This window comes from candidate division KSB1 bacterium, assembly GCA_016214895.1.
Lineage (GTDB): Bacteria > Electryoneota > RPQS01 > RPQS01 > RPQS01 > JACRMR01.
In genome coordinates this window covers 57388-115058 of sequence record JACRMR010000013.1, presented here as the reverse complement: position 1 = coordinate 115058, position 57671 = coordinate 57388, and the positions used below count along the sequence as shown (strand labels likewise).

The 57671-nt window shown below is 59.9% G+C and carries 47 protein-coding genes and 1 tRNA gene (2 of these 48 only partly in view); 26 read left to right on the top strand and 22 right to left on the bottom strand.

The window, feature by feature from the left end:
• The 9 genes from HZB60_09015 to HZB60_08975 all read right to left on the bottom strand — a co-directional run.
• A protein-coding gene (locus tag HZB60_09015) for a bifunctional DNA primase/polymerase (protein MBI5059900.1) crosses the window boundary here: on the bottom strand, positions 1 to 73 show its beginning. It extends 2168 nt beyond the left edge of the window; only the first 73 of its 2241 coding nucleotides appear in the window; it begins with the start codon at positions 71 to 73; its stop codon lies off the left edge, out of view.
• Between the two features lie 225 nt (positions 74 to 298).
• On the bottom strand, positions 299 to 2026 hold the full coding sequence (locus HZB60_09010) for a hypothetical protein (protein MBI5059899.1): 1728 nt from the start codon (positions 2024 to 2026) through the stop codon (positions 299 to 301).
• Between the two features lie 155 nt (positions 2027 to 2181).
• A tRNA-Gly gene (locus HZB60_09005) sits at positions 2182 to 2253 on the bottom strand.
• A 45-nt stretch (positions 2254 to 2298) separates the two neighbouring features.
• A complete protein-coding gene (locus HZB60_09000; protein ID MBI5059898.1) occupies positions 2299 to 4164 on the bottom strand; it encodes a S9 family peptidase in 1866 nt (621 codons plus the stop codon).
• Positions 4145 to 4780: a dephospho-CoA kinase gene (locus HZB60_08995; GenBank protein ID MBI5059897.1), complete on the bottom strand. Its 636-nt coding sequence runs from the start codon at positions 4778 to 4780 to the stop codon at positions 4145 to 4147. The genes HZB60_09000 and HZB60_08995 overlap by 20 nt, the downstream gene beginning before the upstream one ends.
• A complete protein-coding gene (locus HZB60_08990; GenBank protein MBI5059896.1) occupies positions 4780 to 9042 on the bottom strand; it encodes a S8 family serine peptidase in 4263 nt (1420 codons plus the stop codon). The genes HZB60_08995 and HZB60_08990 overlap by 1 nt, the downstream gene beginning before the upstream one ends.
• A gap of 22 nt (positions 9043 to 9064) precedes the next feature.
• Entirely contained in the window at positions 9065 to 9733 is a 669-nt protein-coding gene (locus tag HZB60_08985; GenBank protein MBI5059895.1) for a ComF family protein, read from the bottom strand.
• Positions 9730 to 12156 carry an endopeptidase La gene (gene lon, locus HZB60_08980; protein MBI5059894.1) on the bottom strand — a complete coding sequence of 809 codons (2427 nt, stop codon included), beginning with the start codon at positions 12154 to 12156 and terminating at the stop codon, positions 9730 to 9732. Before lon ends, HZB60_08985 begins: the two co-directional genes overlap by 4 nt.
• The gene (locus HZB60_08975; GenBank protein ID MBI5059893.1) at positions 12153 to 12608 is read right to left on the bottom strand and encodes an Hsp20/alpha crystallin family protein; all 456 of its coding nucleotides are present in this window, start codon (positions 12606 to 12608) and stop codon (positions 12153 to 12155) included. The genes lon and HZB60_08975 overlap by 4 nt, the downstream gene beginning before the upstream one ends.
• 271 nt (positions 12609 to 12879) lie before the next feature.
• Here HZB60_08975 and HZB60_08970 point away from each other — a divergent pair, with 271 nt between their 5' ends.
• From HZB60_08970 to HZB60_08945, 6 genes are all read left to right on the top strand, one after another.
• On the top strand, positions 12880 to 15753 hold the full coding sequence (locus tag HZB60_08970) for a hypothetical protein (GenBank protein MBI5059892.1): 2874 nt from the start codon (positions 12880 to 12882) through the stop codon (positions 15751 to 15753).
• Positions 15754 to 15838: 85 nt separating this feature from the next.
• Complete coding sequence (gene tatA / locus HZB60_08965) at positions 15839 to 15997, top strand: twin-arginine translocase TatA/TatE family subunit (GenBank protein MBI5059891.1); 159 nt, start codon at positions 15839 to 15841, stop codon at positions 15995 to 15997.
• Between the two features lie 108 nt (positions 15998 to 16105).
• Positions 16106 to 16672, top strand: a complete 567-nt coding sequence (locus HZB60_08960) for a response regulator (protein ID MBI5059890.1) — start codon at positions 16106 to 16108, stop codon at positions 16670 to 16672.
• A gap of 187 nt (positions 16673 to 16859) precedes the next feature.
• Positions 16860 to 19958: a PD40 domain-containing protein gene (locus tag HZB60_08955; GenBank protein ID MBI5059889.1), complete on the top strand. Its 3099-nt coding sequence runs from the start codon at positions 16860 to 16862 to the stop codon at positions 19956 to 19958.
• Positions 19959 to 20066: 108 nt separating this feature from the next.
• Positions 20067 to 20762: an ABC transporter permease gene (locus HZB60_08950; GenBank protein ID MBI5059888.1), complete on the top strand. Its 696-nt coding sequence runs from the start codon at positions 20067 to 20069 to the stop codon at positions 20760 to 20762.
• Positions 20762 to 21517, top strand: coding sequence for an ABC transporter ATP-binding protein (locus HZB60_08945; protein ID MBI5059887.1), 756 nt, complete (start codon positions 20762 to 20764; stop codon positions 21515 to 21517). The genes HZB60_08950 and HZB60_08945 overlap by 1 nt, the downstream gene beginning before the upstream one ends.
• An 82-nt stretch (positions 21518 to 21599) precedes the next feature.
• Here HZB60_08945 and HZB60_08940 read toward each other — a convergent pair whose 3' ends face one another.
• From HZB60_08940 to HZB60_08930, 3 genes are read right to left on the bottom strand one after another with little or no spacing between them, the layout of a single operon-like run.
• Positions 21600 to 22550, bottom strand: a complete 951-nt coding sequence (locus HZB60_08940; protein MBI5059886.1) for a hypothetical protein — start codon at positions 22548 to 22550, stop codon at positions 21600 to 21602.
• The gene (locus HZB60_08935) at positions 22543 to 23778 is read right to left on the bottom strand and encodes an ABC transporter permease (GenBank protein MBI5059885.1); all 1236 of its coding nucleotides are present in this window, start codon (positions 23776 to 23778) and stop codon (positions 22543 to 22545) included. Before HZB60_08935 ends, HZB60_08940 begins: the two co-directional genes overlap by 8 nt.
• Positions 23778 to 24923 (bottom strand): efflux RND transporter periplasmic adaptor subunit, encoded by a 1146-nt coding sequence (locus HZB60_08930; protein ID MBI5059884.1) that lies wholly within the window; start codon positions 24921 to 24923, stop codon positions 23778 to 23780. The genes HZB60_08935 and HZB60_08930 overlap by 1 nt, the downstream gene beginning before the upstream one ends.
• 491 nt (positions 24924 to 25414) lie before the next feature.
• Here HZB60_08930 and HZB60_08925 point away from each other — a divergent pair, with 491 nt between their 5' ends.
• Positions 25415 to 25843 (top strand): hypothetical protein, encoded by a 429-nt coding sequence (locus HZB60_08925; protein MBI5059883.1) that lies wholly within the window; start codon positions 25415 to 25417, stop codon positions 25841 to 25843.
• 37 nt (positions 25844 to 25880) lie between these two features.
• Here HZB60_08925 and HZB60_08920 read toward each other — a convergent pair whose 3' ends face one another.
• Positions 25881 to 26030 (bottom strand): hypothetical protein, encoded by a 150-nt coding sequence (locus tag HZB60_08920; GenBank protein MBI5059882.1) that lies wholly within the window; start codon positions 26028 to 26030, stop codon positions 25881 to 25883.
• 267 nt (positions 26031 to 26297) lie between these two features.
• Between HZB60_08920 and rsmH the strand changes: the two genes are divergently transcribed.
• The 15 genes from rsmH to HZB60_08845 all read left to right on the top strand — a co-directional run bounded on the left by rsmH (position 26298) and on the right by HZB60_08845 (position 44041).
• Positions 26298 to 27221: a 16S rRNA (cytosine(1402)-N(4))-methyltransferase RsmH gene (gene rsmH, locus HZB60_08915; protein ID MBI5059881.1), complete on the top strand. Its 924-nt coding sequence runs from the start codon at positions 26298 to 26300 to the stop codon at positions 27219 to 27221.
• A gap of 6 nt (positions 27222 to 27227) precedes the next feature.
• Positions 27228 to 27620, top strand: coding sequence for a hypothetical protein (locus tag HZB60_08910; GenBank protein ID MBI5059880.1), 393 nt, complete (start codon positions 27228 to 27230; stop codon positions 27618 to 27620).
• A complete protein-coding gene (locus tag HZB60_08905) occupies positions 27613 to 29625 on the top strand; it encodes a serine hydrolase (protein MBI5059879.1) in 2013 nt (670 codons plus the stop codon). Before HZB60_08910 ends, HZB60_08905 begins: the two co-directional genes overlap by 8 nt.
• Before the next feature lie 18 nt (positions 29626 to 29643).
• Positions 29644 to 31098: a UDP-N-acetylmuramoyl-L-alanyl-D-glutamate--2,6-diaminopimelate ligase gene (locus HZB60_08900; GenBank protein MBI5059878.1), complete on the top strand. Its 1455-nt coding sequence runs from the start codon at positions 29644 to 29646 to the stop codon at positions 31096 to 31098.
• Positions 31095 to 32471: a UDP-N-acetylmuramoyl-tripeptide--D-alanyl-D-alanine ligase gene (gene murF / locus HZB60_08895; protein MBI5059877.1), complete on the top strand. Its 1377-nt coding sequence runs from the start codon at positions 31095 to 31097 to the stop codon at positions 32469 to 32471. The genes HZB60_08900 and murF overlap by 4 nt, the downstream gene beginning before the upstream one ends.
• Complete coding sequence (locus HZB60_08890) at positions 32471 to 33589, top strand: phospho-N-acetylmuramoyl-pentapeptide-transferase (protein ID MBI5059876.1); 1119 nt, start codon at positions 32471 to 32473, stop codon at positions 33587 to 33589. Before murF ends, HZB60_08890 begins: the two co-directional genes overlap by 1 nt.
• 1 nt (position 33590) lies before the next feature.
• Complete coding sequence (gene murD / locus HZB60_08885; GenBank protein MBI5059875.1) at positions 33591 to 34934, top strand: UDP-N-acetylmuramoyl-L-alanine--D-glutamate ligase; 1344 nt, start codon at positions 33591 to 33593, stop codon at positions 34932 to 34934.
• On the top strand, positions 34931 to 36091 hold the full coding sequence (locus tag HZB60_08880) for a cell division protein FtsW (GenBank protein MBI5059874.1): 1161 nt from the start codon (positions 34931 to 34933) through the stop codon (positions 36089 to 36091). The genes murD and HZB60_08880 overlap by 4 nt, the downstream gene beginning before the upstream one ends.
• Positions 36088 to 37221, top strand: a complete 1134-nt coding sequence (gene murG, locus HZB60_08875; protein MBI5059873.1) for an undecaprenyldiphospho-muramoylpentapeptide beta-N-acetylglucosaminyltransferase — start codon at positions 36088 to 36090, stop codon at positions 37219 to 37221. The genes HZB60_08880 and murG overlap by 4 nt, the downstream gene beginning before the upstream one ends.
• The gene (locus HZB60_08870; GenBank protein MBI5059872.1) at positions 37218 to 38600 is read left to right on the top strand and encodes a UDP-N-acetylmuramate--L-alanine ligase; all 1383 of its coding nucleotides are present in this window, start codon (positions 37218 to 37220) and stop codon (positions 38598 to 38600) included. Before murG ends, HZB60_08870 begins: the two co-directional genes overlap by 4 nt.
• Positions 38597 to 39526 carry a UDP-N-acetylmuramate dehydrogenase gene (gene murB / locus HZB60_08865; GenBank protein ID MBI5059871.1) on the top strand — a complete coding sequence of 310 codons (930 nt, stop codon included), beginning with the start codon at positions 38597 to 38599 and terminating at the stop codon, positions 39524 to 39526. Before HZB60_08870 ends, murB begins: the two co-directional genes overlap by 4 nt.
• A gap of 52 nt (positions 39527 to 39578) precedes the next feature.
• Positions 39579 to 40322 carry an FtsQ-type POTRA domain-containing protein gene (locus HZB60_08860; protein MBI5059870.1) on the top strand — a complete coding sequence of 248 codons (744 nt, stop codon included), beginning with the start codon at positions 39579 to 39581 and terminating at the stop codon, positions 40320 to 40322.
• Positions 40319 to 41578 carry a cell division protein FtsA gene (gene ftsA, locus HZB60_08855; protein ID MBI5059869.1) on the top strand — a complete coding sequence of 420 codons (1260 nt, stop codon included), beginning with the start codon at positions 40319 to 40321 and terminating at the stop codon, positions 41576 to 41578. Before HZB60_08860 ends, ftsA begins: the two co-directional genes overlap by 4 nt.
• A gap of 30 nt (positions 41579 to 41608) precedes the next feature.
• Positions 41609 to 42838, top strand: coding sequence for a cell division protein FtsZ (ftsZ, locus tag HZB60_08850; protein ID MBI5059868.1), 1230 nt, complete (start codon positions 41609 to 41611; stop codon positions 42836 to 42838).
• Between the two features lie 153 nt (positions 42839 to 42991).
• Entirely contained in the window at positions 42992 to 44041 is a 1050-nt protein-coding gene (locus HZB60_08845; protein ID MBI5059867.1) for a M42 family metallopeptidase, read from the top strand.
• 78 nt (positions 44042 to 44119) lie between these two features.
• Here HZB60_08845 and HZB60_08840 read toward each other — a convergent pair whose 3' ends face one another.
• The 9 genes from HZB60_08840 to HZB60_08800 all read right to left on the bottom strand — a co-directional run bounded on the left by HZB60_08840 (position 44120) and on the right by HZB60_08800 (position 52830).
• Positions 44120 to 45118, bottom strand: a complete 999-nt coding sequence (locus tag HZB60_08840; protein MBI5059866.1) for a hypothetical protein — start codon at positions 45116 to 45118, stop codon at positions 44120 to 44122.
• A gap of 100 nt (positions 45119 to 45218) precedes the next feature.
• Positions 45219 to 46538, bottom strand: coding sequence for a dihydroorotase (locus HZB60_08835; protein MBI5059865.1), 1320 nt, complete (start codon positions 46536 to 46538; stop codon positions 45219 to 45221).
• Entirely contained in the window at positions 46535 to 47476 is a 942-nt protein-coding gene (locus HZB60_08830) for an aspartate carbamoyltransferase catalytic subunit (GenBank protein ID MBI5059864.1), read from the bottom strand. The genes HZB60_08835 and HZB60_08830 overlap by 4 nt, the downstream gene beginning before the upstream one ends.
• Positions 47473 to 48024, bottom strand: coding sequence for a bifunctional pyr operon transcriptional regulator/uracil phosphoribosyltransferase PyrR (gene pyrR, locus HZB60_08825; GenBank protein MBI5059863.1), 552 nt, complete (start codon positions 48022 to 48024; stop codon positions 47473 to 47475). The genes HZB60_08830 and pyrR overlap by 4 nt, the downstream gene beginning before the upstream one ends.
• 168 nt (positions 48025 to 48192) lie before the next feature.
• Positions 48193 to 48492: a metal-sulfur cluster assembly factor gene (locus tag HZB60_08820; GenBank protein MBI5059862.1), complete on the bottom strand. Its 300-nt coding sequence runs from the start codon at positions 48490 to 48492 to the stop codon at positions 48193 to 48195.
• 5 nt (positions 48493 to 48497) lie between these two features.
• Complete coding sequence (locus tag HZB60_08815; GenBank protein ID MBI5059861.1) at positions 48498 to 49592, bottom strand: Mrp/NBP35 family ATP-binding protein; 1095 nt, start codon at positions 49590 to 49592, stop codon at positions 48498 to 48500.
• A gap of 75 nt (positions 49593 to 49667) precedes the next feature.
• Positions 49668 to 50144, bottom strand: coding sequence for a 23S rRNA (pseudouridine(1915)-N(3))-methyltransferase RlmH (locus tag HZB60_08810; GenBank protein MBI5059860.1), 477 nt, complete (start codon positions 50142 to 50144; stop codon positions 49668 to 49670).
• Positions 50141 to 50902 carry a glycosyltransferase gene (locus HZB60_08805; GenBank protein MBI5059859.1) on the bottom strand — a complete coding sequence of 254 codons (762 nt, stop codon included), beginning with the start codon at positions 50900 to 50902 and terminating at the stop codon, positions 50141 to 50143. The genes HZB60_08810 and HZB60_08805 overlap by 4 nt, the downstream gene beginning before the upstream one ends.
• The gene (locus HZB60_08800) at positions 50899 to 52830 is read right to left on the bottom strand and encodes a T9SS type A sorting domain-containing protein (protein MBI5059858.1); all 1932 of its coding nucleotides are present in this window, start codon (positions 52828 to 52830) and stop codon (positions 50899 to 50901) included. Before HZB60_08800 ends, HZB60_08805 begins: the two co-directional genes overlap by 4 nt.
• Positions 52831 to 53004: 174 nt before the next feature.
• On the opposite strand from HZB60_08800, the gene HZB60_08795 reads away from it, so the two are divergent.
• The 4 genes in view from HZB60_08795 to metG are tightly spaced (at most 3 nt apart) and all read left to right on the top strand, a layout consistent with a single transcriptional unit that may run on beyond the window.
• Positions 53005 to 54243 (top strand): peptidoglycan DD-metalloendopeptidase family protein, encoded by a 1239-nt coding sequence (locus HZB60_08795; GenBank protein MBI5059857.1) that lies wholly within the window; start codon positions 53005 to 53007, stop codon positions 54241 to 54243.
• Positions 54225 to 55457: a hypothetical protein gene (locus HZB60_08790; protein MBI5059856.1), complete on the top strand. Its 1233-nt coding sequence runs from the start codon at positions 54225 to 54227 to the stop codon at positions 55455 to 55457. The genes HZB60_08795 and HZB60_08790 overlap by 19 nt, the downstream gene beginning before the upstream one ends.
• Positions 55454 to 56629 (top strand): stage 0 sporulation protein, encoded by a 1176-nt coding sequence (locus HZB60_08785; protein ID MBI5059855.1) that lies wholly within the window; start codon positions 55454 to 55456, stop codon positions 56627 to 56629. The genes HZB60_08790 and HZB60_08785 overlap by 4 nt, the downstream gene beginning before the upstream one ends.
• A gap of 3 nt (positions 56630 to 56632) precedes the next feature.
• A protein-coding gene (metG, locus tag HZB60_08780; protein ID MBI5059854.1) for a methionine--tRNA ligase crosses the window boundary here: on the top strand, positions 56633 to 57671 show its 5' portion. The gene runs 884 nt beyond the window's last position; 1039 of the gene's 1923 nt are visible here — the first part of the coding sequence; it begins with the start codon at positions 56633 to 56635; its stop codon lies off the right edge, out of view.

The window sequence follows — 57671 nt, the reverse complement described above, 5'->3', positions numbered from 1 at the left end:
TGCCTTTCAAGGGCGTCGGCTTGAAACCGAGCGCGCGGTAGCCAGCAACAAATTCTAAGACCCCACGAGGCATTGTAGACTCCTTTCCCAACTGACTGCGGCCCGCTACCAAATTAGACAAAACGAGAAGCCCCGAGCGAGACCTGCGCGTCTTCTCGGGGCTTTCTCATCGCACCCCTAAGGGTGAGAATTCAAGGGGGACTTACGCAGGTCTCGGCAGGGAATCTACCGAAAGTGAAGCGCAGAGTCTACCCAAAAATGTGGAGTCCAAGTGGAGTTTTGGTGGAGTCCTTTTCTGCTATGATGCTAAACGGTAATAACCACTCATGCCGTGAGCACGTCCACCCTGAATGATGGAGCTGAACGCTTTGCATCCCTTGAAGAGGTCAGCAACCTTGTAGCCTTTGAGCATTTTCTTCAATCTAATTGGAGAAGTTTCAGTTTGAAGCACATTGTACGAGCACTTGAGGATCGCATCAGCTGTCACCCAGGGGTTGCCTGGGTTGTCGCGCAATCGCTCAAACAGGAGTTTTATGGCTGGGCGCCGCAGTTCCGAGAATCTGAAGATGACCGATTTCTTGCGTCTCTTCTTTCTAAAGACATCACCAGAGTGCCAAATTAGGCTTGAGAAGTCGCTTGCGGGGTCAAGACCCGGCACACCGCGGACCGTCGAAGTGTCAGCGCTCTCTTGAGCGCGGAGGGCATCCGCTTTCACCTGAAACTGAGAACCCCAAATGCTGGTTAAGTCCGGCAGCACTCCTCGCCGAGCACTTCTCTTTGTCGCATCCAATTTACACGCAACAGCAACCCGCTGCATTTCGCCTGCCGCCACCATTCCGAAATATGTTCGGTGCAACAAGTTCGATTCGCGATTCGGGGCGACAGACACAAGATCCCCCAGTGCTTGTCTGACAGTATCATGCCAGCGAATCTTGATCTCCACTACGCAGTGGGATATTAGTTCGAGTATTCCATCAATTCCTCCTGACTGTTCAATAGGAATACCGAGAAAGACGCCGTCGCGTTCGAACCAGAATTGACTGTTGTTCCAGAGATCTTTCTGGATCTCAGAAAGAAACGCTGCGGTGTCGACGCCGACACCATTGGACAAAATCCGACTGCAATTTGTCCATGCCTCGTTTGCGTTCATGCTGCCAAGAGAGTCCGACAAGCAATCGAGAATTTCGACAATCAGATCGAGTAGAAGTGGGCGCAATGCTCGGACTCGCTCTTCGTCGCGGTGCGACAATCCAGGAGCACATGCCGCAGCCGAATATGCCTCACTAAAGAACGGCAAGTTGCCTGCGAAGTCAAGCCTTGAGAATTCGATCGCGTCAGGATTGAGTTCCCATCTTAGTTCTTCTGAATCCGGTATTTCAGCCAACGCACGCCGGGTCGATTCTGCCCCCATGCTGAAGTGCCTGATCAGTTCTGGGCTACACTTCCGCTTGGGATGAACGGGAGTAATCCCCGCCCACGAGTAGGAGTACTTAGTTCCCCCACAATCACTCGGATTAAACACAACTCTTGCCGGAAGTTTGCATGGATACAAGCAGCCAAGCAGATGATCAAGCCATGGACAACGACCGAATGATTGCAACGGCAGCCCCGTTTCCACAACGTGCTGTCTATTTGACTCAAGATGAGGAACGAAATCATCTATCGCCGCTCTTAGCTCGTCGAGACTTAGGAGAGGAATTGCTGGATTGGCGAGGACTCGGACGATCCCGTCACGCTCGGCAATGCGTTTGACACCTTGCTCTTCAAATAGAGTAATCGCTACCTCTGGCTTGAGGTACGATAGTGCTTCCGAGAAGGACGGCCAAAAGTAGACCCCGCCCAGATCCTCCATTATTGTGTCGCGCAGTATGGTGAACACGCGGTCATGACGAATTCCGTAGTCTGTGGCGATCACACCGGCTTTGGCTTCCAGAAAGTCGCGATTCCGAGCTATGAGCTTTCCTCGTGGATCTTCCTGTCCCGATTCCTCAATGCCGTCTGGACTATTGTCGCCTCGATGTTCCATTAGAGTTGCCTTTCGCACGTTCGTTCCCACCATCCACTAACCATGCCTCTCCACTTTCTACCGTAGAAAGAAATAGACAATTTGAGCTCTAAATACTGAACTTACAAAACCACTCAAAAACAAAAACAGCCACGCAAGTGACTGTTTTCATTAGGAGCGGATGACGGGACTCGAACCCGCAACCTCCAGCTTGGGAAGCTGACACTCTACCATTGAGTTACATCCGCAGCATAGGACCGCAATATAGTTGCATCTCGCGGAAAAATCAAGGGCTACTTTTTGGCCACGTGCTTGTCCAGAAAGTCGGCAACCTGCGTGTAGGCGGTGACCTTGTTTTTCAGCTTGGCGAGACCGTGCCCCTCGTCATCGAATTGGAGGAACTCGACGACTCCGTTCCGAGCGCGGATCGCCGTGGCCATCTGCGTGGCCTCTCCCACCGGGACTCGCGGATCGTTGGCGCCGTGAATCAGGAACAGCGGGGCCTTGATCTGGTCCACATGATTGACCGGTGAAATGGAGGCGAGAAATTCGCGGTCGGCAGCCAGCGAACCGTATTCGACCTCGCGCAAGGCGCGACGGTAGGCCGCCGTGTTTTCCAGAAAGGTCACGAAGTTCGCGATGCCCACAACGCAGACGCCGGCCGCCCAGCGGTCGGGATAAGTCGTCAGCTGTGAGAGCGTCGCGAAGCCGCCGTAACTTCCACCCATCACGACCAACCGTGTGGAGTCGATGCCGGGTTGGGCGGCGAGCCAGCGCGCGGCATACTCGACGTCGTGCATGGAGTCCATGCGTTTCCTGCCATTGTCCAATAATGCGTACTCCTTGCCGAAGCCCGTGGAGCCGCGGATATTGGGTTCGAGTATGGCATAGCCGCGGCTGAGAAAATACTGATGCAAGCCATTGAGGGCCGGTCGGGCTTGACCCTCCGGCCCGCCGTGCACGACAACGATTGCGGGCGTCTGCTTAGCGTCCAGCAGCGGCCTGTAGTAGAGGGCAGGAATATGGCGGCCGTCGAAGGTAGAATACTCGATCAAGTCCGGCTCGCGGAACTCGAGCGGCGGGATGCCGCCGGTGGCACCCATCGTGCATTGCGCCATGCGATCATTACGGCAGTCCCAGACCCAGATGTCCGTGGGCTTCGACGGAGTGCCGTGAGTGATTGCGAGTTTAGCCGCGTCGGGTGAGAACTGCAGTGAGCGGATCACACCTTGCGGCAGCCGGTAGGCGTCAACGACGGCATCGCTGTACAAGTTCCGGCCCTGAAACGCCGAGTAGCCGCGGTCATTGAAGGTCCAGACCAGCCACGAGCCGTCGGGAGCGAGTGCCAGCAGGTCGATATCTGCTTCAGGCGTCTCGACCCAGCGGAAGTTCGCACTGTCCGTCGGCCAAAAGGCGACGCCGCGAAACGGCCGGTCTTTGTCGCAGATGAAGTAGAAGCCCTTACCCTCCGGATCCCAGACCGGATCGGTGTAAACGACGTCGCCGTCGTGCGGGGTGATCAGCTTCGTGCGATTGATGCTGCCGTCGTAGAGGTAGAGCGATTGGTTGCTGTTGGAATAGGTCTTCTCAATGAGCAGTTTGACATTATCCTGAGAATAGTTGACCGGATGATGATCGCCTTCGCCCTGGACGAGAAGCAGTGCGCTTTGCTCCGCAATTCCATACTCATAGACGTCGAAATCGCGTTTGTTGCGCTGGTTACTGGAGTAGGCAAATCGTGAGCCGTCCATCGCCCAGACTCCGAAGCGATAGACTGCCGTGGAGTCTGACGAAACTCGTTTCCAGAGACCGCCGTCGGGACTGCCGAAATAGAGCTGGGTTCGCTCGTTTCCCCCCACCGCGGCGGCGATGACGATCAAGTTCGGGTCGAGCGGCGACCACCACGCTCCGGACACTCCGTTGGTATCAAAGGTGACTTGGTGCTGGTATCCGTCGGGGATCGCCATCCGCCACATCTGCGGCACACCGGAGATGTTTGTGCGATACAGGATTTCGCTGCACAACGGGTTGAACGTCGGATTCGCGGCGTTCTGGATGTCGAGATACTGCGCGAGCGAATAGCCGGTGGCGGACGCGGCCAGATTCAGCAGCAGCAGGGCAAAGCACAGCAGTGGGAGCTTACGAACGCGGATGATCATGCTTGGACTCTGGTTTCCTCATCAATTCCGTTTGAATGGTTGTGGACCACAGACTGGCCACACGTGACACCAACAGTTCGCGCGTGCCGTCATTGTGAATCAGGACCTGAGATCGCCTGGCCTTTTGCCGTGGATCGAGCTGCGCAGTCATCCGGCTGGCGACCTCATCGGCGGTGAGGCGGCCACCCGACCGCATGCGCTCGGCGACGCAGTCGGGCGGCGCACTCACAGAAACGAGTAGATCGAATTCGTCTTCGACTCCCCACTCATAGATCAGAGCCGCGTCGAATACAATCACGTCAGCGGGGCATTCGCGCACCCGTTGGTTCCAGAGCTCGAGGATGGGGTCGCGGGTAATCTCGGTGAGCCAGCGAGCATCGGCGAGATCGGCAAACACACGTTGACCGAGCTCGCGACGCCGAAGCCGGCCGGAGTCGTCGAACACGGCCGGACCGAAGCGGAGCCGGATGTGGTCCAGGATGGCGGGGGAACTCTCGACAGCGATCCGGCCGAGTTCATCACCGGAGACAACTTCCGCGCCGTGCTCGGCGAGCAGCTGGGCAACGGTGGTTTTTCCGGCTCCGATGCCACCGGTGAGTCCGACAGTCAGCGGCATTATCTGAGCACGGCCAGTTTGCCATGCGTCTTTTCGCCGCCGGATTCGACCGTAAAGATGTACACACCGCCGGCGACCCGCTCGTGATCGTCGTTCGTCAGATCCCAGCTGGCTCCGCCGAGCGGGCTGTGGTGTTTGATTTCCCGCACGAGCACACCGCGCAGATCGAAAATCCGGATGTGCGCTTCAGCAGGCAGTCCGGCGAACATGATCACGTCAACGCCGCCGGGACCGCGTCCGGCATAGGGATTGGGATAGGCGAAAACTTCGTCCAGTGAGGTCGCGGCGGTGCCGATTACCAGATCCGCGCGTCCCGCGGTGGTGTCCATGGCGATTCCCGATTCAGACCGGAGGTTGCGGAGTTGAATTCGGGCGGTACGGCCCAGCGCTCCAACGGGCGCGGCGGGATCGAGGTGCAGGCGGACGAGGCTGCGATCGGTCTCAGTCGCTTCCACGGACTGGACAGCGAACGGCGAAACGACATGATAGTTCGCGAGGTCGAGGACCGATGCATCCATTGGCAGCGAAAATCCAACTTCGACGATCGTTCCGATCGGGCCGTCCACGAGTCGATGCGAGGACAAGTGCGGCGCGCTATCGGCGCCACGGGCGACGTGAACGAACACGGTGGATTCCGACTCCGGAAGCTCGGAGTTCTGAACGTCCCGCAGTCCGTTCATGGTGATCGTGTGCCAACCGACGGCCAAGGTGTCGGCGAACGAGAGCACCAGTCTGCGGCCGCCTTCACCCGACGAGATGACGGAAGGGAAATCGGTGCTGTCGAGGCGGTACGCCCACTGTCGCAGGGCGGATTCACCCATCGGCTCGCTGAAGTTAATGGTGACGAAATGCGGTTCCGTGAACTGCGCCGTGTCGTCGCATGCCGGTGCCCGATTCGCGGCGGCGGTGACATAATTGGAAAACACGGATTCGCGAATCGGCAGGGCATCGTCGATCGCGGTGACGGCATAAGTGAACGGCACATTTTCCGGCTGATCCGTCAGCACCGATGCCACGTCAGGTGTCACGGTGATCAAGTCGAAATCCGGGACCGTGGCCGCGCGATAGACACGGTAGCTGTCCGCTCCGGCAACCGCATTCCAGGAGAGAAACAGGTCGTGAGGTCCGGCAGGTTCGACGACCAATCCGGCGGGTGCGAGTGGACGATCATTGCCGCCACCGGGCGACTCGGCCCGCAGGATATGACTGCCGTCGCTGAAGTAGAATTCACGAACTCCGTTCAGATTCCAGTCCGCGACGAGCGCGGTGTTGGATTCGCCCGGGAAGTAGTACCACAGCGGGATGTAATGCGACGTGGCCTCATCGAAGCCCACAATGTACAGATCCGGGTAGAGACTGAGCAGGATCTCGTCGCGGCCATCGGCATTGACGTCGGCCGCCGTGACTGACGAAGGGTGAGTAGAGACATCTTCATTGCCGAGCACGAAGAAGGAATCGGCTAGGACGAACGTATTGTCGCCCGTAACGTTGAAGATGAAGAACTCCCAGTGGCGTGCGCGACGTTGACTCTCGGTGCCGCCACTGCTATTGGATCGACAGCCCGCCACAAGTTGCAGTTGGCCGGTTCCCCGGAAATCCCCCGCGGCGAACCACGCGGTGGCATCGTTCAAGGGGAGCCGGGTGGTCCAGCGCTGCGTGTAGTGGTCGCCGTCAAGTTCGCAGAATATCAGATCACCGTCGTAGTCAGCGTAGAGCACATCAGTTGCGGCGTCGCCATCGAGGTCGCCGACCAACACCTTGGGCTGTCCGAGATTATCGTCACCGGCGGATTCGTTGGGCAGGGTGTCGAACACCGATAGCCGATAATCGCTGGAAACATCATAGATGATGAACCGATGGCGGCTGCCGCTGTCGGGCGCGGTAGGTTTGCGAGCCACGATTTCCGCACCGGAGTCAGCGGGATTGAGATCATAGAATCCGGAGCCATAAAAGTTGCTCAGGGCCTCGAAGACGACGGTGTTGGGAGGTTCGCAGGGATCACTTTGCTCCCAGATTCGCGTTCGCGAACCGTTGCCGCCCATGATCTCAATGCGGCCATCGGCGTCGGCATCGCCGGTTCCTCGCGGAATATGATCGGCATACGTGTTGCCAGTGGCAACGAAGTCGCTGCCATTCCACTCATAGATTTGGAGCGGCTTATCAGTGACTAATTCCGGACCGATGGGCCAGAGCCACATTTCGGGCGCGCCGTCACAGTCGTAATCGGTTGAGAAGGGCCCGATGTAGCCGCGCTCGGCAGTGGTCTCGGAACGCGACCAGAGGTTTCGGTTGACTTCGGGCTCGGTGACAACGAAATTGAACGACTCAGACAGGGTGACCAGTCCCGCTTGATTCTGCAAGCGGATCCGCACCACCCATTCGCCGGGATGCAGCGTATGTGACAAGAAGCCTGCATGGGTGTCGGCGACATATCCAAAATCCTCGCGGACCGAGTCGCCCAATGCGTTGGTGAGAATGAAGCTGGCGGTGGTCACCTGATCCGTCGTGACCTGATAGAGGTCGCCGTAATCCGCGCCGTCGAGCATACGTTGCACGCGAATGCTGTCAAGTGCGGGGGCCGAGCGTTGGACATACAAGTGGCGGTGGTCGAGCGAGACCTGGCCGGCGCTTCCCGAGACCTGAAGCCGCACGACGAGAACTGTATCCATTTCCGGCAACTGGACCTCGCCCAAGGCTCCGTCGAAGACGCGCTCAGTACCGGTAGCGACGTGCGTCCATGTTCGCGGGCTTTCGCCGAGGCCGTAGTAGAGGTCATAGTGGTCGAAGGCGGCGCCCCATGCGCTGCCGGTGACCCAGAAATCGGAGATCATTCCGAGGTCGGTGGCGGGTGAGGATATTGTCGCGATCACGTCAGCGCCAAAAGCGGCTTGCTCGACGGCGCGGCGCGCATTGATGCGACCGTGCGCCGTCTCCGGGTCCCAACCTTCCGAGCGGATATCGTCAGCGCTCGTGCGCACGAGCTGCAACACGTCATCAGGGGATAACGCAGGATTTACGGAGAGCACCAGCCCAACCATGCCGGCGCACATTGGCGAGGAGTAGCTTGTCCCGGCGCTATAGACCCAGTCGCCGCATTCGCCGTGCACGATGGTGGACAGCAGATCGCGGCCCGGCGCCATCACGTCCACGGATGGGCCATAGTTCGAAAAGTCAGCGCGGCGGTCAAGCTGGTCTGTCGCGCCAACGGAGATGACTTCCGGGAAACCCGAGGGGTAATGAATCGCCGCTGAAGAGCCATTGCCCGCGGAGGCGACGAGCACAAGTCCGGCGGCGTGGGCGATGGCAACCGCTTCCCACAGCAGCGGCGAGACCACGACGTCGCCGAAGCTCATGTTGAGAATGTCGGCGCCGTTGGCGGTCGCGTAAAGAATCGCGGCGGCGATATCATCCTCTTCGAGCAAACCGTCGCCGTTGCCGGCGCGCAGCGGCATGAGTCGGCAGTCACGACCGATGGCGGCCACGCACGAGCCGTTGTCGGTTACGGCGGCGGCGAATCCGGCAACATAGGTACCGTGGCCCTCGGCGAGTCCGGGCTCCTCCTGCGGGTTATTGTCGCGGACGGTGTGGTCGCCTTGCGCGGGAAAGGCGGGCGCATCGACGAAATCCCATCCCACGCCGTCATCGATGAAGCCATTGTTGTCGTCGTCGATGCCGTTGGAATCGAAGTCGGCCCAATTATGCCAGATGTTTGCCGCGAGGTCTGGATGCAGGTAATCGATACCGGTATCAATGATGCCGATCACGATGTTACTATCGCCGTGCGTCATGTCCCACGCATCGAAAGCCGCGATGGTTTGCAGCCACCACTCGTCGGAGATCAGGGAATCGTTTGGGAAGTCATCCAGCGCTCGACGCGCGTCGTTGGGTCGGTAGTGGTAGTTGCGCGTGACCCATACGACTCCCGGGGCGCGTTCCAGCGCGGACTGGAGCGAGTCGATGGGCAGTGTCGCGGGGAAATTGATTCGCAGGATCGGATCCATATCCGGGAAAGCCGTCGCGGCGGCGCCAAGTGGCGCATCGAGCGTCGCGGCACCGTGGCGTACGAGCCGGTCGATGGCTTCGATGCGGGTTTCGCCGATTTGATTGTCGAGCGTGCGGGCGGGGGCGCGATCCAACTTGACGATCAATTGGCCGGGTGTAAATGCTGCAAGCGCGGAGTGCGCGATGGCGAGTAGCGTCAGGAACGCGAGGCAGCCGACAAGCGCGGAGTACGGACGTGAGGCGGATTGGATGGGGAGCATGTGGACCCTGTATGCGGTTGGGTTAAGCCCTGGTGAGCGCAAACGACAGGGCACCGACCCATTCGGCGCCCGCGGCTTTGAGGACGGTCGCGCATTCGTTAACCGTCGCGCCGGTGGTAATCACGTCGTCGATCAACAACACAGACTTTGGAACAACCGCATGACGCGTCAGGGAGAACGCTCCTTTCACATTTGCTCGCCGCTCGCGCACCGAGCGGGAAGTTTGGGATGGTGTATAACGAGTTCTTCGCAGCAAGTCCACCGGCTCGGCGTGTCCGACTTCCGACGCCAGCGCGCGGGCGATGAGCGTGCTCTGGTTAAATCCGCGCAGGAGTCGCCGCGACCAATGCAGCGGAACGACGCACCAGGTCAACCCCGGCTCGACGAACGTAGCGGGCAAGCGCGGCACAAGTTGACGCGACATCTCACAGGCCAGCCGGAGGTGGCCAAAGTACTTCAAGCCATGCACGGCGCAGCGAACGAGATTGCCTTCGTGGAAGTCATATCCGGCCCGTAGCATGTCCACGCCCGGTACTTTCAGCGCCCGCTTGGGGTCGGAGACCGGCGCGTCCACCCAGCACTGGCGGCAGAACCAGACCTCCGCCGCGGCGAGCGATCGACCGCACTGCGCGCACAGCGGCGGAAAGAACAGATCCCAGATCGGCCAGTTTCGCGGCAGCGCCCGGATCATGCGTGCGCGCGGGACTTTGTCCGCCGCGACGTCGGCGCAGGCGATTTCAGCAGCGCGACGTTCAGCACTTCATCCACGGTGTCAACGAAGTGGAACTTCATCGCCCGTTTGATGTGCGCCGGGACGTAATAGAGGTCCTTTTCGTTCAGGCGCGGGATAATGACGCGCCGCAGTCCGTGCCGGTGGGCAGCGACGATCTTTTCGCGCAGGCCGCCGATCGGCAGCACGTTGCCGCTCAAGGTAATTTCGCCGGTCATGCCGACGCGATTGTCCACGGGGCGTCCGGTGAAGAGTGATGCTAACGAGGTGGCAATGGTGATGCCCGCGGACGGACCTTCTTTGGGTGTCGCGCCTTCCGGTACATGAATATGAATGTCGCGGCTGGCCAGCGTGTCATTGGAGAAGCCGTACTGCTCAGCATTTGCGCGCAGGTAGGAAAGCGCGATTTGGGCGGACTCCTTCATGACGTCACCCAGTCTGCCGGTCACCTGCAACTGCTTGGCTCCGGGCATCCAGGTGGACTCGATGATCAAGACGTCTCCGCCGACCGGCGTCCAGGCCAGGCCGACCGCCACTCCGACGCGCGGACGCGTCATGAGTTCATCGTCGAGGAACTGCTGCGGACCGAGATAGTTGGCGACGTTTTTCGCGGTGATGGTAATACGCGGGCGCTTACCGCTGACGACGCCGCGGGCGACCTTACGGCAAACGGCGCCGATCTGTTGTTCGAGTCGGCGGACGCCGGCTTCCCGTGTGTAGGAATCCACGATTTCGGCCAAGCCCGACGGCGTGAACGTGACGTGCTGCTTCTTCAGGCCGTTCTCTTCGATCTGCCGCGGCACGAGGTAGTGCGAAGCGATCTTGATTTTTTCGGGCGTCACATAGCTGGGGATTTCGATGATCTCCATGCGATCGCGCAATGGCGGGGGGATCATGCTGATGTCGTTGGCGGTGGTGATGAAGAACGCGCGCGACAGATCGAATTCGACGTCGAGGTAGTGATCCTGAAAGCTCGAATTCTGGGCGGGATCGAGCACTTCCAGTAGCGCCGAGGCGGGATCTCCGCGGAAGTCATTGCCGAGTTTGTCGATTTCGTCGAGCATGATGACGGGATTGTTCACGGCGACGCGGCGGATGGACTGCATCACCCGTCCGGGCAGGGCCCCGATGTAAGTGCGGCGATGGCCGCGGATTTCGGCTTCGTCGCGGACGCCGCCGAGACTCATGCGGATGAACTCGCGATTCAAGGCCACGGAGATCGACTTGCCGAGCGAGGTTTTTCCGACGCCGGGCGGCCCGGCGAAGCAGAGGATGGGGCCTTTTCCGGTATGGCGAAGTTTGCGGACCACCAGGAATTCGATAATGCGGTTCTTGACGTCCTCGAGGCCGTAGTGATCGCGGTCGAGGATGCGCTTGGCGCGGTCAATATCCAGTTCGTCTTCGGTGGACTTCTGCCACGGCAGGGCCGCGAGCCATTCGAGATAGGTGCGGGAGACGGTGTATTCCGCTGACGCAGGCGTCATGCGTTTCAGGCGATCGAGCTCTTTGGCGGCGACTTCCGCCGCGGCGGGCGTCATGCCCGCCTGTTTGATCTTCTGTTCGAGATCCGTGAGTTCCTGCGCGCCTTCGTTGTCCTCCCCCAGCTCTTTGCGAATCTGGCGCATCTGCTCGCGCAAGTAGTATTCGCGCTGGTTGTCGGCCATCTCGTTATCGACTTTGGTCTGGATCTCGCTGCCGAGCGTCACGATCTTCAGTTCGCGGGCCAGTAGGGTCCCGACCAGGGTCAGCCGCTCATCGAGTTCGGATGCCTCGAGGACGCTCTGTTTCTGTTCGAGCGTGAGATTCAGATTGGAAGCGACAATATCAGCGAGTGAACCGGAATCGCTGATATTGAAAACGGCGATCTTCACTTCTTCGCTGATGCCGGAACCGGACTCGGCGAGTTTGGTGAAATCAGCTTTGATCTTGCGGTCGAGGGCCTCGACCTTGAGCGACCGGCGGCGGTCCATCGGCAGCGGCTGGACCTGTACACGCAGGTAGGGGTCGGTCTCGACAATCCGTGTGCGCCGAATCCGGGTGAGCCCCTGCACGAGCAGCCGCATGGAGCCGTCGGGGACGCGGAACATTTTGAGGATCTGCGATGCCGTGCCGACCTCATGGAATTGATCGGAGGGCTGTTCGGAGGCAGGGTCGCTACTCCGGGCGAAGGCCGCGACGATTTTCGAGCCGGAGAGGGCATCGTTGACCAACTTGATCATCGGATCGGCCGAGACGACGAGTGGAACGATGGTATTGGGAAAGATCAGCACGTCGTTCAGCAGCATGGCGCCGAGTACCGTCGGGATCTGAATCGTATCGCTGCCGCCGTTGCCTGCGGGAGGCGGTGACGAGGCTTTGGGCTCTTTGATTTCAGGGTCGCTCATTCAAAGCCCTCCACTGAATCGGCGATATCACAAGCGTGCAGGTGTCCCCCTACCGCCTTGTTCAAACGGACGGTAAGTAGTCCGTCAGCGTAGTTGACCTGCGCGGATGAAGGTTGAACGGGTGCGGGGAGTTTAATCGCCCGGGCGAAGGCGCCGCGCTCGATCTCCAGCAAGTGATAGGCACGCGGATTCGTCTCTACAGGTTCCAAGCGGGATCCTGTGATCTGTACCATGCGCGGGGTCATTTCGATCCGGACCACGGACGGCTGGACTCCGGCCAGATTGAACTCCACCACGACATGGTGCTCGGTCTCGTAGAGGTCCGCAGGTGGCTCCCACGCGGGAATTCCGCCCGTGGCAAACGCCCGGCCTGCCGGGTGGATGCGCACGACCCGGGAATCGGGCTTCCCCGGTGGCGCGGTGAGGATTTCGATGCGCAGCAGACGTATCATGAGAGAATCCATTGGTTTAGGAAGTACCGTCGTCGGCTGGGTAGTGCAGGCGGACCGACTGGTTGAATATAGTGACCCGACGCGTAAATATCAAGTAATATTTGAAGTTGGCGATCAGGTCGGCTTGCTAAACCGGACCGTTTTTGTTACATTAAGGGATTGGCAGACTACGATGAGATCGAGTTTTGATTGAGGATTCCGGGCCGGACCGGGAGGACACCCCTCCGGGTCAGCCCGACAAACAGACGGGGCGAATCGCCCGGACGAACCTATGAAGCGACTGACTGGAATTCGTATTGGGATGGTGTTGGCGGTGCTGATCTTCCCGGCGTGCGGCGGAGTCTATGCTCAGACCTCGGACACGCTGCTGGTGATGTCTTACAATCTGTTGAACTACCCGGGGTCGAATTCGGCGACGCGGAACCCGGAATTCAGGAAGACGCTGCGGTACGTGGACCCCGATATCCTGGTGGTTCAGGAGATGACCAGCGCGGCAGGCGTGAGCGAGTTTCTGAGTCAGGTGTTGAACTTCGGGCAGCCGGGCACGTACAGCGCGGCGCCGTTCATCAACGGCCCGGACACGGACAACGCGATGTTCTATAAGGCGGCCAAGGTCAATTTCATTTCGCAGACCGTGCTGGAGACTCAACTCCGCGATATCAATGGGTATCGGTTGCGGCCGGTTGGCGTGGGAGCGGATACGGTTGACCTGCAAATCTACTCCGCGCACTTGAAGGCATCGCAGGGGTTTGAAAGTGAGCGATTCGGCGAAGCGGATACGTTGCGCAACCACTTGAACGCGCTGGCACCGGGCTATTTCGTGGCCTGCGGGGATTTCAATCTCTACACGAGCAGCGAGCCGGCCTATGTGGAACTCACGGGCAGCCAGGCCGATAATTCGGGCCGGCTCTATGATCCGATCAATACGCCGGGCAATTGGCACTCCAGCGCGAGCTTCGCGTCCGTTCATTCCCAATCCACGCGTTTGAACAATTTGGGGGATGGTGGTTCCACGGGAGGCCTGGACGATCGATTTGATTTCGCGCTGCTTTCCTACGAGTTTCAATCCGGGAACGGCTGGGTTTATGTCAGCGGGAGCTATCGAACTGTCGGCCAAGACGGCAATCACTTCAATCTCGACGTAAACGACGGCCCCAATTTGTCGGTGCCGGATACGATCCCGGACGCACTGCATCTTTGCTCGGATCATCTTCCGGTCTATTTCAAGTGTGTGCGGCAGTCGCAGGCCATCGCGTCCATCGCCCTCTTGCAGCCGAATGGCTCGGAACTGTTGTACACCGGGGAGCCGTACACGATCCTGTGGGCGAGTCAGAATTTGAGCGGGACGGTAAGCTTGCGGATCAATCGCACGTACCCCTCGGGCAACTTTGTGGACATCGTGAGTGGGACCACCGACGACGGCGCTTTCACCTGGACGATCAACGATCCAACGACCGTCACGGCGCGGATTCAGGTGGTTTCCGACGCGCAGCCAGCCGTGAACGATGTCTCGGACGCAAACTTCTTCATTCAGCACCCGGCGCTGAACCTTGTATCGCCGGACGGGGGCGAGACGTTCTTCATCGGCAGCGGGCTGTCCATGCTCTGGGCGGGCAGCGGGTTTTCCGGCAATGTGCGGATCGAGCTGAACCGGGACTATCCGCTCGGTGGCTGGTCGATTTTGTATGGCAGTGCCGTAAATGACGGCGCGGAAACATGGTCCGTGAGCGGGCCGACGACGACGCATGCCCGGCTTCGAATATACAGCATCAATCAGCCGGCAGTCGGGGACACATCACTTGCGGATTTCACGATTGCCAACCCGTATGTGCAAATGGATGCTCCCAACGGCGGCGAGTCCTGGCCCGTGGGTTCGACCAGGGATATTACCTGGAGCTTCGGCGGTGTTAGCGGAAACGCGAGGATTGAGTTGAATCGCAGCTTCCCGTCGGCGACGTGGTCCACGCTGGCAGCCGCGGTTGCCGTGGAGGACCAACTGATTCCGTGGACCGTCACGTCGCCGCTGACTACGACCGCGCGAATTCGGGTGACGCTCCTGTCGGACACGACCAAGCGCGACACCTCGAACGCAAATTTTGAGATTCGCGCGGCGGCCACGCCGCCCTCGGTTGTTCACGATCCGCACGCGGATGCCTTACCGGGACCGGTGGTCTTCACGGCATTATTGAGCGACGATCTGCCGGGCGTCAGTGGCACGCTCTTCTACCGGCAAGAACCCGCTGTCGTGTTTGATTCGCTTCCACTGATCGCGACGGGCAATCCCGATGAGTTTGCGGCAACGCCGACGCTCGCCCCGGGAACATTTGACTACCGGATCCGCGCCTACGATACGGAGAGTCTTACCGCCGAGACTGACACATTTGTGTTCCAGGTCGAACCTTCTTGCGGGACGACGCTCGCGTATGACGACGGAACGGCCGAGCTGTTCAACTGGTCGCAACAGGACTCGTTCGCGTGGGCGGTAAGATTCACGCCTCCCGGTTCGCCGTTCATCATCTGTGCAACCGAGTTGTTCATCGCCGCGAGTCATCCGGATTCTGTTCACTCGCAGATCCGAGTTCAACTGCTGGACGCAGATGGCCCCGGGGGCCAACCCGGAACGGTGTTGTACGAGAGCCTGAAGGGTTCGCTCGGAAACCTCGTCGGCGGTCCCTCTGCGGCAGATTGGGTGCGGTCAGTGCTATTCAGTGATGAGGGCGCGCCCCTTGCATTCAACGGCGACTTCTACGTAGCGGTTTCAAACCCACCGGGAGGTAACGAAGCATTCGGCCTCGATCAGACACTGGTGGAGGCGGGCAGATCGTACGTCTATGACCCATGCGACCACACGTGGCTGAGCGAAGCGGCCGGTGACTCCAATGCTCGGCTCGGAAACCGGATGATCCGGGTTCAGGGCTGGATGATGCTCCCGCCGACGGTGGTAGCCTCGCGGTCAGGGAATGATGTCCGGCTGAACTGGAATTCGACAGGATCGCCTTACTACAGAATTTACAGTGCGTTGATTCCTGGAGGACCGTATTCCACGGTCGAGGGCGCTACAATGGACACGGTGTTCTTTGATTTGGGAGCGATTGGGGCGGGGTCATCGTTATTCTATCAGGTGGTGTCTTCCTCTGCCCCATGAACTCGAACGCTGTTTTGGTGGCTTGCGGAGGGTCAGGGAAATCGCTACCTTTGAACTAAGTTACTAATCTACCGGGAGTCTCGCCGTGCGTTTCGGATGGGTTGAGATCGTGCTGATAGTGGCCGTTTTGCTTCTGCTGTTCGGCGGGAAGAAGATCCCTGAACTGATGCGCGGCTTGGGGCAAGGGGCGCGGGAGTTCAAAGAGGGACTTCACAGCGACAAGGACGATCAGAAAAAGCAGTAGGCCAACGGCGCTTGGGGCCATAGATGCTGAAATCGCTTGATTTTGGGTCGTCGAAGTGGTATATTTGACTATACTAAATATAGTTGAATCTACCGGAACCTTGAAGCCATGAGCGACGGCAAGTTCTATTCGTCCAAGGAAGTCTGCGAGCAGCTACAGATTTCTAAGTCCACGCTTTTCAAGTGGGAACGTGAGGGACTAATCACCAAGGTGCGTCGCGACTGGCGCGGCTGGCGGTTGTATGATGCCCGTAATCTTGAAGAGATAAAGCAGAACATTGAGAGACAGCGCTTAGAGGAGCAGTCCCCGCGTTCGCGCGCTGTTTTAGTAGTTGACGACGACACGATGATCTTGCAGGTCATGTCAGACCTGCTAAAGGCGGCGGGCTACGACGTGTTAACGGCGATGACGGGTGATGAGGCAGTCAAGTTCCATACCGACAAGGCTCCGGCACTTACATTCCTTGATGTGAAGTTAAGGGGGAAGAGCGGAATCGATGTTTTCCGGGAAATTCGGACGGTGGACCCGCAGGCGACGATCGTGATCCTGACTGGGTATCCGAAGATCGAAGACACGGTACAGGTAATCAAGGAAGGCGCCTACAATTACCTCACGAAGCCGATCAAGACGGAAGAGCTGTTGGCGATGGTCGATGAAGTACTGGGCGGTTCGTGATTTGACGAGTGACAGCCGAGGCCTGGATCTTTGAGTGCCCTGAAGAGTTCAGCTTCGGGGCATTTTTGCCTCATGGAACTTTGGAGTCGGTCAGGCGGGTTTGAGGTAAGAGGCTGTCTGAATCAGGGGCTTGGAGACCACCGGAGCGGGGAAAGGGAAGGAGTACGGCAATGAGGGGGAATCAACCATGCGCAGACTGACATTCGCACTCTTATTGCTGGCCGTAATTGGCCGGCTGCCGGCTCAGGACTTTGGGCAGAATAAGGTGCAGTTTGAGTACTTCAAATGGCGGTACATTCAGTCCGAGCACTTCGATGTTTACTTCTCGCCGGGCGGTGAGCGGTTAGCGGAGTTTACGGCGGAAACCGCCGAGCACTCGTTGAAGCAGATCGAGCAGCACTGGAATTACGATCTTGAGACGCGGGTCACCATCGTCATTTACCGTTCGCACAACAACTTTCAGCAGACAAATGTCTCGTCGGGGATACCCGAAGAGTCCGTGGGTGGCTTTACGGAGTTCTTCAAGAATCGCGTGGTATTGCCGTTCACCGGGAATTGGGAGAGCTTTCGGCACGTCATTCACCACGAGCTCACGCATGCGGTGAATTTGCGGATGTTCTACGGCTCGGGGTTTCAGTCGATTTTGATCGGTACGGCGACATCGAATATTCCGCTCTGGTTCACGGAGGGTCTGGCGGAATACGAGTCTCGCAGCGGGTGGGATGTCGAAGCCGACATGTTTATGCGCGATGCGACGATTTCCGGATATTTGCCGAATGTGGACGATCTTTACGGCTACTTTGCTTACAAGGGTGGGCAGTCGGTGTTCTATTATCTGGACCGCAAGTACGGCTCGGAGAAGGTCGGCGAATTCGTCAACAAGGTCAAGAACACCCGTGACGTTGAGCGTTCGATTAAGAGCGCGGTTGGCATGGATATGGAGGAGTTCAACCGTTCCTGGCAAAGCTGGCTGCGCAAGATTTATTGGCCGACGGTCACGGATTTGAAGCCGCCGACGGATTTTTCCGAACGGATGACCGACCACGAGAAGTGGCGCAATTTCGTAAACAACGGCGGCGCGATTTCGCCGGACGGATCAACGCTGGCTTTTCTTTCGGATCGTTCGGATTACTTCGATTTGTGGCTGCTGGAAATCGAGAGCGGCAAGCAGGACCGCGTGCTGCAGGGCGAACGCAGCGGGAATTTTGAGCAGTTGAAATGGCTGGACGCGCGCATTTCGTGGTCGCCTGACGGCGAGCGCATCACGTTTGCCTCGAAGTCCGGCCGCATCGACGCGGTGAATATCCTCGACGTGAAGCGCGGTCGTGTGACGGAGCAATTACGGTTCGACATGGATGCGATTTTCAATCCGACGTGGTCGCGGGACGGTCAGCGGATCGCCTTCGTGGGAATCAAGTCGGGACAGTCGGATCTCTATGTGTATGAACTTGCGCAGCGGCAGCTACGGCAGGTGACCGATGATCCGTATTCGGACGATGATCCGGCCTGGTCCACGGATTCAGAGTCGTTGTACTTTACTTCGGATCGCGGAGATTCGCTGCGGGTGCGCGGTTATTCAGCGGAATCCGCCATGTGGACGGCGGATTACCGGCAGACGGATATCTATCTGGTCCGGGTCGGCGAGATGGACGCGCAGCGGATGACCCGCACGCCAACGAACGAGCGCACGCCGACGTTGACGCCGAACGGGCAGTACTTGATGTATTCGTCGGACGCGAGCGGGATCTACAATCTATACCGGTACGATCTGGAGTCGGGCGCGGCCGAAGCGGTGACGAACTGTCTGACCGGCTGCTTGCAGCCGAGTTACTCGCTGAACACACAGCGCATGACGTTCGCCTCGTTTTACGAAGGCGGATACGACGTATATTTGGTCAAGAACGCGGAAGAGCTTCCGGCGTTGAGCTTGAGTTCGACGAATCTGCGGTTGCACGGGTCTCCGGAGCCATTGCCGAGTTCGGCGGAGCAGAGCGGCGCCGCGGATCGCGCGTCGATTGAGATCGGGGACACGCAGCGGCCTTACGGGCAATACATCTTTGCGAACACCGGCGGGGTGGAGAACGGTGAGCCGGTGGCAACGGCCTACGCGGACACGGCGACGACGCGCAAGGCGGGCGGCGGGTTCTTCAGCAAGAAATATCGCACGCGGTTCACACCGGACTTCGTGTACGCAACGGCGGCGTACAGTTCGTTTTTCGGCGCGCAGGGCCGGGGGCAGATTCTGTTTTCGGATGTGCTGGGCAATCAGCTCATCTATGTGAACACCGACCTCTACTACGATTTCAACAATCTCGACAATTCGAATTTCTCGGTACAGTATCTGTATCTCCCGCGACGGGTGAATTACGGTCTGGGATTGTACCGCTACGTTTACTATCTCGACGCGGGCGACATTCGCGATCAGACGTGGCAACTGGGAATGGACTTCCAGTACCCGCTCTCGAAATACACGCGGACCGAACTGAATCTGCAAGGATTCGCGATTGATCGCGCGCGCTGGGACGGCTACGACCAGCGCTATCGCCAGACGAGCAGGCGACGCGTATTTCAACCCGAGCTGGCGTATGTCCACGACACGGTCGTGTGGGGATCGACGGGGCCGGTGAACGGCACCCGCTACCGGCTATCGCTGGGTTACAGTCCTGATCTGGACAGCAGTCCGTCGCCGAACGACAAATGGTCATCGCAGTTTCTGACGATGAAGGCGGATGCTCGGGACTACATTCGACTGGGCCGGGACTACTCCTGGGCCTCGCGCTTGACGGCCGGTTTTTCCGAAGGTGATGAACCGCAGCGGTTCTTTCTGGGCGGAGTGTCCAATTGGATCAACCGGCGGTTTGAGAATGACAGCATTCCGACCGAGAACATCGATGACTTTTATTTCTCGAATTTTGTGACGCCGTTTCGCGGCGGGGACTACTTCGAGCAGCGCGGGACGGGCACCCGGTTCTTCCTGACGAATCAGGAATTCCGATTTCCAATGGTGCGTTACCTGCAATTGGGTTGGCCTTTGCCGATCGGAATTCGGGACATCCGGGGTGCGCTGTTTACGGACATCGGCGCCGCGTGGTACGGCGATCAGTTCCACTTCACGAAGAAGGATGAATTCGGCCGGCGGCGGCTGGAAGATGTGCAGACGGCCTACGGCTTGGGCATGCGATCGTGGCTGGGGTTCTTCATCCTGCGCTGGGATGTGGCCTGGAACACCGATGGGGTTGATACATCAAAGCCGCTCTACTACATGTCGATTGGAGCGGAGTACTGAGGCTGATGCAGGTGACGCGTGATTACTAACGCCGCGGGCGACCTGGTCGCTTTCATCGGGCGGCGAGTCCTTCGATTTGTCGGCGAGTTTGGTCGCTTCGGCCAGTTGATGGGTCGTGTGATCGCCGAGATCAACGGCGTGTTCGTTGAGCGGCACCTGTTCATCGCACAGTGTCGAAGGTTGGGCATCGAAAGCATGCCGTTGGTGTTGACCGTGGGTGCGTTCACCGGCGCGGTCTCGGGCTGGCAGGGCCACTATCAGCTCGAAGGGTACTTACCATTTGATTTGATCGGGCCGGCGACCTTCAAGGCAATTGTGCTCGAGCTGGGGCCTGTCTTGACGGCGCTGGTGATCGCGGGGCGAGTGTCGGCCTCGATTGCGGCGGAATTGGGCACGATGAAGGTGACGGAGCAGATCGACGCCTTGGAGTCGATGGCGATCTCGAGCGTGCGATATCTGGCGGTCCCGCGCATCGCCGCGATGACGGTGATGATGCCGATTCTCGTGATTCAGGCGAATTTTGTGGCGGTACTGGGTGCGGCGTTTGTGTGCACGACGTTTCTGAATATGACCTCGAATCAGTTCTGGGGACTGATTCCGAATTTCTTTTACGTTTACGACGTAATCGCCGGGTTAATCAAATCGGTGTTTTTCGGCATGAGCGCGGCGATGGTGGGTTGTTACATCGGATTTCGCACGGAGGGCGGCGCGGAGGGCGTCGGGATGTCCACGATTCTCGCGTTCGTGACCGCGTGTCTGGCGATTCTGTCGCTGGATTTCATACTTGCGATGATGCTATTCTGATGATTGAAGTACGCGAACTTGAGCGCTCCTTCGGGGACACGCCGGTATTGCGCGGCGTAAGTCTGACGGTGGAGACCGGGGAATCCATCACGATCATCGGTCGATCCGGGTGCGGCAAGTCGGTCTTGCTCAAACACCTGGTCGGTCTATTGAAGCCTGACGCGGGTGAGATTCTCGTGGACGGGCATTCGATCGTGCATGCGAAACGGAAGGAACTGTACGAACAGCGGAAGAAGTTCGGCGTACTGTTTCAGGGCGCGGCGTTGTGGGATTCCATGACGGTTGAGGAGAACGTGGGCTTGGCATTGCACATGCACAAGTTGGCATCCCCCTCCGAGATCGATCGAACGGTGGATGAGTGCCTGGCGCACGTCGGGCTGCCCAACACGCGGAAGCTGAAACCGGCGGAGCTCTCGGGCGGTATGAAGAAGCGCGTGGGATTGGCGCGGGCGATTGCGATGCGGCCGCGCTATATCCTGTATGATGAACCGACAACGGGACTCGATCCGATCACGGCGGACTCGATCAACGATCTGATCATCCAGATGAATCAGGAATTGGACGTGACGACGATTGTGGTGACCCACGATATGGTGTCGGCGTACAAGGTATCGAGTCGGATCATCATGCTGCACGACGGACGGGTCGTGCATTCAGGGACTCCCGCGGAGACGCAGAACTCCTCAAATGAACTGGTGCGCAAGTTTGTAAACGGGGAGTCCGACGATCCACGGACGGTGATCACGCATTACTGACGCGCTGGCTGCGCGCTTGGATCAGAGTCGAATCACAAAACCCGCCGGGAGGCGGGTTTTGTGATTGAGCATTGGCGCGATGTCAGAGCGGAATGAAGTAGGCGGCTTGGTGGAGACTGCCCGCGGACTGAAACAGCAGCCGAAACGGATCGATCATGCGGGGCGCGGATCCGAAATCGGTGACACTTTCGATGGTTCCGTTGGCGAGCCGTAGGCGAATCCCGGTGCTGACGCCCTCCTCCGCCGTCGCGAAAACGAAGTCGTTGGAATGTGGCCACGACGAGGGGTGCGTGCCGTCAGCAAGGCGCACGGGAATCGGGTTCCCGAGCGCTGCCAGGTAGATGCCCGAGCGCAGCGAGTCCTGACCTTCGTAAGCCATCATCTCCGAGTCACCGAGCCAAGCATAGCTCAACACTTGCTGTCCGAGCGTGTCGAAGATCTGCGTGACGCGATTGTACACGATCAGCGTGCGCCCGAGCGAGCTTCCGGACAGCGCGAGGAAAGCGACTTTGTGTCCGTCAGGGGAGGGTTCGGGACTGCTGCCGAATGTCGTGAGTTGCTGACGCAGCGAGCCATCGAGAGCCATGATCCGAACCCCCTGATTGGCGCTGCCGTCTTCCGGACCGGCACAGACAATCAGCGAATCTCCGGGCAAGAAGCGCGGATGGGCGCCGATGGACCAGACGTGCAGCTGGTCCGTCGAGTCGACTGCATTGCAGACATAGATTCCGTCGGCCGGGGTGGAGACGCAGACGCGGTCGCCGTGATGGGCCCACGCGTAGTCGGTGCGCGTGACGAGATCCGCTCCGACGCGGATGTGGCGGACGCTGCCGAAGTTGTAGTCGTACAGGTACAGCCCGGCCGCACCATCTTCCCGGGAAAACAGCACACGCCAACCGGCGGAATCGGCCGCCGGAGCGGAGCCATTGTCGAGGAGTACGGCAGTTACCCAATGCGCGCTTCCGCCGCCGTCATCGTTCATGCAGCCGGACAGGAGCAGCACGGGCAGCAGAACCGCGGCAAGTCTACTCATAGCGTAGGGCCTCGATGGGGTCAACTTTAGCAGCGCGAAAGGCGGGATAGAGACCCGAGAGCAGCGTGACAAGGCCGATCATGGCCACGGAGACAATCATCGTGATGGGTAGCAATGCCGGTGCCGGAAATCCTTCCGGCATTTTGACATTTTGGAGCAGCTTTATCAGTCCCCAACCGAGGACAATCCCGGCCGAGCCCGCGAAGGCGGTGATCGCCAGGGCTTCCAGGAAGAAGTGTCGCACAATGTCACCCCGGCGGGCGCCAATGGCTCGGCGCACACCGATTTCGCGGGTGCGTTCGACGACGGAGACGAGCATGATGTTCATGACACCGAGCCCGCCGATCATGAGCGTAATCCCGCCGATGGCGACCATCAACATATTGATGGCATCAAAGAGCTGAAGCGTCGTCTTGGCATCTTCGACGGTGTCCCACATGCGGATGGCTTCTTCGTCCGTCGGATCGAACTTGTGGGTATTGCCAAGAATCGAGCGAAATTCGTGAACGGCGAGATCGTGATCTTCGACCCGATTCGGAGCAAAGACGATGTTCCCGAACCAGCGTCGGTCCGTCATCGCCATGTGCGTAGTGTAGGGAACGAAGACCAGTTCGTTGTCCGGGCCGCCCATATAGTAGCGGTCCTGCTCTTTATCCGATTTCCAGCCGACAATTAGAAACTCGCGGCCCGCGATCAGCATGGTCTGATGCAAGGGGTCAGCCTCCGCTCCGAACAGCTTCTTGCGGACCTCGTCACCAATGACACAGACGCGGCGCAACTCATCGGCGTCGCGCTGGTTCAACCACCGTCCATGGTCAGGACTGATATTGCGGATCTCGCCGAATTCGGGTGCGACGCCGACCAGCCGGGTGCTAAACACACGCGGTCCGGCGCGCATGACCGTGCTCCAACTGGAGAGTTCGGGACTGAACCGGAAGTACTGAGCCTTCGCCTTCAGAGCCTCGATGGATGTTTCATTCCAGCGGACACGATCGCCCTTCTTGTTCGTGCCGACTGAAATGGAGCGATTGCCGCCCCAGGCAATCACGACATCGTTGCCGAGTGCCTTGAAGTTCTTCTGTTGCTCGACCTTGAACCCGCTGGCAATACCGGACAACAACATGACGGAGGCGATCCCCCACGTAATCCCGAACATGGTCAGGGTGCTGCGCAACTTATTGGCGCGGAGGTTTGCGACCACCTGGCGGATGAGTTCAACGAAGCCCATTAGCGCTTTTTCTTGTCCTCATCGCTGTTGCCGAGACTGACCACTTCGCCGCCGCTAAGTCCCTCGGAAATGGAGGCGCGAATCCCGTTGGAGATGCCCAGTTTCACGACTTGCAGGCGAGTCTTGGCCAGGGCTGAATCTTCGACGATCCGAACGAAGGTGGAGTCGCCCTGAAAGACAAGCGCGATTTCGTCGACAATTGGTACGTCTTTGCTTTCGTCCACGACGATCTTGGCGGTCGCACTCATCCCCACGCGCAGGAGCTTCTCGGGGTTTTCGACCCGCGCGCGTACACCGAACACGGTTTGCCGATCCTCGTCCGCATCCAACTTGCCCACCGGTGAAATATGCGTGATCGTTCCGGTGAAGGGCTTACCGGGAAAGGCCTGAACGGTAACCGCGACGTCTATACCAAGCCGCATCTTGCCGACATCGGCCTCATCAATGTCCCCGCGGAATTCGAGTTTTTCATCGTCGCCCATGGTCATCACCACGGTCCCCCCCGAGGCCGAGGTGGTGGGCGTGACGCTGGCACCTTCGTCGATTTCACGGGTGAAGATCAGGCCGCTGATCGGGGCGAGTACGGTAGTGCTAGTCCGCACGATATCGAGATTCTTGTCCTCCGATTGCGACTCTCCGAGCTGCTCGCGCTGGATCAACGCCCATTCGGCCTCAGCGGCGGCCAGTCGGGCATGGGCCCGATCGACGGCGCGCTGAGCCTCGAGGTAATCTTGTTCCGGCGAGAGGCTTTTGTCGAAAAGTTCCTTGGCAATACGCAGCTTGTCCTCGGTCTCGCGGACCTGGACCTCGGCATTTCGCAGATCTTCGCGGGCGCGGACCTGCTCCGACGGGGAGGATTCCGGGGAGATTTCAAACAGCTTTTGGCCCTTTTCGACAAAGTCGCCTTCCTCTACATACAGCTTTCGGACCGTGCCACCAGACTTGGAGCGGATTTCGATTTGCTGGAGCGGCCGGACGCGTCCGGTCGCCACAACGGTTTGAACGATGTCGCCCCGTTCGACGACGGCGGTGCGAAGTTTGGCCGCCGTGGAGTCCGCGTGCTTGCAGCCGAGAGGACCGGTAAAGCCGGTCAGGAGCAGGCCGAGGAGAAGGCTCGTCAGTTTGCGGTCGCTGAAAAGACTCATGGTTTGTCGGGGTGGAACGGAGAGACTCATTAGAGGTCGAATTGTCGCGCGGGTGAACGGACGTTCATAGATAGATATGCTTGGATTCGGACCTTCGGACTTATTCGCGGGCCGGAGGAGTCCGACATGGTGGATCGACGCTGGAAACTCAGGGGCTGCTGTCCATGAGATTCGCTGGGTAATCGAAATGTTCCTCACTCTCGCCGCCATGCGAGGCAAGATACAAAAAAAAGAGGTGATAACCTCTTAGGGATAGAGTAGAGCCTGAGTGCTGTCCGGCATAGTTAATGATTTTCTAAAGTTACGTGAGAGAAGTCAACGCAGGGCAGATATTTATGACGAAAATTGTGCTTGACTCGATGGGATTCCTCACCTATATTTAGGCACGAATCGTCCTAAAGTGGGCCGGAGTGGATGAAAGTGGTTTATCGACTGGTTTGAAGCTACCTTTTCTAAGCAATTTCCCGGGTTCGGTAGATGACAAGGGCCGCTTGAGTATTCCAGCGGACTATCGTCACGCCCTGCCTCCGGAATGCGATGGGTATCTTGTGTTCACCCTCGGGACCCGCAATTTCCTGAACGCCTTTCCGTTGGACTTCTTCAATGCGATGTGGGAAAAGGTCGAGTCCGACTCGGCCCAATTCGCATCATTCAGCAATTTGGAGCGGGACACGCTGCTGTTTGGAGAGGCCGTGTACCGTCAATTGGACAATCAGGGCCGAATCACGCTGCCGCAGGGAATCCTGAAGCAGGCGGGAATCGGCAAAGACGTCGTATTCATGGGCCGCCGGACGCACTTCACAGTTTGGGACGCCGGGGCGTTCGGGACTCACCGCGGACAGATCGGGATCAATGCAGGTGAGGCTTGGCAGCGCGTGATCGACACCGGCCATGGGAGTAATGGAAAGGAACCGCGATAGCATGGGTCTTCATGCGACCGTTCATCAGGAACAGAGTTCAGCGATCATCAGTCTCGGCGGCCAACTTCAGTCGTCCGGGATGCTCCAGATACGGGCGATTCTGAGTCATCTTTATGCTCGCGGCTGCCGCCGCTTCGTGATAGACCTGACCAAGCTCGCTCCCGTCACACCCCGCCAGCGCAGGCAACTTGGGGCCCTTTTGGGCCGGCCGCTTGCCATTCCCCCGAAAACTTCTTGCGCCGTCCGCCGTTTGGCGGATACCTCTGCAGCCCGGCCGCAACCGGGCTGCAGGGGACCTTCTCTGCTCGGCACATAATTTAGAAACAATTCGGCGAAATGTCCAGTGCCAACACGGTGGTTATTGGGCGTTTTTCGCATTCCTTCCCCAGTTGTGCCTCCGCATCGGGCGGAGACATCACTCCAAGGTCTTCACACTTCGACAAAGACACGCACGGTGAACCGCCCGTACCACGAGCCAGTACTGGCGCTTGAAGCCGTGAACCTGCTGATGACGGACGCGTCCGGTATCTACGTGGATGCGACCGTTGGCGGAGGTGGCCATGCGGCGCTGGTGATTGACCGCCTTGCTCCGGCCGGAATTCTGGTCGGCTTGGACCGCGATGCCGATGCCATCGCCCAGTCGCGGGCCGTTCTTCCCGGCTCCCCCCTGCTCTATCAAACGCCGTTCTCGGAGATTTCCGGACTCGCCAACCAATTCCCCGACGGTGTTGAAGGCGTGCTCATGGACTTGGGGATAAGTTCTCACCAGATCGACACCCCCGGTCGTGGATTCAGCCACCGCTTTGCGGGCCCGTTGGACCTCCGGATGGACCCTTCACACGGCGAGACTGCGGCCGACCTGCTGGGCAGACTGGCCGAGCTAGACCTCACCAGGCTACTTCGCGAATACGGCGAGGAGCCTCAGGCGCGCCGCATCGCCAATTTCATCGCCAAAGCCCGGGGGGAGGCGCCGATCCGGACGACGGATGCATTGGAGCGGGTGATTGGGAACGCGGTGCCCGCGACACGAGTCAAGAGCCTGGCTCGCGTGTTTCAGGCACTACGGATCGCGGTGAACGGGGAACTTGACGAACTCGAAGCAGGGTTGCGCGGGGCGTTTCGACTACTCCGAATCGGCGGGCGGTTGGTCGTGATCAGTTACCATTCACTCGAAGACCGGATTGTCAAGCAGTTTATGGCGTCGTTGGTCTCGCCGCCGCTGCCGTCGATCCGGATTCCGGTGGACCTTGACGCCGGGAGGGTAGCGCGGGCTTTGACCAAGAAGCCGGTAGTGCCCGGTCAGACCGAAATCGAGCGGAACCCGCGTTCGCGGAGTGCGAAGCTCAGGGCAATCGAGAAGATCAAATCAGAGGAGTGAGCGTCGATGTCCACGGCGGCGGCCAGCATGTCCTTTTTTCGACCCAAGCGAATTATTCGTCCGATGCGGCGGCAGATCCCGGTCTTCTGGCTGGTGGGCGGCGTCGTCGCGATCGGATCGCTGTTTGTGGCGGTGGCATGGCGGAATCTGTCACACGAGCGACTCGATCGTGAAGTGTCGAAGCAATGGTCGCAAATCGAATTCCTGGAAAAGGAAATCAAGCATCTCGAAGGCAAGGTCAAGAACGAGACGGCGGTGAGTAAGATTCAGCCCTGGGCGCGCGATCAGCGCGGCTGGCGCAAGAATGAAGCGGCGGTCCGCACACTGGTGATCTCGTCCCGGGATCTCACACCGGGCGCACTTCAGGAGAGCAGGACGATGGGGTCCAGCCATGACTGACGCCGACCGGCAGCGGCTGCGCGAGCGCGCCCTCGCGGGGACGCTTCTGCTCATCGTCGCGTGCTACGTCGCGCGGCTGGTTCAGGTTCAACTGATCGAAGGCTCGAAATGGGCCGCAATTGCGCGCAAGCAGTCGTTGCTTGCGGTCTATCAGAAGCCAGCCCGGGGGGAGATCAGGGACGTCAACGGCTGGCCGATGGCCACGACGTTGCCGTTGACCTACGCGGTTGGCTTTCGGCCGATCGCGGGCGTGGATCGAGTCGCGATCTCAGGCCGAATTGCGCCGATCCTGAACCTCTCCGACTCGGAACTGCGGAAGCGGATGCGTCGCGACAGCTTTGTGTACCTCGCGCGCCGGGTTGACGTGCAGCTGAAACGCCGACTGGAAGCGCTGGATCTGGCTTGCCTGGTGTTTGACGAAGAACCGCGACGGACATATCCGGGCGGCGTGCAGGCGGCGTGCGTCGTCGGATTCGCGGATGTGGACGGGCGCGGTCAGGAGGGGATCGAAGTCGCCTACGACAGCGTGTTGTCAGGCGCGGGATATCGCGAACTCTGCCGAGTCGATGCGCTGCGCAAGGCGGTCGCTCCGGTCGCGGACGAATATCCCGCCGAATATTTCGGCGCCGATGTCACCCTGTCGATTGATCTGCAATTGCAGACGATTGTCGAAGAGCAGATGTTGGCGGATTTCTCGAAGCGCAAGATGGAGCGCGGCTGTGCGATCTTGGTGGATCCAAAGACGGGAGACATTCTGTCGATGTCCACGTATCCGACGTACGATCCGAATCATCCGGAGAGCTCGACCCTGCCGGCGCGTCGCTGTTGGCCGGTCACCGACGTTTACGAGCCGGGCTCGACGTTCAAGATGATTCCGATTGTGGCCGCGTTGGAGGCGGGCCGCGTGTCGCGCACGACACCGGTCGATTGCGAAGGCGGTTCCTATCGCGTTCGCGGCGCGACAATTCACGATGCGCATGCCCACGGCACGCTCACGGTGGACGACGTGTTGGCCTTTTCGTCCAACATCGGCGCGGCCAAGATCGGTCAGCGATTCACTCCGACGGAACTGTACGACCGGATTCGGGCCTTCGGGTTCGGCAATCCGACGTTTGTCGAGATGCTCGGCGAACAGTCGGGAGTCGTTCCGCGACCGGCCAAGTGGTCGGGTCCGACGCAAGCGAACTTATGTTACGGACACGGCGTATCCTGCACGGCGTTGCAGCTTTTGATGGCATACGCCGCCATCGCGAACGACGGCCTGTTGATGAAGCCGAGGTTGGTTCGCTCGATCGAGTTTCCGAACGGCACACGGCAGGAAATCCCGGTCGAAGCGGTGCGGCAGGTCGTGTCGCCTTCGGTGGCGCACGAGCTGACGGACATGCTGGAGAATGTGGTCGAATACGGCACGGCGAAGCAATCCGCAGTGGAAGGAATACGCATCGCGGCCAAGACGGGGACGGCGCAAAAGGTTGACCGGGTCAATCATACATACTTCGACAAGCGATTTGTGTCGTCGTTGGTCGGCTTCTTTCCCGCCGAGGATCCGCAATACGCGCTGCTCGTGTTGGTCGATGATCCCCGGGGCGAGTATTTCGGTTCCACGGTGGCCGGTCCGGTTTACAAGGCAATCGTCGAAGAAGTTTACGCGAGCAGAATGCTGCGCGGCAAGACTCCGCCTGAAGAGCTGGTGAATCCTAAAACAACGGACAGCGGCCCAACCGGCGCCGCGCATGATGCGCGGCTGGCCGCGGCGCCCGTGCGCAGCGTGGACGGGACGACGGTTGCGAGCTTGAGTGCAGCGCCGGAAAGCGGAACGGATACGAATTGGATCTCGGTCCCGAGCGTTGAGGGTTGGCCGATGCGGCTTGCCGTGCAGGAATTCTCCCGGCGCAATCTCGGCTGTGAACTGATCGGCAGTCGGATTGTGAAAACGCAGTCGCCCCAGGCCGGCACGCGAGTGCAGGCGGGGACGGTTTGTCAAGTTGTCGGGATCACAAATTGAGCGACATGGAAATCGCACGTGCCTCGGTTATCTGAGCTGGCTCGTGAGATTGAGGGCTGCCGCGCGGTCGGCGAGGACGTCGCGGTCACGGGGATCACGAACGACTCGCGGACGGTGCGGACCGGCGACTTGTTTGTAGCGGTTCCGGGTCTCAACGTTGATGCCATACGGTATGTGGATGAAGCGCGAAGTCGCGGCGCGGTCGCGCTCATGGCACAGGCTCCGATCGCGGGATTGCCGACTCTGGTCGCCGGGAATGTGCGACGCGCGATGGCCGAAGCGTCGTGGGCGGTTTACGGACATCCCGAACGGGCGCTCACCCTGATCGGAGTGACCGGGACGAACGGTAAGACGACGGTTGCAACCGTGCTGCGGCAGGTGCTGGCGACGAACGGCCTGAACTGCGGCGTGATCGGAACGCTGGGCGTTGAGTACGGCGTGTTTGCTGCCGGATCATCACGCACGACTCCCGAGGCCCCGGTAATCGCCACGCACCTTGCGGAGATGATCCGAACGGGCGTCAGTCATGTGGTGATGGAGGCAACGTCCATCGGCATTGATCTGGAGCGCACCTGGAAGTTGCCGTTCCGAGTCACCGTGTTTACGAACCTCACGCGCGATCACCTCGACTACCATCGAACTGAGGAAAGGTACATCGACGCGAAGTTACGGTTGTTCCGCGAGCAGGAATCGGGCGGGAGCGCTGTGATCAATTTGGACAGTCCGTTGGCCGATCGATTCCTGGCGGCGGCAGCGGGCCACAAAGTCACTTACGGGATTGGACCCGGCGCTCGCTATCGCGCGACGAACTTGGAATTGCGGGCCGGGCAGATCGAGTTTGAGCTCGCAGAAGGATCATCGACGCCGCGGGTCACGACACCGCTCGTCGGCGGATTCAACGTGTCAAACGTCCTGGCGGTAATCGCGACCGCCCGGGAAGTTGGTTTGAGTCTCGATCCCATTGTTGAGTCGTTGCGCGGAATTCACGCTGCGAGGGGCCGGACGGAAGCCGTGCCGAGCCGGGCGCCGTTCACCGTCATCATCGACTACGCACATACGCCCGATGCACTCGAGAAAGTCTTGCAGACCGTTCGCGCGTTGAAGCCGCATCGGGTCGTATCGGTTTTCGGCGCGGGGGGTGACCGCGACCGGGGCAAGCGACCGTTGCTGGCCGCCACGGCGGCGCGATGGTGCGATCAGGTCTGGATCACGAGCGATAATCCCCGCAGCGAGGATCCGGAGGCAATCCTCGATGAGATCGCCGCTGGATTCCCGACTGGATACGCTTACGAACGTACCGCGGACAGGCGGGCGGCCATCGAAAGCGCATTGCAACAAGCTGTCGCCGGAGATGTGATTGTCGTTGCCGGAAAAGGGCACGAATTGTATCAGGAGATCGCGGGGAAGCAGTATCCGTTCGACGATCGCGAAGTCGTGAGGGGCTGGCTGCAGCGGACAGGATATCTCGCGTGAGGCTGCCGACGATCGGTTGGTTCTGCGCCGCGGTTGGGGCAAGTTGTCCCAGCGGGATGGCAGACGCACCGCTGGGACCCGTCTGTTACGACTCGCGTAAGCTTCAAGCCGGGGACACCTTCATCGCGGTGGTCGGCGAGCATGACGGGCACGATTACGTTGAGCGCGCGTTTGCCGCGGGCGCGAAGTCGGCGATTGTTTGCGCGCAGTGGGCATCGCGAAATCCGGCGCAGGCTCATCGACAGATCGTGGTCGATGATACACTGTCATCCTTGCAACTTGCGGGTAAAGCGTGGCGCCGGCAGTTCTCCGTGCCGGTGGTCGGCATTACCGGGTCAAACGGCAAGACGTCCACCAAGGACATCTTGCTGAAGCTGCTTGCGGTACGATACGATGTTGGCGGCACGGAAGGCAATCTCAACAACCAGCTCGGCGTCCCCCTCACCCTCTTATCAATGTCCGGCGAGAAACAAGTACTTGTGGTTGAAATGGGGGCTTCGCGCACGGGCGAGATCGGGGAATTGTGCGCGATCTCGCAGCCCACTCACGGACTGGTGACCTCAATCGCACGGGCACATATGGCGGGATTCGGCACACTTACCGCCGTGGCGCGCACCAAGGGCCAACTCTATGATGCAGTTGCGGAAGCGGGTGTGGCATTTGTTCACACGGGCGACGAGCTCTGCCGAATTGAGTCCAGCCGGTGCCGACAGGTAATTGGCTACGGCTTTGGCGAACCTGGCGAAGGCTGGTCCGGCGAATACTTTCGCGCGCAGGAACGGAGCACAAATGAGCTTGGGGGGATGAGGTTTACACTGCGCGACGTTTCGTATGAGCTGAACATTCCGGGGCAACCAGCCGCGCTGGCGGCGCTGGCCGGACTCGCCATCGCGGGCAGCCTCGGAGTTCCCTTGGAGGCCTGTCGTGATACGGTCAGGAACTGGGTGGGTGTACCCGGGCGCATGCGCGTCGAACAACTGGGCCGCTTGCGCGTATTAGACGACAGCTACAATGCGAATCCGGCAAGTATGCGCGCAGCGTTGACAACGCTCGCGACCTTCTCCGGCAATAAAATGGCGATACTTGGAACGATGGCGGAACTGGGCGAATTTTCGGAGGAAGAGCATCGGCGACTGACGAACGACCTGAGTTCGTTCGGAATTCCGCGAGTCATTTTCGTTGGATCCGGATGGAGCGGAGCGGCTGCACGCCTCGCCGAGCGCGGGATCAATGCCATGGAGACGGCGTCGGTTTCTGAGATGGCTGCGAGTCTGCCGCGGCTGGTTGACGGGATTGACGTGCTGCTTCTCAAGGGTTCACGCAGCGTGCAATTGGATCAGCTGATGCCTCAACTGCGCAAGTTGTTTGCCTGATGCTATACCACCTGTTCATGTCGCTGCGGGATGTGGTGGTCGGAGCGAATCTGTTTCGTTACATCACATTTCGTTCGGCGGCTGCGGCGGTGACCGCGTTGCTCCTTTCATTCCTTGTCGGGCCATGGATGATCCGCAAGTTACAGCAGAACCAGATCGGCGAGGAGATTCGCCAGGACGGTCCGCGCACTCATCTGGCCAAGGCAGGAACGCCGACGATGGGTGGATTGATGATTCTATTCTGCGTGGCCGTGCCCACGCTGCTCTTTGCTAATCTTACGAATTTCTACGTATTGTTGACGTTGGTATCGTTTCTATGGATGGGGGTGGTCGGCTTCTTCGACGACTACTTGAAGGCGGTAAAGAAGATCAAGAAGGGGCTGGTGGCCAAGTACAAGTTGGCTGGACAGATTGGGCTCGGCCTGCTGATTCTGGTGTTCATCCTGCTCTATCCCCACGTCTTCGGTCTAAATTTCTCCGAGAACATCACCTTAACCACGCTCCCGTTCTTGAAGAACGTGATGCTGAACTTCGGCATCCTGTATCCGCTGGTGGTCGTGGTGGTCGTGACGGGAACGTCGAACGGTGTGAATCTTACGGACGGCCTGGATGGGCTTGCCATCGGCGTCATCTCGATTGCGGCGATGGCGTTTGCCGCGATGAGCTATGTCACGGGAAACGTCAAGTTCGCGGACTATCTGAATGTAATTTACCTGGAGGGGGCGGGCGAGCTCACGGTATTCTGCGCGGCGCTGGTCGGCGCGGGGCTTGGGTTCTTGTGGTACAATGGCTATCCGGCGCAGGTGTTCATGGGCGACACCGGTGCCTTAGCGCTCGGCGCGGCGTTGGGGACCATGGCGATTCTGCTCAAGAAGGAGCTGTTCCTGATTGTAATCGGCGGCATTTTTGTGATCGAGGCCCTCAGCGTGATCGTGCAGCGGCTCTACTTCAAGTACACAAAACGAAGGTACGGCGCCGGGCGAAGGGTATTCTTGATGGCACCGCTGCATCATCACTTTGAGCAGTTGGGGTGGCACGAGTCCAAAGTTGTGGTGAGATTCTGGATCATGGAAGTGCTGTTAGTGCTGGTAAGTCTGACGATGTTCAAGGTACGGTAATTTGGATAGATTTCTGAGCGGCAAACAAGTGGCGGTGGTAGGAATGGCACGCAGCGGCATCGGCGCCGCACTGCTTGCCAAACGGCTCGGCGGGAGTGTGTTGGTTTCCGATCGGAAATCGCAGCAGGAGTTGGGCGATCACTTGGAGGAGCTGATCGCCCGAGGCATCCGCTGCGAGACGGGCGGGCATGCGCGGCTGGAGAGCGAAGAGTTCGATTTGGTGATTCTCTCGCCCGGCGTCGTGCCGCCCGACGCGTGGGTACGCCGCTGGCTGGACCGTGGGGTACCGATTTGGTCGGAGCTCGAGTTGGCGTCGCGGGTCTGGCAGGGTCGGTGGATCGCCGTGACGGGCTCGAACGGCAAGACGACCACGGTGAATCTCATCGCCGGAATCCTGCGAGCCGCGGGTTTGCACGTAGAGATGGCGGGGAACGTCGGGACGGCGTGGTCAACTCGCCTGCCCGCGCCCGAGACCCGGGTATTCGTCGTAGAGGTTTCCAGCTATCAATTGGAGTACAGTCCTACGATCAAGCCGGACGTCGGCGTGTTGCTAAATCTGTATGAGAACCATCTCGATCGTCACGGTGACATGGCAAGTTACGCGGAAGTGAAATCGCGGCTATTCCGGAATCAAACCAGTTCACAATTCGCCGTGTTGAACTCGGCAAACACCTGGGTGCAGTCCGTGGAAGCGGGCATCGGGTCAAGCAAAGTACACTTCGGCGCGGACGGCAACGCAGAGTTCCGTCTTGAAGAGAACAAGCTGGTTTGGGCGCACGACGGGAACATCGAAATCATACTGAATCGCGACGAATTCCCGTTGCCCGGTCGGCACAACGCACTGAACGCACTGGCGGCGGCGGGGGCGGCGGTGAGTTTCGGCTGCAGCGTGGCCGCGATCAGGCAGGGACTTCGGTCGGCCAGGGCCGTGGAACATCGCATTGAGTTTGTGGCTGAACGATCGGGCATCCGCTACTTCAACGATTCGAAAAGCACGAATCTGATTGCCACCATGACCGCGCTTGACTCGTTCGCAAGCAATGTAATTCTGCTTTTTGGCGGGCGTGCAAAACCGGAGTCGTTTGCGCCACTGGCCGAGCGACTCGGCAAGCCACTGAAATCGATCATCGCCTTCGGGGAGTCCCGGCAGAAGCTGTCGCAGGAACTCCCAGACGAATTCCCCGTCAAGACCACGGATGATCTTGCGAGCGCATTGGTGATCGCCCGTTCCGAGGCGGTGGCTGGAGATACGATTCTCTTGTCTCCGGGGTGCGCATCTTTCGATCAGTATCGAGACTTTGAGCAGCGCGGCACGGAATTCAAGAATCTGGTACGCGAATCATGAACTCCCCCACGACATCCTCTACCGGATCGGTACGTACGCTTGAACGCCGCGCGGGCTACGATATCTGGCTGTTGGTCGCGGCCACGGCGATTTCGATGTATGGTGCGCTGTTTGTGCTGACGTCATCGGCCGTGCACTCGTGGCAATTCCACCTTGGACAGATCGGGGCGATCTTCTGGAATCACGTGGCGCGGCTGGGATTGGGTGCCCTGGTCCTGGTCGCGATGATGTTCACGGACTATCGCTGGTTGCAACGGATTGCGCGATGGGCGGTGATCGCCGCGGTGTTGATGTTGATTGCGGTGCTCTTTGTGAAACAACCTCACGGCGCGACCGCCCACCGCTGGCTGACCCTATTCGGAATCAGTTTTCAACCGGCCGAACTGACCAAGTTCGCGCTCATCATTTACTTCGCCATGCGGGTCTCAGCGCAGGAACAACAGAGCCGGCACGCTGCGCGCAAGCTGTACCAAGGGTATCTGATGACAGTGGGTGTCGTGCTCGGTCTTGTGATGCTCGAACCCAACTTGTCGATGGCGGTCTTGATCCTCGGCACGGCGGCAGTACTATTGTACCTATCGGGAGTCAGGCTGAAGCCGTTTATTCTGCCGGGCCTCGGCGCGATCGTCGTCTTCGCACTGGTGGCTTGGTTCACGCCCTATATGCATGACCGACTGTCGTCCTATTTCGCGGGGATTCTCGACCCGCTGCAGTCAAGCTATCACGTGAAACAATCACTGATCGGCATTGGGCAAGGCGGACTTGCGGGCGTCGGCCTGGGAGCGTCAACCCAGAAGCACTTTTTCCTCCCGGAGCCGTTCAAGGACTTCATCTTTTCGATTGTCGGCGAAGAGTGGGGTTTTGTCGGCGCGACGACTCTGATCGGAATGTACTTGCTGCTGATCAGTCGGGCGTGGCGAATCGCGCGGAACGCACCCGACACATTTGGGTATTACGTGGCGGCCGGCATCACGGCGACGCTGGCGTTGTCCGCCGTCGTAAACATGGGCGTGACGATGGGCGTGTTGCCGGCCACCGGTCAGCCACTGCCGCTCTTTTCGTACGGAGGATCGTCCTTGCTCATGACGCTGGGCGCCATCGGAGTCCTGCTGAACATTTCGCGTCAGTCGCAATCGGTCGGCAGCCGGGTCGCATGAACTTGCGGGGATCAGCGAATCAGCACGAAGTTCGAGTGCTGATCGCGGGGGGCGGCACGGGCGGACATGTCTTCCCGGCAATCGCGATCGCACAGGCGATCCAAGAGTCCTACCCTTCTGCGCAAATCCAATTCGTCGGGACCAAAGCGGGAGTCGAAAACCGGGTCGTTCCGCACGCGGGCTTCGCCCTCCGGACGATTTGGATTTCGGGATTTGCGCGCCGGCGGATCTTGAAGAATCTCGCGCTGCCACTAAAGCTGATCGTCAGTTTCGGGCAGTGCTACCGCTTGCTCCGCGCGGTTCGCCCGCAGATCGTCATTGGCAGCGGCGGTTACGTCATGGGTCCGGTACTACTTGTGGCACAGAAACTCGGATATCCCACATTGATTCAGGAACAGAACTCCTTGCCGGGAGTGACGACACGCAAGCTGGCGGCCGGTGCCGGCGCAATTTGCGTGGGGTTCGACGATTCGCGGCAGCGTCTTGGATCGGCGAAGGCCGTCTTCACGGGCAATCCGGTTCGCAGTGAATTCAGGGTGATGGACCGCGCAAGCTCGCTTGCACGGTGGAAACTCGATCCATCGCGAAAGACACTACTTGTGTTCGGCGGATCGCTGGGCGCGCGTTCGGTGAATGAGGCGCTGGCTACTGTACTTCCGCAAATGATCGCGACCTACAACGTGATCTGGCAGACCGGACGGTCCGGCGTGCCGGTCAGTGTCAGCCGCGAGTTCATTCATGAAGCTCGCACGGCAGGGCGTCTGGCCGTATTGGATTTCATTGAGGACATGGCTACTGCGTACGCGGCGGCCGACTTGTCTGTGTGTCGCGCGGGTGCCATGACACTCGCCGAACTTGCGTTGGCCGGTCTGCCGGCGATCCTCGTTCCGTATCCGCATGCGGCCGACGATCATCAGACCGTCAATGCCCAGTCGGTAGTGGCCGTCGGCGCGGCAACGTGGATAGCGGATCGCGAACTGGAGGGTCCGCGCGTACTGCACGCGGTGAGTGAACTCCTGGGGGACGCGGCGCGGCTGAGCGGGATGGCCGCGGCGATGCGAAGTCTGGGAAAGCCGGACGCGGCCCGTCGCATCGCGGCCATTGCCATGGAATTGGCGAGCAAGTCATGACGAATCAGCGTCCGTTCCGCCGGATCAAGCACGTTCACATGATTGGCATCGGCGGCGCGGGCATGTGCGGCATAGCCGAGGTGTTGCTGAATCGCGGCTTCACGGTCAGCGGAAGTGATCTGCAGCTGTCAGCGGTGACCGAGCGACTGCAGGGGCTGGGGGCGCGGATTCACGCCGCGCATCAGGCCGAGCAGATTATTGGGGCGGACGTCATCGTGTATTCATCGGCAGTGAGACCGGAAAACGTCGAGTTGCGCGCCGCGCGGGATGCGCGGATTCCGACGATTCCGCGCAGCGAGATGCTGGCGGAGTTGATGCGGATGAAGACGGGAATCGCCGTGGCGGGCACACACGGCAAGACGACGACGACATCAATGGTCGGCGCGATCCTGCAACACGCGGGCTGGAACCCAACGCTGATCGTGGGCGGCATCGTGCGCGCGATTGACTCGGGCGCTCGCATCGGGATCGGTGACTACATGGTTGTCGAAGCCGATGAATTCGACCGTTCGTTTCTCAAGCTCTCCCCGACTCTGGCCGTGATCACAACGATTGAAGCGGAGCATCTCGATACTTATGGGGATCTGGAGGGGGTCAAGGATGCATTCGTGGAATTCGCGTCACGGGTCCCCTTTTACGGCACCGTGATCGTGTACGGCGATGACGCCGAGGTGAAGTCGGTACTGCCGCGCATCAAGCGCCCAACCCTGACTTACGGCTTCTCGGAAGCCAGTGAGTTGCGTGGTATGGACCTCGCGTTTTTGGGGACGCATTCGCGTTGCCGGGTCTTGTCGAACCGCTTGGCGGAAAGCACGCTTGAGCTTCAAGTTCCGGGACGGCATAACGTATTGAATGCGCTGGCTGCGCTGGCCACGGCGGATGAACTCGAAATTCCGCGCGCGATCGCGTGCGAAGGGCTGGCCGGGTTCACCGGCGTACGGCGGCGCTTTGAAGTCAAGGGCGAATTCTCCGGGGTAATAATCGTTGACGATTATGCGCACCATCCAACCGAGGTCGAGAATGTGTTGCGCACGGCGCGATTGAGCTGGCCGGATCGGCGACTCGTGGCCCTGTTTCAACCGCACCTATTCACACGCACACGGGACTTTTTCGATGAGTTTGGCCGGGTGCTGGCGCTGGCCGACCGCGTTTTGTTAACCGAGATCTACGGCGCCCGCGAGCAATCGATGGTTGGAATCACGTCCGAGCTGATTGCCGATTCCGCCCGCGCGCACGGCGCGTCCTCCGTCGAGATCCTGGCGACGCCGGACATCACCCGCTCCGCGCTCGCTCGCATCAAGCGCGGTGACGTCGTATTGGTCATGGGCGCGGGAAATATCACCCGGGTTTCCGAGGAACTCTCGCAGGCCTTGTCATGAACTCCACTTCCCGGTCACGAATCATGCGGCACGCGCGCTGCCGGGTTCGGGCCGACATTCCGCTGGCACCATTGACCAGCTTTCAGATCGGTGGTCCGGCGGCGCTGCTCGCGGAACCCGCCACGATCGCGGAACTTGTGGAGCTGTTCCGGCTGATCGGTGAGGAGCAGGCGGCGCACTTCTACCTTGGCTTGGGCACGAACCTATTGGTATCCGATGCAGGAATCGACGCCGTTGTCGTCAGAGCGAGCGGAGATTTGACCGGCATCCGTTCAGACGCAGAAGTTCTGCATGCCGGACCCGGCGCCCGGCTGCTGGACTTGACCACACACGCCGCGGTGCGCGCGCTTTCGGGGATCGAGCCGCTATCCGGCATTCCGGGGACGGTCGGCGGCGGCCTGTACATGAACGCCGGTGCCTATGGCGGGGAAATCGCGGATACGTTCGTGAGCGCGGACGTGCTGAGTCCCGACTTGACCACGCTCACCGTCGAGAAGCGCGATGTGGGCTTTTCTTATCGGTCAGCGCCGGCCTTTCGCGACGTCATCGTGTTGAACAGTCGTTATCGATTGGCGCGCGGCGAGCAAGCGAAGATCATTGCCGAGATGCGACGGGTGTGGAAGCTGCGACGGGCCAAGCAGCCCCTCGAATTTCCCAGCGCCGGCTCGATCTTCAAGCGTCCACCGAACGATTTTGCAGGGCGGTTGATCGAAGCGGTGGACGGCAAGGGCGTACGCGTCGGCGGCGCGCTGGTGCCCCACAAGCACGCGGGCATGTTTGTGAATACGGGTGGCGCGACGGCGGCGGATGTTTGCGCTTTGGTGCGCGAGATTCGGTCACGCGTCTATCGCGAGTTCCACATCTTGTTGGAAACCGAGGTACTGCCAATTGGGTTCAAGGAAGACCCCTTCGCGATCGCGCTCTGAGGCGCGGCGCCGAGTACGCAAGCTGCGACTGATCTCCGTGGGAGTTCTGGTCGTGGCGGCGTTACTGCTGGTTGTTTTCCGCGGTCCGCTGTTCCGCGCGGTATCCGGACGGTTGGTAACGATCGCCGAACGATTTCGCGTGCGGCAAGTGCTTGTGGACGGGGAGCACTTGCTGACGAAGGACGCCGTATTGAAGGCGGCCGGTGTTCCGCTGGCGTCCGCGATGTTTCGGGTTTCAACGGAAGTCGTCGAAACCCGGTTGGAGTCGCAGCCGTGGATCAAACGAGCCCGGGTCAGTCGACGGTTTCCGGATACGATTGAGATTCTGATCACGGAACGCGAGCCAATTGCGGCGATCCGGCAGCAATCGATGATCATTGTCACGGCGGACAGTATGGCGGTTCCGCCGCCGTCGGAGCGCTGGGTTTGGGATCTGCCGCTGTTGCTTCCTCCCCACTCGGTTCAAACCACGGTGGGGCGAGTGCTGCGAGACGCGGAAACGCTCGCGCTGTTGAACGAGGCCGTGACGGTGCGAAGAGTCTCGGTGGACAGTTGGCAGAACCTCAGCGAGTTGTACTACCGTGGTGACGAAATTTACGCGTCGCTGGCGCGCCCGACGGTGGAGCTGCGATTGGGCCACGGCGTTGGAGAACTGGCGTGGACAGCGTTGGCGAGCTACTTTGCATACGGCGAGGATCGCCCCGCCGACGGGGCGACGCAATTGATCGACTTACGATTTGCGGGAAAGGTAATCGTTACGGCTGGACGTCCAATTGAGGAGCGACTGAACGGATGAAGAAGTCAGCCAGTCACCGCGACCTGATTTGCGGGGTGGACATCGGGACGACCAAAGTGTTGACGGTCGTCGCGGAACCGGGCGAACGCGAAGCGCTGCACATTCTCGGTGTTGGCTGCGTGCCATCGCGGGGCTTGCGGCGCGGCGTCGTGATTAATCTTGAGCAAACGACGGAAGACATCGAGAAATCCGTTGAGCTGGCGGAGGCGGATTCGGGCGAGCGGATTCACACGGTCTGGGTGGGCGTGGCCGGCGAGCACGTGCGCAGTCTGAATTCCCGCGGCGCGATTCCGGTGAGCCGCAGTCGGGGATCGCAGACCGGCGAGGTCACGAGTCCGGACGTTGAGCGAGTCGTCGAGGCCGCCAGCGCGGTAGCCTTGCCGCTGGATCGACGCGTGCTGCATGTTATTCCGCAGGAATTTGTCGTGGATTCAGAGCGCGGTATTCGCTCGCCGGTCGGCATGGCGGGAGTGCGATTAGAGGCCAACGTTCACATTGTCACGTGCGCGCTGTCGTCGGCGCAGAATATCCTGACGTGTTGCAAGCGAGCGGACTTGAACGTGATGGACCTGGTGCTGGAGCCGTTGGCTTCCGCGACCAGTGTGCTCACGCGGGACGAGATGGAGCTGGGCGCAATCCTGCTCGACATTGGCGGCGGCACTACTGATCTCGCGGTGTTTCACAATGGCACGATTCGTCACAGCGCGGTAGTGGGGTACGGCGGTGATTACATCACGCGCGATATCGCCGTAGGTCTGCGGACGCCGGTGGAGTCGGCGGAGACGATCAAGATCGAGCAGGGCGCTGCTCACGCGCGCGCCATCAGCCAGAACGAGTTCTTGGAAATCCCGGGCGTCGGCGGCCGGGAGCCGCGCGCACTGAGTCGATCGATGCTGTTGGGAATCATTGCGCCGCGGGTTGAGGAGATTCTGACGCTGGCGCGGGAGGAACTGCAGCGTGCGCGGATGCTCGAGCATGCGGCCGCCGGGGTCATTTTGACCGGGGGCGGAGCGTCGATGGCGGGAATGGCGGAATTGGCGGAGGAGATTTTTGCGCTTCCGGTGCGCATCGGAGCGCCGCGTGATCTTCCGGCGCACGATTCGATTCATATCGGTCCGAAGTATTCGACGGCGCTCGGACTGATTCGGTACGCGCTGACGCGGGTGGAGCGCGAACCGCTGGCGATGGCCAACGGCCGCAAATGGTCGAACGCGGCCTCCGGTCGCGTCAGGGAATGGTTGCAAGGAATCTTTTAGAAATATAGTCTTTCTTCAGGAGGTCAATCGATGGATCCCGTACGTTTTCGGTTTGCGGACGAAATCAGCGGCGGCGCGAAGATGAAGGTCGTCGGCGTCGGCGGCGCGGGCGGCAATGCGCTGAACTGCATGATCGATGCCGGGTTGCAGAGCGTGGATTTCATAGCAGTGAACACGGATGCGCAGGCGCTTCAGCAGAATCGCTCGCCGCGCCGCATTCAGATTGGCCGCGAGGTCACGCGCGGGTTGGGGGCGGGCGCAAATCCGGAAGTGGGGCGGCAGGCAGTCGCCGAGAATTGCGACGATATCCGCGAGGCGATTGAAGGCGCGGACATGGTATTCATCACCGCCGGCATGGGCGGCGGTACGGGAACCGGCGCGGCCCCGACGGTGGCCCGGATTGCGAAGGAAATCGGCGCCCTCTCGGTCGGCATCGTGACCAAGCCCTTCTCGTTTGAGGGCAAGAAGCGCAGCGCGCAGGCGGAACGCGGATTGTCCGAGCTTAAGGAACATGTCGATACGCTGATCGTCATCCCGAACCAGCGGCTGATCTCCATCGTGGACCGCAATACCACCTTGGTCGAAGCCTTCAACATGGCGGACAACGTGCTGTTGCAGGCGACGAAGGGCATTTCCGACCTGATCGCGGTACCGGGTATGGTGAACGTAGATTTCGCGGACGTGCGGACCGTCATGGCACAGATGGGAGACGCGCTGATGGGCGTCGGCACCGGGACCGGCGAACACCGCGCGATCGAAGCCGCGCAGAAGGCGATCTCCTCGCCCCTGCTCGAAGAGGTATCGATTGCCGGCGCGCGCGCGATTCTGATTAACATCTCGGGCGGCACCGATCTCGCATTGCACGATGTATCGGATGCGACACAGACGATCTATGACGCTGCCGGCGAGGATGCAGAGGTCATTTTTGGCGCGGTGATTGATCCGAATTTGACCGGTGAGCTGCGCGTGACGGTAATCGCGACGGGGTTTAACCAGCAGCAGTCCGCGAAGCCGATTTCGGTAGCCGCGATTTCGGCTACTCGTCCGGTCGTGGTGCAGCGCGCGGCGGAGTCGATCCGCCCGGTATCGCCGGAATTTCGATCGTTTGATGCGGTAGCCAGCCGGGCGGGCGATCCGTCGAACATTCGCCGGCTCACACGCGATATCAACGGACGACCCGAGCCGCTGATTGTGGGCGAGGAATTCGGTGAAGACTCGCGATTCGAGATCCCGGCATTCCTGCGGCGGCAGATGGACTGATCGGCCGGTTGCGGGAATTGAGTTTGAGCCGTCACGAGTCAGATCGTGACGGCTCTTTTGCATGCATGCCGCAACAAACGGCTTGCTAATGGTCTCTGAATCATTAGATTGGATTTCGTGTGCGCGTGAACATACGGACAAAGGAGGTTTGCTTTGGATTTCAGTCTGCTGAAGACGCTGGCCGACGCCCATGCGGTATCCGGCCGTGAGGAAGGCATTCGGGCACTGATTCGCAAGGAGCTGACGACGGTGGGGTGCAAGGTGACCACCGACTCGATGGGCAACCTGATCGGTTACAAGAAGGGATCGGGCAAGAAGAAGGTGATGCTTGCCGCCCACATGGATGAGATCGGATTTCTGGTCAGTCATGTGGACAAGGAAGGGTTTCTTCGGCTGCAGCCGGTTGGCGGCTGGGACCCCCGGACGATGATGGCACAGCGTGTCTATGTCCACACGGCGAAGAAACGGCTGCTGGGAGTAATCGGAAGCAAACCGGTCCACGTGCTCTCCGAAGAGGAGGCCAAGAAGCCGCTCAGGGTCACGGATTACTTTGTGGATCTCGGGTTGCCGGCCAAGCCCGTGCAGTCCATGGTCGAAGTTGGAGATCCGGTAACGATGGCGCGTACGCTGGAAGAGATCGGCGATTGCTTCACGGGCAAGGCCGTCGATAACCGTTTCGGGGTGTGGTTGATGGTCGAAGCACTACGCCGCGTGAAAAAGCATACGGTCGATATCTACGCAGTCGCCACGGTCCAGGAAGAAGTGGGGATTCGCGGAGCGATTGCGTCGGCGCAGGACATTCGGCCGGATGTCGGGATTGCGCTCGACATCACGATTGCGGTGGACACGCCGGGATCGCAGGCGCAGGATCACATCACGCGACTCGGCGACGGCGCAGCACTCAAGGTTATGGATGGTGCGTCGATTTCGAATCCGAAGTTAATTCGCGAGCTGCGCGATCTCGCCAAGCAGCGCAAGCTCAAGTACCAACTGGAGATTCTGCCGCGCGGCGGCACCGATGCGGGGGGATTGCGGATGTTCAGCGGGCATTGCGCGGTCGCGACGCTTTCCGTGCCGGTGCGATATGTGCACTCGACAGTCGAAACCGTGAGCAAAGCGGACCTGGAGTCCTGTGTTGACCTACTGTCTGCCTATCTGGAGACCTCCCGCGGCACAGGCTACGAATTGGGCGACAAGCTGTAACCATCAGCCGGCAAGACATGCAGAAGCCCGGTCGATTGACCGGGCTTCTCTGCAATTTAGTACCTGAGTTTGGCGTTGTTATTCCGACGGTTTGGAACTCGCGACGGACACGTCGGCCGGCTCGATTCGTACTCCATCGGTCGGATTGTCAATGAACTTCGGGATGAACTTCCGCACTACGGCGAGCATGACATCGTCGCTCGGATCACCGACTTCCATCGTGATCGTCGTCGGATTGTACATCTTAATTTTGCGATCCGGTCCGAAGACCATGTCCATCCTTCCCATCGAGCGCCCATCGCGTGCGGCTCGCACGACGCGGGTGTTCCCGACAACCCACGGGGCGTCGCTATTTGGCCGGTAACTTCGTCCGCCGACAATCAACGCGATTTGGGGAAGCGCGGCGGCCAGGCTCGAATCCACAGCATCGCCGCAGGTTGACAACAATATGATCAGATCTACTTCGTCCAAGAGCGCGGCGACGTTCCGCCGAGCGGCGGTCAGTGGATCTTCAACGGTGGCATCCGCCGGCAATTTCAAACTGTCGAATCGCATGACGTCGCGTGTGCCACACAAGCCAATGAACGCGACACGAGCTTCCTTAACCTCCTTGACAATGTACGGGTCCGCGACCGCCGAACCACCGACCTTCAAGTTCGCGGATACGTAGGCGAACTTGGAATCCTTGCGCGCGCTTCTGAAAGCGTCGTAGCCGAATGCCAACTCGCGTTCCGAGACATTGACCACGGAGGTTGCCATCTGATTGTAAGTCGCGACGCTGAGCATGCCCTTGCTGCTGTCGGCTGCGGGTGTCCCGGTGGCCCAATTTCCCGCGTCACAGTAAACGGCACTGGCATCCTCCGCTCGAATCAACTTGATCTTGGCGCTGCGCTTGGTTATTCCGCCTCCGTTGTGCTTGCAGCCGCAACCCTCGACCTTTCCGCGAACATCGCTGGTATAGAGGATCGAGACGACCGTGCCATCCGTGATTTCCCGCTTTGAACATCCAAGCAATGCCACGGCCATCAAGGCAGCAACGAGCGACGGGATCGCGAAAATTTTCGATGAATGAGGCATAATCGCTATCGATGAGTTAGCGGCGACGACCTGCCGAAGGAATACACTACTTGCGATACTCTCACCGCGAACGCACAGTTCCCCTTGCTTCGGCGCGTGGTCAGGCGATGTAGGCCAGCCCGCGGTTCACCACACCCATGGCCTTGCCTTTCAACGGCCAACCCGCGAAAGCAGTGTTGCGCGACCGCGACCGGAACGTGGCCGGGTCAACGGTCATGGTTGCATCCGGATCAATCAGCGTCAGGTTCGCGGGCGCACCACTCACGAGACTTGGAACCGGCTGTGCCAGAATCGCGCGGGGCGCGTACACGACGCGCTCCAGCAACGTGTTCAAGTCCATCATGGTCGGAACAAAGTGAGTGAGCGCAATCCCCATCGCCGTTTCCAGACCGACCACTCCGAACGGCGCGACATCGAACTCCTGCGCTTTGGATTCCCACGGATGCGGCGCGTGGTCCGTGCAGTAAACATCGAGTGTGCCGTCGCGGAAGCCCTCGATACAGGCCAGCCGGTCCGCTTCAGCGCGAAGCGGTGGATTCATTTTGAAATTCGTGTCGAATTCTTTGCACGCCGAGTCATTCAGCAGCAAGTGGTGTGGACACACCTCCGCGGTAACCCGGATGCCCCTGCGCTTGGCCTCACGAATCCAGTGCACGGATTCCTTCGTCGAGACGTGGCAGAGGTGGATCGCCGCGCCGGTATATTCCGAAATGAGTATGCAGCGGACCACATCAATCGTCTCGCCGATCGCGGGCATGCCGGGGAGTCCAAGGCTGGTGGACCACTCGCTCTCGTTCATGGCGCCGCCCTGAACGAGTTCACTGTCCTCTGCATGCTCGAAGATGCGCGCGCCGAGCATATTGGCATATTCCATGGCATGCCGCAGGACCGCGCTGCTGCGAATCGGCGAGCCGTCGTCCGTGAACGCGCGAACACCCGCTTCGACCAGTTCTGACATATCCACCAGTTCTTTACCCTTGCGTTCACGCGTCGCCGCGGCGATGACGTGGACGTCGATGGGCAGGCCCTTGGCCTGGTCGCGAACCCAGCCGACGAGGCCCGCGTTATCGAGCGGCGGATCGGTATTGGGCATGCAGGCGACGCCCGTAAAGCCGCCGGCCATAGCGGCGTGACATCCGCTGACAATCGTCTCCGCGACTTCGCGGCCCGGCTCACGCAAATGCACATGCAGATCAAACCAGCCCGGAGTGATCCAGTGCCCGCGCAGGTCGAAGCGATCGGTTCCCTCGGGGATCTGTTGGGGATTGACCGAGATCAGGCCGTCGCGAATGAGCAGGCCGGCGGCCTGGTCGATTCCGGAGCGCGGATCAATCAAACGAGCGCCTTCAAAGTAGATCGAGCGGGCCGGTGCGGGATGATCGATGGACGCGTACTTGGGGTTCATGGAGCTGGACTTCATTTGCTCTCCGGTTCGGCACGGCCGCCCGCGAGCAGGTAGAGCACGGCCATCCGCACGGCGACGCCGTTGGTAACCTGCCGCAGGATCACCGAGTGCTCGCCATCGGCGACATCGGAGGTGATCTCTACTCCGCGGTTGATCGGACCGGGATGCAGTACCGTCAACGGATTGGGCGCCTTGTCGAGCCGCTCGCGAGTCAGGCCGAAATACTTCTGGTATTCACGCAAGGACGGGAACAACCCGCTCTGCTGTCGCTCTAACTGGATCCGCAGGATATTCAACGCGTCGCAGTGCTGAATGGCGTCGTCGAGGCTATGCGTGATTTCGACGCCGAAGCGTTCGATCCCGCGCGGGATCAGGGTGGCCGGACCGCAGAGCACCACGTTGGCGCCCATCGTCTTGAGTCCGACGATATTTGACATCGCCACGCGCGAATGCAGGATATCTCCGACGAGGCAGACCCGCAGCCCCTTTAGGGTTCCGAATTTCTCCCGCAGTGTGAGCATATCGAGCAGCGCCTGCGTGGGGTGTTCGTGGCGGCCGTCACCGGCATTCACGATGATCGAATCGAGGTGCCGGGCGAGGAAGTGCGGACTGCCCGGCGACTTGTGGCGCATCACCACGACGTCGATTCTCATCGCTTCAATGTTGCGGGCGGTATCGAGCAGCGTTTCCCCTTTTTCGACGGCGCTGCCCGAGGCGGAGAAGTTCAGCGTATCCGCGGATAGTCGTTTTTCGGCGAGTTCAAAGCTGGTGCGCGTCCGCGTTGAGGACTCGAAGAAGAGGTTGACGACCGTGACGCCGCGGAGCGTGGGCACTTTCTTGACCGGTCGATCGAGAATTTCGCGCATGCGCTCGGCAGTATCGAGGATGATCGTGATATCCTGCTCGGAATAGTCACGCAGACCAAGCATGTGCTTGTGGGACAGCAGACTCATGGATTCTGCACCTCGACCAGCAACACGGCATCATCGCCGTCCACTTCCGACATGCGCACGGCGACTTCTTCATTGATACTGGTGGGTACGTTCTTGCCGACGAAGTCCGCTTTGATCGGCAATTCCCGGTGTCCGCGATCGACGAGTACCGCGAGCTGAATGCGCCGCGGTCTGCCGATATCCATGAGTGCATCGAGCGCCGCGCGGACCGTCCGCCCGGTGTATAGCACATCGTCCACGAGCACCACGTTCATGTGATCCAGATCAAAGGGAATCTCGGTCACCTGCACCTGCGGCTGTTTCAGTGCGCGGCGATAGTCGTCGCGATACATGACCGGATCGAGCACGCCGACGGGCAAATTCGACTGTTCGATTTCGGCGATTTTCGCGGCGATTCGCCGGGCAATGAAGACTCCCCGGGTCTGCATCCCGATCAGGCCGAGTTGTGCGGTCCCGCGATTGCGCTCAATGATCTCGTGCGCGAGCCGGGTGATCGTGCGATTAAACCCGGCTTGGTCAACGAGCGTTGCTTTGGTAATGACGGTCATCTTTGCTGAATATTGGGTCAAACGATGAGTCAGCCGACAGGGGCGTGGAAACGAGGGAACCCACCGCGAGTTTGCGATGGGTTGCCGTTCGTTCGAGTCGCGTTCGAGGAATGGGCCCTTACTGTTCTCGCGGGAAACATGCTTAAAGGGGAAGAGCGGTCGGCGATGTCAAAGCATACCGAGGCGCATTCGTGCTTCGTCACTCATCATGTCGATGGACCACGGCGGATCCCAAACAATATCGACAATCGCGTCTTCGATACCCTCCACTCCGAGCGCGGCGCGGCGGGCGTACTCCACAATCGTACCGCCGAGTGCGCAGCCGGGAGAAGTGAGCGTGACTTTGACATCGGCGCGGGAGCCCTCAACTTGCACATCATAGACGAGTCCGAGATCGGTGATCGGGAGCGCCAGCTCCGGGTCATAGACTTGCGCCAAGGCCTGATAGACTTGTTCGGGAGTGGGCATGCAATTCACCTCGTCAGTGGAGCCGGTGAAACCAGTCCGATCTGGTCGGCAACACGCGTCGCAATGTCGAGAAACTGCTGTCGCAATCCGGCATGGGCCTCGATTGCGGATGTCGGGTCGCCGGCATCGGAAGCGGCCACGAGCGCCGGTACGAGCGGAATCGCAGCCAAGAGCGGCACGCCCAATCGACGGGCTTCAGCTTCCGCGCCACCCTTGCCGAAAATATACGTGATTTCGCCGCAATGATCGCAAGTGAATCCGGACATGTTTTCCACGATGCCCAGAATCGGGACATTGAGCTTTTCGAACATGGCGGCGCCTTTACGAGCATCGATCAAGGCCAGGTCCTGCGGTGTCGAAACGATGATCGCGCCGTCCAGATTGATCTTTTGCGAAAGCGTCATTTGGGCGTCGCCTGTACCCGGCGGCAGGTCAACGATCAGCGCATCCAGTTCACCCCATTCCACATCGCGCAGGAATTGTTCGGTGGCCTGGTGAACCATCGGTCCGCGCCAGATCATGGGCGTGTCCGGATCGACAAGAAAGCCCATCGACATCAGTTTCAGGCCATTGTGCTCGATCGGCAGGATCCGGTTGTTGAAGGCGCGGGCCCGGGTGTGTACGCCCATGAGTGTCGGTACGCTGGGGCCGTACACGTCGAAATCCACAAGCCCGACCGTATGACCGAGCTTCTGCAGCATCATGGCAAGCCCGGCGGCCACCGTGCTCTTCCCCACACCGCCCTTGCCCGAGGCCACGGCGATCTTTGTGCGAACTCCGGGCAACAATGGTTGGTCCGAAGGCGGTCGCGCATGCGGGTCGCGCATCGGCGTCTGCGGCGCAGATTCGGGCTGCACCCAGGTCATGGCAACCTGAATCTCGCGCGCTCCAGCAATGGCATGCAGCGCCTTTGTCACGTCCTGCTCGATGATGATCGGAATATTCGGATCCCGCGACGCCACATTGATTTTCACGACGATCCGTTTGCTCTCGATCTCGATGCCCTTGACAATCCCGAACGACACGATATCGCGGGACAATCGCGGAAATTTGACCCCCTTGAGGGTCTCTAAGACTGTTTCGTGATTGAGGTCGGACATGATTTCTGTTGGAGCGAAGCGCTGGCCCAATTTACGGAAATAGACGCAGACTTTCAAGCCAGAAGTATCTTATTATTATTGCTTATGATACGGCAGGTTCTTCCACAAGGACAAGGCCCGATAAATTTGCTCGGCCAGCACCAGCCGCGCCAATTCGTGCGGTAGTGTCATCGCGGACAGGGATAGTCTCAGGTCCGCTTGCTCCAAGATTCGCCGATCCAATCCCCACGCTCCGCCGATCACAAAGGTGATCCTACCGATCGAACGGTTCATGGATTCGACGATCCACGCCGAGAATTGCTCGGTCGAGAACTGCTTGCCCAGTACGTCCATCGCCACGACGATTCCGGGTCTCTGGAGCTGCTTTTCGAGTTGATCAGCCTCGCGAACGAGCGTTCCGGTGCCCTTGCCGTTACTTTCTTCCGAGGTACCGACGGCGACTTCCAACTGTTCAATCGGCAGCCAGCGGGCGATTCGCTCGAGGTAATCCTGAACGCCGGCTTTGTAATAAGGTTCGCGGAGCTTTCCGACGGCGAGGATGGCGAGGTTCATGAGGAAGGCTCGTGTTTGTCGCGCAGTCCGGGGCCGTAGTAAATGGCGTCCCAGTACTCGCGACGGGTGAGATATTTGCGGGGGCGCAATAGCCCCAACGTAAACCAGCGGATCAACTCGGAGCCGCGGCGAAGTCGCAGCTTGCGGGTACTCGTGAGAATTGGGCGGTTCGTCAGCGTGGCGATTCGCATTCCCCGACGGCGCGCTTCCTTGCGCAGCCGGCGGGCGAATTCGACGTCTTCGAGGGCGTACAAGTTCTCATCGAAGCCGCCCAGTGCAAGGTAATCCTCGCGCCGCAGGAAGAACATGCCACAGGGCAATCGCATCACGACGCTGGCGGCATTCACCATCAGAAAGGGCAGATACCAACTCGCTCGAATATCTTCCGCCCAGATCCGCACGCCACCCGCGAAGGTATTTCCGCGCATCAGGCGGTCAACGGAGACAAATATCCCGGGATGAGGAGCGCTATCCGCGTCGCACGTGACCACAATGTCGCCGGACGCGGCGCGGACGCCGGTGTTTCGAACGCGCGCGATCTGACGTTCTTCCTCGCGGACCACGCGCGCGCCCCAGGCTCGGGCAATCTCGGCCGTGGCATCCGTGGACAGGTTATCAACCACAATGAACTCGAAGCTGCCCGCTCCTCCCTGCCCGGCATAGTGGTCGCGCGCGACGTCGAACGCCGCGAGCGTGCGCGGCAGTTCAAACTGCTCATTGTGCGCGGGGATCACGACGCTAAACCGCGGGGGGTTCACTTCAGCAGGACCAGTCGTTGAATCGCCGACTGCGCATCCGTCCCGGCGCGCAGCAAGTAAACGCCGGTCGCGTATCGACTCAAGTCGAGTGCTGCCGCGTGTGGGCCGACGGCATAGTTGCCGTCCACCACCCGCGCAACGAAGCGACCGGAGATGTCGAAGAGATCGACCACAACGCGGGCCGGTTGAGACATCGTGAACGGAATGTGTGTGACCGCGTTGAATGGATTCGGATAGGCCGGCGCAAGCGTGAAGCCCGTAACGACAACCGGGTTTGATGGTGACAACGCCGCCCCGGTGCCCTGATACAAGAGCGGCTGGTACTCGGACAGACTTGCGGACGAAACCAGGTTTCCCGATCCCACATCGATTGCGCGCGACTGTGTCACCTGACTGAACCAAAGCGTATCGAGCCGCGAATTCGGTCCAATCCACGTCTGGATCGCCAATGGAAACGTGAACAACGGCGCATTCTGCTGACGCTGTTCAACCGTCACGGTCACATGGTGCTCATCCGGCGCGCCGGGCTGAACGGAGATCTCCAATTCAGGATGGCCCATGCCGTAGATCCACTGATCGAAGAACCACTGGAGTTCACGGCCGGACACGTCTTCAACCGTTTGTATGAAATCCTCGGTGGCCACGTTTCCACCGGCAAAGCGCTCGACGTACTCCCGAATTGCCGCGTAAAACAGGCTGTCGCCGAGCAGTTGTTCCCGTAGCATATGCAACATCCAGGCGGGCTTCTGATATTCGCAGGTGCCGAACAGATACTGCGGCGGCGGATCATACGATGCATAGCGGAACTGCCTGTCTTCCGCGAAATAATGTTCGGCGAACAACGCCAGCTTGGTCAGATATGCGGCCCGGTCCTCCGATACCTCAGACCACAACACGTCACAGAAAGTGGCAAACCCCTCGTTCAGCCAAATGTGGCGAAAGTCCACCGGGCTCAGGTGGTCACCAAACCATTGGTGACTGAGTTCGTGAGCCACGATGCCTTCGTACGTTCGGACGCTATCGAGTAAGTGGTATCCCATCGTCGTGAAGGTCTGGTGCTCCATCGCGCCCCACCCATAGAACAGCTCGGCTTCGACCATGCCGTACTCCCGGAACGGGTAAGCTCCGTATCTTTCGCTGAATGCCTGTACCATCTGCGGTGTCCGCTCCCAGTCGTAGGCAGCCTTCATGGAATCCGCACGCCACGTGAAGTATCGATAGTCCACACCGTTGACGGTCTCATAACGTTCCGCATACGGACCGGCGGCCATCATCACCAGGTATGTCGAAATCGGGTGATCGTGTTCGTAAACGTCCCGCCGCCGGCCCGGTGCGGGGTATGTCGTTTCGACACGGACTCCATTCGACGCCAGGGACCAATCATCGGGATGTTCAACGGCTGTCCGGATCCGATCGAACTTGTCATAGGGCTGATCCCAGCATGGATACCATCGCCGGGACCCGTAGGGTTCTCCGAAGGTATAATAGGACACTCCCCAGTGGAAGCCGACCTCCGAGTGCTCCCAGCTTCCCGGGACGGAGAGCATGAAAGAGAGACGCAGTGTATCACCCGGCTCAGCCGGGCGTTCAACCCACACCGTGTCGTTCCCATGCACGAACGGCAGGTAGGCGTCGCCCTCGGTTACGGACAGGATTTGCGTCCCCTCCGCGTTAAAGGGAATGTCATCCATCGATTCGCGACAGAGCAGCTGGACCGTGGCGATTCCGGTCATGGGAACCGCTTCCGCCGTGACGCTGTAGTCGAGATCGAGCGAGAGCATGTCGTAGCCATGCAAACTGTCGGCATCCAGTGTGCGACGCGACGCATCGTGCTCCCGCGTGGCCGATTTCGCCAGTTGACAAGCGTAGGGCGCGGCCCAAAGGGACGCAGCGGACAAGATCAAAGAGAGGGCGGCGATCAGGGACATGGTTTCGGGCTTCCTCTTCGGCAACGGCCGGACCTGCTGCTATATTGAGCGAACGGCAGTTCACCAAGGACTGTTCCCTGCCGTCTCCCCGGAAATATAGCTCGGCTGCGCGGGAATTGCAAAGCGCAGGCAATGTCTTGCAAGTTGGCACCCGGTCTATTATCTTTAATGCTAATGTGGTCAATTCTGCTGATTGCCGTAACATATTTATTTACAATATCTTCTGGCGGTTGTGCGGAATCCGGCACGAGTACGGGCTTGCTGGCCGTTCCGTCTCACACGCTGGACTCCCTGCGGGCGGCGGTAGCCCGACTGGACAACGAGCTGGAACTAGGTCGGAGGCACGAGACGGACTTGCTGGGGCGCCTCGACCTCGCCGAGCAGCGATTCAGCCTCCACGATCAATTACTGCGCGAACAACGCCGTCTGGTCAAGGACTTGCGCGATAGCATCGAGACGATGGAGGCGGAGATCGTGCGTCGCGAGGACGACCTGACTGTTTTGGGCAGTTCGATTCTGGTTTACGATGATCGTCGTCGCGAAATCGGCGAATCGATGTCGCACACGATGTTGACCGACCGTCGGCTGGCGACGTGGACTTCGCTGGAGTTTTTGTTGGGATCAGACAGTTGGCTCGAACTGATGAATCGGAGGCTGGTCATCCGGAGGATTCAGTCGGCTCAGGATGCGGAGATTCGCGCGGCCAAGTTAGCGATGGACACGCTCATTGACGCGGAATCGCAGGTGTTGGAGCGGACGACTGCGCTCAAGTGGCGGAAGGACCAGCTCGCGGCGAGGCGGCTTGACGCAGAATCCATCGAGCGGAACTACTCCATCGACGCGGCCGGTCTCCTGCGTGGCCGCAGCGAGCTGAAGTCGCAGATCAGCAGCGTGAAGAACGATCGCGAGTTGCTTGAGGGGCGACGGGAGGAGATCATCGCGGCGCAGGCTGCTATTCAGGACCTGATCGAGCGGATTTCGCGGGGGGAGCCGATTTCCGGAGTTCCGCTCAGCATGTTGAAAGGTCTCTTACCGTGGCCGGTGAGCGGCAGAGTGGTCGGGAAATTCGGGTTGCAGAAGAACGCGGAGCTTGCTACGGTCACAGAGAATCCGGGGATCGAGCTGGCGGCGAGTCCGGATGCCGAAGTCCTGTCGGTTGCCGAAGGGCGGGTATCTTCAGTCAGTTGGCTGCGGGGGTTCGGCAATGTGTGCATCGTGGAGCACCCGGGCTCGTTTTACACGGTTTATGCGCGGCTCGGCCAAGTGCGAGTTGCCGCTAATGAAATGCTCAAGCCGGGGCAGTCCATCGGATATCCGGGTTTCGATCCGGCCGCTGAAGACTATCGCGTGCATTTCGAAGTATGGTCCGGTCGCGACAAGAAGGATCCGCTGGAATGGCTGCAGCCGCGGTAGGGAAATCAGCAAAGGCGCCGGTCGAGCGTTTTGCGCTCGTAGGACAGGAATCCGTGCGGGCGGCATTGCGCGTACGCGTATGGGCGGGCGAACCCGCGCACTCCTATCTCATCAGCGGCCCGCGGGGAGTCGGCAAGTTCGGGGTTGCACAGGAGCTGGCCGTCTTGTTGTTGTGCGATCGCCCGACTGAAACCGGCTCGTGCGGCGAGTGTCCGCAGTGTCGCCTGTCTGTTCAGTTTCAGCATCCGGATCTGCATGTGCTCTTTCCGTTGCCCAAAAAGAAGCACGCCGACGAAGAAGAGGAAGAGATTGTGCTGCGGATATCGGAGCTCGTGCGTCAGCGCCTGGATCAACTCGCGGCCGACCCGTACGCGGAAACCAGATTACCCAAGAGCCGCGGCAAGGACGGCGAGGACCGCGTATCCCGCAGCGAGGACGCGATCCGGATCGGCTACACGCGCTGGCTTGTGCGCATGGCGAACAAGACGCCGTTTCAGGCTCGGCGCAAGGTGTTTATCGTCTGTCACGCGGACACCATGAACACCGAAGCGCAGAGTGCGTTCCTGAAGACGCTGGAAGATCCGCCGGAACGAACGCACTTCATCTTGATCACGGAACACGAGGGCGAGCTCAAGGACACCGTGCGCTCGCGATGTCGCCGGATCCGGTTGAACGGATTGCCGACTTCATTGCTGATTGACCATCTGAGCGAGCGCGGCGTCGAGCGAGCGTTGGCGACCTCGGTTGCCGCGCTGAGCCGCGGCAGCGTCGCGCGCGCGCGCGAACTGCTCAGTTCGGATTTGAATGCCACTCAGAATCAAATTATCGATTTCATGCGTACGACGGCGACGGGTTGCGATCCCGTGAAGTTGCAGAAGCTTATCGAAGAGTTCACCAGTGGCGCGGACGCCGGACGCGGGCGGATTCTCGATCTGATGATTGCGTTCTGGCATGATGTGTCCCTCTACCGCGCCTACGCCGGTCATCCCCCGGTTCCGCTCGCGTTCGACGCCCAGCAGGATGTGGTTGACAAATTGGTCCGTGCGTTTCCTCACGCGTTGCCGGACCGGGCGGTCAGCGAGATCGAGAGGGCGGCGGCACATTTGGAACGGTACTATTCGCCCGACTACGTTTACTACTCTTTGGCGATTCGCCTCCATGACGCCTTCGGTCCACGGCGGGCGCTCGTCCATCCGGAGCGCCCGCATAGATGATGCTTGATGTCCTCGAAATAGAATTCAAGGGTCGGCGCAAGGAATTTGCGGCGAATCCCATGCAGTTTCCCTTCGCCGTCGGCGAACCCGCGATTGTGGATGTGGAGCGGGGGCTGGACTTGGGCAAGATCAGCCACCTGGGCTGGCGTGGCGGGATGCAGGGCAGTGACAATCTGCCCTACCGCGTGTTACGCCGCGCCACAACGGCAGACCTTCGGGTACTCGATCAGAATCGGGACCGCGAGCTCGAGGCCAAACGCGGCGCCCGTAAGAAGGTCGGCGAGCACCACTTGGACATGAAGGTCGTCGATGTCGAGCTGCAGTGGGATGGCCGCAAGATGACGTTTTACTTCACAGCCGAGGGGCGGGTGGATTTCCGGGAATTGGTCAAGGACTTGGCCACGACATTCCGGACCCGGATTGATCTGCGCCAGATCGGGGCGCGGGATGAGACGAAGCGCACCAACGGGTACGGGATTTGCGGACGTCCCCTATGCTGTGCCACGTTTCTGAGCGAGTTCAAACCGATCACGACGCAGATGCCGCGGGACCAGTTCCTGCCGCTGAATCCGTCGAAACTCTCGGGGGTGTGCGGCCGCCTCAAGTGCTGTTTGCGCTACGAGTTAGACGTATATCGCGACTTCCAGCGCTCGTGTCCCAAGGTTGGCCATCCCGTCAAGGACGAGTCCAAGCAGGAAGGTGTGATCGACAAGCTTGACGTGATGCGCGAGCAGATTCAGATTCGCTTCGGCGATGGCACGGTTGACAAGTACTCCCGCGAGGAGTTCTTGCAGATTTCAAACTGGAAGCCCGAGATGCCGCGGTCGGAGTGCATTTGCACTTGTGGTCGCAAGCCGGCGACGGCGTTGCCTAAACCTCAGGCCGTCAAGAGCCAGATCGAAACGGCACCGGAAAGCGTCGAGGGTGCGGAGAAGATCACGTTGTTGGCCGGGGGCGGTCTTGGCATGCAGGCACAGGATGGCAGCGGCGAGGTACGTTTCGGCCAGAACGTGGATGCGACGCCGAAGAGCGCGGAACCGACAAAAAAGAAGCGGCGCCGTCGTCGCAAGAAGAAGCCCGGCTCGGGAGCCGTCGGTGGCGCCGCCACGGGACCTGCTCCGGCGCAGGCCGGCACCGAAACGGACGACGATGACGACGGAGACGAGGAATAGTCAGTGCAGAAGTCCTATTACATAACGACGCCGATTTACTATGTGAACGCCGATCCGCACATCGGCACCTCGTACACGACGGTGCTGGCGGACACGTTGGCACGCTATCACCGGCTGCTGGGCGAGACGGCGTTCTATCTGACGGGCACCGATGAGCACGGCGAGAAGATCGCCAAGTCGGCGGCGGCGGCGGGCGTATCGCCGCAAGACTGGACGGACACGGTCAGCGCGCGATTTAAGGTGCTCTGGCCCAAGCTGCACATTGCCTACGACCGGTTTGTTCGCACCACCGAACCCGCGCATGTCGCGCTTGTGCAGAAGATCCTGCAACGGGTCTATGATAGCGGCGACATCTATTTCGGCGAGTACGGCGGCCACTACTGCACGGGGTGTGAGCGGTTCTTGACCGAGAAGGAGCTCATCGAGGGCAAGTGCCCCACGCACGGCACGGTTCCGGAGTACGTGCAGGAGCAGAACTACTTCTTCCGCATGAGCAAGTATCAGGACTGGTTGATTGACAAGATTCAGCGCGATCCGCAATTCATCCGGCCGGAACGATATCGCAACGAGGCGCTCGGCTATCTGCGGGAGCCGCTCGACGATCTCTGCATTTCCCGGCCGCGCACGCGCTTGTCGTGGGGAATCGAGATTCCGTTCGACAGGAACTACGTCACGTATGTTTGGTTCGACGCACTGCTGAACTACCTGACGGGCGTCGGTTATGACGGCGATCCGCAGTGGTCGCGGCACTGGTCGGCGGTCGAGCACATTATCGGCAAGGACATTCTGAAGCCGCACGGCATCTACTGGCCGACGATGTTGAAGGCGGCCGGGATCGAGCCGTTTCAACATCTTTCCGTGCACGGCTACTGGACGCACAAGGGCGAGAAGATCTCGAAATCCGCCGGGCCGATGATGCCCGTGGAGCCGCTGGTGCGCGCGTTCGGGGCGGACTCCATTCGGTACTTCTTGCTGCGGGACATGGTCTTTGGCATCGACGCCGGCTATTCGCTGGATTCGATGGTGCAGCGGATCAACAGCG

Coding starts and splice junctions, on each gene's coding strand:
- HZB60_09010 (MBI5059899.1), bottom strand. CDS start 2,026: ATGGAACATCGAGGCGACAATAGTCCAGACGGCATTGAGGAATCGGGA.
- HZB60_09000 (MBI5059898.1), bottom strand. CDS start 4,164: ATGATCATCCGCGTTCGTAAGCTCCCACTGCTGTGCTTTGCCCTGCTG.
- HZB60_08995 (MBI5059897.1), bottom strand. CDS start 4,780: ATGCCGCTGACTGTCGGACTCACCGGTGGCATCGGAGCCGGAAAAACC.
- HZB60_08990 (MBI5059896.1), bottom strand. CDS start 9,042: ATGCTCCCCATCCAATCCGCCTCACGTCCGTACTCCGCGCTTGTCGGC.
- HZB60_08985 (MBI5059895.1), bottom strand. CDS start 9,733: ATGATCCGGGCGCTGCCGCGAAACTGGCCGATCTGGGATCTGTTCTTT.
- lon (MBI5059894.1), bottom strand. CDS start 12,156: ATGAGCGACCCTGAAATCAAAGAGCCCAAAGCCTCGTCACCGCCTCCC.
- HZB60_08975 (MBI5059893.1), bottom strand. CDS start 12,608: ATGATACGTCTGCTGCGCATCGAAATCCTCACCGCGCCACCGGGGAAG.
- HZB60_08970 (MBI5059892.1), top strand. CDS start 12,880: ATGAAGCGACTGACTGGAATTCGTATTGGGATGGTGTTGGCGGTGCTG.
- HZB60_08960 (MBI5059890.1), top strand. CDS start 16,106: ATGAGCGACGGCAAGTTCTATTCGTCCAAGGAAGTCTGCGAGCAGCTA.
- HZB60_08955 (MBI5059889.1), top strand. CDS start 16,860: ATGCGCAGACTGACATTCGCACTCTTATTGCTGGCCGTAATTGGCCGG.
- HZB60_08950 (MBI5059888.1), top strand. CDS start 20,067: ATGGGTCGTGTGATCGCCGAGATCAACGGCGTGTTCGTTGAGCGGCAC.
- HZB60_08945 (MBI5059887.1), top strand. CDS start 20,762: ATGATTGAAGTACGCGAACTTGAGCGCTCCTTCGGGGACACGCCGGTA.
- HZB60_08940 (MBI5059886.1), bottom strand. CDS start 22,550: ATGAGTAGACTTGCCGCGGTTCTGCTGCCCGTGCTGCTCCTGTCCGGC.
- HZB60_08935 (MBI5059885.1), bottom strand. CDS start 23,778: ATGGGCTTCGTTGAACTCATCCGCCAGGTGGTCGCAAACCTCCGCGCC.
- HZB60_08930 (MBI5059884.1), bottom strand. CDS start 24,923: ATGAGTCTTTTCAGCGACCGCAAACTGACGAGCCTTCTCCTCGGCCTG.
- HZB60_08910 (MBI5059880.1), top strand. CDS start 27,228: ATGTCCACGGCGGCGGCCAGCATGTCCTTTTTTCGACCCAAGCGAATT.
- HZB60_08905 (MBI5059879.1), top strand. CDS start 27,613: ATGACTGACGCCGACCGGCAGCGGCTGCGCGAGCGCGCCCTCGCGGGG.
- HZB60_08890 (MBI5059876.1), top strand. CDS start 32,471: ATGCTATACCACCTGTTCATGTCGCTGCGGGATGTGGTGGTCGGAGCG.
- HZB60_08880 (MBI5059874.1), top strand. CDS start 34,931: ATGAACTCCCCCACGACATCCTCTACCGGATCGGTACGTACGCTTGAA.
- murG (MBI5059873.1), top strand. CDS start 36,088: ATGAACTTGCGGGGATCAGCGAATCAGCACGAAGTTCGAGTGCTGATC.
- HZB60_08870 (MBI5059872.1), top strand. CDS start 37,218: ATGACGAATCAGCGTCCGTTCCGCCGGATCAAGCACGTTCACATGATT.
- murB (MBI5059871.1), top strand. CDS start 38,597: ATGAACTCCACTTCCCGGTCACGAATCATGCGGCACGCGCGCTGCCGG.
- ftsA (MBI5059869.1), top strand. CDS start 40,319: ATGAAGAAGTCAGCCAGTCACCGCGACCTGATTTGCGGGGTGGACATC.
- ftsZ (MBI5059868.1), top strand. CDS start 41,609: ATGGATCCCGTACGTTTTCGGTTTGCGGACGAAATCAGCGGCGGCGCG.
- HZB60_08840 (MBI5059866.1), bottom strand. CDS start 45,118: ATGCCTCATTCATCGAAAATTTTCGCGATCCCGTCGCTCGTTGCTGCC.
- HZB60_08835 (MBI5059865.1), bottom strand. CDS start 46,538: ATGAAGTCCAGCTCCATGAACCCCAAGTACGCGTCCATCGATCATCCC.
- HZB60_08830 (MBI5059864.1), bottom strand. CDS start 47,476: ATGAGTCTGCTGTCCCACAAGCACATGCTTGGTCTGCGTGACTATTCC.
- pyrR (MBI5059863.1), bottom strand. CDS start 48,024: ATGACCGTCATTACCAAAGCAACGCTCGTTGACCAAGCCGGGTTTAAT.
- HZB60_08820 (MBI5059862.1), bottom strand. CDS start 48,492: ATGCCCACTCCCGAACAAGTCTATCAGGCCTTGGCGCAAGTCTATGAC.
- HZB60_08815 (MBI5059861.1), bottom strand. CDS start 49,592: ATGTCCGACCTCAATCACGAAACAGTCTTAGAGACCCTCAAGGGGGTC.
- HZB60_08810 (MBI5059860.1), bottom strand. CDS start 50,144: ATGAACCTCGCCATCCTCGCCGTCGGAAAGCTCCGCGAACCTTATTAC.
- HZB60_08800 (MBI5059858.1), bottom strand. CDS start 52,830: ATGTCCCTGATCGCCGCCCTCTCTTTGATCTTGTCCGCTGCGTCCCTT.
- HZB60_08795 (MBI5059857.1), top strand. CDS start 53,005: ATGTGGTCAATTCTGCTGATTGCCGTAACATATTTATTTACAATATCT.
- HZB60_08790 (MBI5059856.1), top strand. CDS start 54,225: ATGGCTGCAGCCGCGGTAGGGAAATCAGCAAAGGCGCCGGTCGAGCGT.
- HZB60_08785 (MBI5059855.1), top strand. CDS start 55,454: ATGATGCTTGATGTCCTCGAAATAGAATTCAAGGGTCGGCGCAAGGAA.